Raw genomic sequence first — 40,668 nt, 5'->3', positions numbered from 1 at the left:
TCAGATGCAATCCGGGTGAGGGCTCAGATGCGCCTGATCGTGTCGATACACCCCCCCCCCCCCCCCGGCCCCCCCCCCCCCCCCCCCCCGCTTCCAGGTGTCATCATCAGTTCGTGTCTTACTTGAGCGTCGTCAGCGACACGAACGGCTTCGGTGCAGGCTTCGGCGGCGCCACCGCATCCTTCAGCACCTTGAAGACGCGCTGATCGAGCGGCGTCGAGACGGTGAAGTCCTGATAGGCCTGCTCCAGGAACGACTTGCAGCGGGCTGCGACATCCTCGTTGGAGACCCCTGAGAAGTCCTCGCTGACGAGATACTGTCCCATCCGCCTGAGGATATGCAGCCGGCAGACGTTGAGCACCTTGGGGTCGTAGTCGACGTCGAGCAGCTTGAAGAACTCTTCGGCCGCGGACGTCTGCTTCAGCTGATCCAGAACATTCGGGGTTGCCGCAGTCATTGCTTTGCTCCTTGGGTCAGAATTGGATCAACCTCGCAAGCGCTGGTCGGCTGCGGAGGTGGCGGTCCCTGGCGCACCTTCTGGCGGACATGCGCGAGCTGCGCTTCGAGGAACTCGATGCGGTCCAGCATCACGGAGAGCGCCTCACCGACCGGATCAGGCATCAGATGATGATCGAGATCGATGCGCCCGACGGTGCGGCGATGCGTGAACTCCGGCCGCACCACCTTGGCGGGGATGCCGACGACCGTCACATCCGGCGGCGTGCTCTGGATGACCACCGAGTTGGCGCCGACGCGGGTGCGCGGCCCGATCGTGATCGGTCCGAGGATTTTGGCGCCGGCACCGACGACGACGCCATTCTCGAGCGTGGGATGCCGCTTGCCCGGCGACCACGACGTGCCGCCCAGGGTGACCCCGTGATACAGCGTGACGTCGTCGCCGACCTCCGCGGTCTCGCCGATCACGACGCAGGCGCCATGGTCGATGAAGAAGCGACGGCCGATCTCGGCGCCCGGGTGAATGTCGACATTCGACAGGAAGCGTCCAAGCCACGACAACAGGCGCGCCGGAAAGCACCAGCCGCGGATCCATAGCTGATGCGCAAGCCGATGCCAGATCAGCGCGTGGATGCCGGGATAGGTCAGCAGGGTCTCGATCTCGCTGCGGGCGGCGGGATCGCGCGAGCGGACGCAACCGATGTCTTCGCGGATCAGGCGGAACAGCGTGGGGGCCGCAGGCTCGGCGGTGACGGGCTTGGCAATCGGCGTATCGACGATATCGCTCATGATCAGGCAAAGCTCGCGAGCGGGTGATCACACACTTCGCGCCAAATGGCGGCGACCGCCTCCTTCGGCACGGGTCCCTTGTGGGCGACGGCATGCTTGCGCACGCGCGCCAGAATGCGCTGGGCCTGGTCGGCGCTTGCCGGCAGGCGAAGATCCGACAGCAGCGAGGTGATCGCCGACAGGCCGGAGTGCTTGCCGATCACGATCCGGTTGGAGCGGCCGAACAGCATCGGATCGAGCGCCTGATAGGTCCGCTGATCCTTCAACAGTCCATCGACATGGATGCCGGATTCGTGCGTGAACACATGCTCGCCGACGATCGCCTTGTTCAGCGGAATGACCCGCGCTGCGGCGGCTGCGACGACGTTCGCGACGCGATCGAGCTCGGCGAGCACGATGCCCGTCTCGCGCCGGTAGAGCTGCTGCAGAGCGACGGCGACCTCCTCCAGCGGCGCGTTCCCTGCTCGCTCGCCGAGGCCGATCACCGTGACCGACGCATGCGTCGCGCCGGCCTTGACGGCCGACAGCGTGTTGGCGGTGGCAAGCCCGAGATCGTCATGGCCGTGAAACTCGATCTCCAGATCGGTGGTCGCGCGCAACGCGCTGACGAGCGCAAACGTCGCGTCGGGATCGAGCACGCTCAGCGTATCCGCGACCCGGAAGCGCCGTGCGCCGAGCGATTTCGCGGTCGCGATCACCTCGGCCAGGAATCCGACATCGGCGCGCGAAGAGTCCTCGCCACCGACCGCAACGGCCAATCCTTTGCTCCGTGCATAGCCGACGACGCGCTTGAGCAGCTCCAGCGCGGCGCTGCGGCCGCCGCCGAGCTTGGCGGCGATCTGGATGTCCGATGTCGGGATGGAGACATTCACCATCGATACGCCGGCGGCGATCGCGGCATCGACATCCGCCTCGCGCATCCGGCACCAGCCGATGATGGTCGCCGGCAGGCCGGCCTCGACGATCGCCCTGATGGCGGCGATCTCGTCGGCGCCCATCGCCGGCGTTCCCGCCTCGATCTCCGGGACACCGGCCCGCGCCAGCGCGCGGGCGATCGCGACCTTTTCTCCGAGCGCGAACGCGACGCCCGGCGCCTGCTCGCCGTCGCGGAGCGTGGTGTCGTTCAGGATGACCCGGGGCATCGGGCTCGCCGAAACGATGCTCCCGTGGGATGAGCGGGCATCTCGGGCATTCCTGGGCCCGCGCTGTCCGGAGACGTCAGGCATTCACTTGCTCCGTCGCAACCTGTGACGGCCGCCAGAAGCATGACGCTCGATCGCGGCCTGCAGGTTACTCAGCAACGGCCATGCCACCGCCCGGCCACCCCCTAATCAATTGAATATTCGTTATTTTTAGCCACCGACCCGGATTGTCGGATTCGCAACAGGGTCGGAAATCCAACGTGGAGGATGGCGGGGGTGCGCGCAGCATCGCGGCTGCGGCGGCCGGCCGGTCAGGCGTTGCGCTTGCGGCGGAGATGGATGACGACGTCGATCCGCTCCATGGCGTAGCCCAGCAGCGGCTCGGGCAGCTGGTCGAACACGACGTGCTCGGGCACGTCGACGAGCTCGCCTTCGTCCTCATAGAAGAAATGCGGATGCACCGTGGTGTTGGTGTCGAAGAACGACCGGGAGCCGTCGACCCCGATCTGCCGCAGCAGCCCCAGCTCCACGAACTGATTGAGCGTGTTGTAGATGGTCGCCTGCGAAATCTTCATGCCGGTCGCGACCGCCTCGGCATAGAGCACGTCAGCGGTGATGTGACGATCGCCATTTCCGAACAGGATACGGCCCAGTTGCTGGCGTTGCTGGGTCGGACGGAGCCCTGCCTCGCGCAGCGCGTCCGCGCACCGGCGCATCAGCGTCTCGCCCGCCTCGCAGGTATCGGCCGCGGGGCACGGGCCGCCGTCGCCGTTGCAGGGAGATCCGAGCTGGGCTTCCATCAACATCGTCGCAATCCTCGAATTCACATGGCCGCGCCTGCAGCCGCCTCCTGCAGCGCGACCTCGCGCCTCCGCTCGGCCATGCGGCTCTCACCGCTCTCCTCACCGAAGCAGAGCTGGAAATCGTTGCACTGGGTGCAGACCGGCGTCGTGCACATCACGAAGCCGTCGTCCTCGCACAGCATGCGGTAGAAGAAGCGCTTCCAGCGCATGTTTCGGGTGTTGCGGCTGGCCAGCGGCGCGAAGTGGCGCAACAGGAGCCGCGACAGCTCGGAGCGCTCGCGCAGGCCGAGGTCTTCCCAGAGATGGTTCGGCTCCATCGCGCGCCGCGCCACCATGGCCGCGAGCCAGCGGCTGACGTCGCCGTCGGTGGAGCGCTGGGCCGCGAGCAGGTCGCGCACCATGGCGATCTCGTCGTCATCGGGCGCCGGCGCGGCACCGTTGATCGGCAGCCATGAGGAGTCGATCGCGGCGGCCGGAAACAGCTGGGCCAGCAGCGCGATCAGCTCGACGGTCGAAAGTCCTGCGCGCTCCGCGAGCGCGCCATGCTCCATCGCCGACACGGCGAGGATCGATGCCATCACGTGGCGATCGAAACTCGCATCGCTCTCGATCAGCGCATCGCCGGGATTGGTGCCTGTCAGCAGGCGGTAGATCTGGCGGCCACGCTGCCGCTTGTCGTCGTCGAAGCCGCCGTCATTCGGCGGTGGTTGCAGGCCGGCAGCAACGCTTTGCGAGATGTCCACGATTGCGATTGCCATAGCGCGATCTCCTGCGGCCTGCGGATGGGACATGAGAAGAGGTACCGGCCTTCCGACGGGAGGAAGGCCGGTACCAAGACTGCTTAAGCCGTTGCGGCGAGGTCGGCGGCAGTCTTTCCGATCTGGCTCTCGTCGACCGCCTTCATGATGCCGTGCTCCATCAGCATGTCCTCGAGCTCGTCCATCGTGATCGGGGTCGGGATGATGCCCTTGCCGGCGTTGACGTGGATCTTCTGGGCCAGCGAGCGGTAGTGGCCGGCCTGGACCGAGTCGGGCGCATATTCCAGAACGGTCATGCGGCGCAACTCGGCGTGCTGCACGATGTTGTCGCGCGGCACGAAGTAGATCAGCTGGGTGCCGAGCTTCTTGGCAAGAGCCTCGGCCAGCTCCAGCTCCTTGTCGGTCTGGCGCTCGTTGCAGACCAGGCCGCCGAGGCGCACGCCGCCGGAGTTCGCATATTTCAGAATGCCCTTGGAGATGTTGTTGGCGGCATACATCGCCATCATCTCGCCGGACATCACGATGTAGATCTCCTGCGCCTTGTTCTCGCGGATCGGCATCGCGAAGCCGCCGCAGACCACGTCGCCGAGCACGTCGTAGGACACGTAGTCGATGTCCTCATAGGCGCCGTTCTCTTCCAGGAAGTTGATCGAGGTGATCACGCCGCGGCCGGCGCAGCCGACGCCCGGCTCCGGGCCACCGGACTCGACGCAACGGATGTCGCGATAGCCGACCTTCATCACCTCTTCGATCTCGAGGTCCTCGACGCTGCCCGCGGCAGCGGCCAGGCTGAGGATGGTGTCCTGCGCCTTGGCGTGCAGGATCAGGCGGGTCGAATCCGCCTTGGGGTCGCAGCCGACGATCAGGATCCGATGACCCATCTCGGCCAGCGCGGCCAGGGTGTTTTGCGACGTCGTCGATTTGCCGATGCCGCCTTTGCCGTAGAATGCGATTTGTCGCAGCGATGCCATTCTGCTCTCCATCAACCGATTGCCAATGTCGCGCCCGCGTCTCGCGTGGCGTGACCGCGTCCTCTCATGTGTCCGAACCGGCAGACGGGTTGTTGGGAAGGAGCGCATCGCTCGTCCGAAGCGTCGGCGTGCACTCAGCCCTCAACCATTGCCTGGCAAGCGGTTTTGCAACGGCTGTGCCAGCGACCGCGAACAATGAAAACGGCCGTGTTTTGAAGGAGATGAGGAGAGATCTTCAGCCGATCGCAGCTTGTTGCAAACCCGACATCGGAATGTTTCGCAAGATCCGATGACGCGCCACGCTGTCCGAAACGACACAACAAAGGCCACTTTCCAACGCGGCGGGGCACGGAACGAGATTTGCTAGGTCATCCTCTGCAGCCTTGCGGCCAAGGTTTGAGGAGGATGCCATGCAGATCGGAGTTGAAACGGCGAAAGCGGTGGACCAGCGGCGGGTGTTCGTGATCGATGATGACGAGATCACACGCGCCGCCCTGCAGTTCATGTTGCACGATGAGATCGAGACACATGAGCTCGCCACGCCGGAGGAAGCCTATGAGAAGGGCGTCGACTGGCTTGCACCGAACGTGGTGCTGCTCGGCGTCTCGTTCCTGAAGCAGCGGGGCCCGGACCTGGTCCGCGAGATCCTGGCGAAGTTCAAGGGCGTGCGGATCCTGATCGTGACCGCCAAGACCGACGAGGCTGTCGCGATCGAGGGGCTGAAGGCCGGCGCGCATGGCGCGGTCGTCAAGCCGCTCACGATCGAGTCGGTGCGCAAGAAGGTCGACACCATTCTCGGCCGCGCCGGCGGGGCGCAACTGGTCCAGCTCGGCGGTCTCTGACGTGACGACCGTCGTCTTCTACGAGAAGCCGGGCTGCGGCACCAACGCGCGTCAGAAGCTGATGCTGACGCGCGCCGGCCACGAGGTCGAAGCCCGGAATCTGCTCACCGAACCTTGGACCGGCGAACGGCTGCGGGCGTATTTCCGCGGAACGCCGGTCTGGTCCTGGTTCAACCCGGCCTCGCCCCGCGTCAAATCCGGCGAGATCGAGCCCGAGACGGTCGAGGCCGTCGCCGCGATCGATCTGATGCTGGAAGATCCGTTGCTGATCCGCAGGCCCCTGATCGAAGCCGACGGCCAATGCTGTGCCGGCTTCGATCGCGAGCCTGTGCTATCGCTGCTTCAGCGCGACGAGGATCTGGAGGCTGTCCAGGGCTGCACGCGCCCCGCCCCATCGACACCGTGCCCGGAGCCGCGCTGAGCGGCTCCGGTATTGTCGTCTCAGCGCTTCAGCACCATCACCAGACGGTCGACGCGCTTGCCCTGCTTGAAATGGGACTCGACGATCTCGTCGATATCCTCCGGCTTGGTCGGCCGATACCAGATGCCGTCGGGATAGACCACCATCATCGGCCCGGCGCTGCAGAAGCCGAAGCAGCCGGCGGCGGTGACGCCGATGTCCGTCAACCGCTGTGCTTCAATGGTCTTCGTCAACCGGTCCCACAGCGGCTGTACGCCGAGCGCACCACAGCTGCCGCGCGGATGGCTGGGCGGACGCTGCGTCAGGCAGACGAAGGCGTGATATTTGTAGAGTTGCGGAATCTCGAAATCGTCATCCGCCTCGGCGACATCCGTCTCGCTCATGACGCCGGCGCCTTGATGCCCTTGTCGGCCAAGAGGGTCGCGAGCTCGCCCGCCTGGAACATCTCGCGCACGATGTCGCAGCCGCCGACGAACTCACCCTTGACATAGAGCTGCGGAATCGTCGGCCAGTTGGAGAATTCCTTGATGCCCTCGCGGATGAAGGGATCGGCCAGCACGTTGACGCTCTCGTAAGCGACGTCGAGCTTGGCGAGGATCTGCGCGACAGCCGCGGAGAAACCGCATTGCGGCGCCGTCGGCACGCCCTTCATGAAGAGAACGATATCATTGCTGTCGATCAGCTTCTGAATGCGTTCGGATGTCGACATTGACTTGATCCTTTCATCCCTGGATGCGACCGATCGATCCGGGAGCACCGGTCATTTCGGCAATGATGTCTCGAGCGCCAGCGCATGCAGAACGCCGCCCATCTGGCCCTTGAGGGCCGAATAGACCAGCTGATGCTGCTGCACCCGGCTCTTCCCGGCGAAAGCCTGTGAGGTGACGCGCGCCGAATAATGGTCGCCATCACCGGCCAGGTCCTCGATCACGACGACTGCATCCGGGAACGCCTCCTTGATCAGACGTTCGATATCAGTTGCTGCCATCGCCATCGCTGGTACTCCCGCTGGATTGATGACGGCGTCATGCAAGCTCCGAACCAGTCATTCGCAAGCCACAATCGCCGTCGCTTCGGCGTTCGACAGCTTGTCTGCGCCAAAACAAACCCTGGACGCGTCGACTTTGCGACATCGGCGCGCGCGCACCGCCGCGCCGGCGTTGAAAATGCAACATCGGCCCCGTCTTTGGCCTGCCAAGCCCCTGCGATGGCCTCTGCTGCGTCTGCGTAAAAACGGTCCGCGTCTTGCAATGATTTGATCGAGGTCAATGCAGATGCTCGAACTCGTCAGCGAACCCGACACCATCAACTTCGGCGATCTGCCGGAAGAGATCGATGCGCTGTTGCAGCAGGGCGTGGCGGCCTACCGGCGCGATCACGCGCGGGCCGACCGGCTGTTTCGCCAGGCGCTGGCGGCGGCTCCGCACGAGCTGCCGACCTATTTCTGCCTCTATAAGATTCACACCTATCAGGGCCATCTCGACGAGGCCAAGGCGGTGGCGGAGCAAGGCCTCGCCGAGGCCGCGCGTCAGGCCGGCTGGTCCTCCGATTGGCGGCAATGGGTGCCACACGATCCGCTGCCCGACGGCGCCGGCCGCTTCGCGCTCTACACGTTGAAGGCGCTGTCTTTCATCCATCTGCGCAAGAACGACCCTGACAGTGCGGTCGAGATGCTCGCCGCGCTGCGCCGGCTCGATCCGACCGGCGCCGTCGGATGGCCGGTCGTCGCCGCGCTCGCCGACGGCCTAGGGTCGGAGTGAGGCACAGCCATGCATGATCCACAGCGCAATATGGACACGACTCCGATCGATCATCCCCCGGTGCGAACCAGGACCATGAGAGGAACCAACGCATGATGACCATGCACGCCGCGCCCCCTCCTTCCCCGGCGCAGAGCGCCGTATCGACCGGCTCGCAGGATGCCGCCGAAAGCGTGATCGCCGCGTTGCGGACAGTCTATGACCCGGAGATTCCGGTCAATGTCTACGACCTCGGCCTGGTCTATCGGATCGCGCATGCCGGCGGCGGCGCGGTCGAGATCGACATGACCTTGACGGCGCCCGGCTGTCCGGTGGCGAGCGAGATCGTCCGCATGGTGGAGGATGCCGTGCAGGCCGTCGACGGGGTCACGTCGGTCAAGGTGACGCTGGTGTTCGAGCCGCCGTGGGACAAGTCGCGGATGTCCGAAGAAACGGCGCTCGAGCTGGGCTTGTTGTAACGCGCAGCTGCTTTGGCCGAGCCGAACAGAGACAGGAGCATCGCATGCCGACCGAGAGCACGATCAGGCTGACCGCCAACGACGGACATACGTTCCAGGCCTTCCGCGCCGATCCCGCCGAGACCCCGAAGGGCGCCATCGTGGTGCTGCCTGACGGCGGTACCGCCGCCGGCAAGCTGCGCAAGGTCGCGGATGCCTTCGCAGCGAGCGGCTATGTCGTGATCGCGCCGGAACTCTCCGCTCCCGCGACCTCCGAGGCCGCTGCCAACGGCGAGCCGGCCGCAGCGGTGCAGGATCCGGCGGCGCCCTTGCTCGCCGAGATCCAGTCCACGGTCGACAGCGTCAAGGAATGCGGCAAGGTCGCCGTGGTCGGCTTCGGCGCCGGCGGCGGCCTCGCCTATGACGCAGCCAACCGCGTCTCCGGCCTCGCCTGCGCGGTGAGCTACTACGCGACCGGCGTGGTCGATGCGGCCGGCCCCAAGCGCAGGGTCCCGACGCTGCTGCATTTCGGCGAGGCCGACCCGGTGGTGCCGTTCACCGCGGTCAGCATGTTCCGCGCCTATCATCCCGAGGTCAGCGCCTTCTCCTACCCCGGCGCCGCGCATGATTTCGACGGCGAGGGCGAGAGCCGTGACGAGGCCGCGGCCGCGCTCGCGCATCAGCGGACGCTCGCTTGGATCTCGCAATATGTCGTCGGCCAGGCGCCGATCGCGCTGAAGAACGCCGGCGCCTACGCGCTCGCCAAGGTCGACAAGAAAAAGAAGAAGAAGGCCGACGACGACATGGGTCCGCCGATGGATTGATGTGAGGTTGGATCGAGGACGCCGCGATGCTGCCGACCACCATCCTGATCGACGAGCGGCCGCGCTGCGTGGTGCGGCCCAACGACACCAAGGACCTCAACCGCTTCATCCGCAACGGCAAGCCGTTTCTGCTCGCCGAGAATCCGGACGGCAGGATCACTCATCGCAACGCCAGCGACACCGAGATGGCGCAGTGGCAGAACGCCCTGGCCCTGCACCGCGCCTGGGGCGGCGACGACGAGAATTTTTTCGGCGTGCCGTTGTATTAGTTGGTAGATGCATAGCTGATGCGTAGGGTGGGCAAAGGCGCCAACGGCGGCCGTGAATTTGCGCCGTCGGAAGCTCGCCGTGCCCACCATTCCAACGATAGGACGAGCTGATCGAGTTGCGGTGGGCACGCTTCGCTTTGCCCGCCCTACAGATCAGGTATAGCTGGCCCAGCGTGAGCCCGCGCAATACAGCGCCCTCTCCCCTTGCGGGAGAGGGCGTCTCCGGCCCATCCGCGCGCTCGGTCGGGTGAGGGGTATCTCTCCGCAAACAAGGCTCGTGGAGACATACCCCTCACCCGACCGCGTATGTCGCTCTGTTCTACAAGCCCTCTCCCGCAAGGGGAGAGGGCGCATTCACCGGCACCGCAGTTCGTCGTCTCATCGCTGCCGGGATGAACTCTATTTCGACTACCGCAAATCAACTCACGGCCGTGCCGCGCGCGCATCGTGCGGGTTGCCGGCCTGGTTGCGCATCCAGTCGGCGAGCTTGGTCATGGCGGCGTCGACGTCCTGCCGCGCCTGGACGTCGGCCACCGTCTCCTCGAGGGCGCCGCGCATGCAGAGCAGCCAGGCGTCGCGCTCGGCATTGCCGATGGCAAATCCCATGTGGCGCTGGCGCAGCCGCGGATGGCCCTTCTCCGGCGAATAGAGTTTCGGGCCGCCGAGCCACTCCGAGAGATAGCGCTTCAGGATGTGCTTGATCGGCCCGAGATTGGTGCCGTGCATGTCACGGATGTTCTTCGCCTCCGGCAGCGTGTCCATCCGATGGTAGAACGACTCCACCAGGCGATCGACCACGACCGCGCCGCCGATGCGTTCATAGGGTGTCACGACCGGTCCTGCCTCCGCCGTCCCGGTCTCCGAAGTGCCCGCATCCGCCATCCGGCCGTTCCTGTCTCTACTCGTCCAAGCTCGGCTGCAGGATGACCTCAGCCGGGGCGCCGGGTCCCTGCTCGTCGACGAGCTCCAGCGCGTCGACCCGCGACAATCCGGCGCCGCTGTCCATCAGCACGATAGCGTCCTTGGGCATGCTGGCAAGGGCCTCGATCAGCTTGGCAACGGTCACGAGCCCCCCTCCTCACGCAGCATCTTGCGTGGTCAGGGCCACGCCATTCTCGTCGAAATTCAGCGTCGCCGGCTCCTCATCGAGCATCACGATATCGGCCCGGCGCAGCGTCCCGTTGGGATGGTAGCTGTAGCGATGGGTCAGCTCGATCTCGCCATAGACGACCTTGTCGAAACCGGTCAGCGCCCCCGCGGCATCGTAGTAGCCACGGATGAAAGTATTGCGGTTCGACAGCTGCTCCGGCGCGATCGCCGTGACCAGCCGCAGCGGCAGCTTGACGCCCGTATACGAGACGAAGAATCGACAATCCTGCGCTGTATCCGTCATCGTGCCGCCGCTTCAGCCGAACGTCTGCAACTCAGCCGTCACGAGACGGCTGCGGTCTTCAGCGCCTCGATCTGATCGCGCGCCACCTTGAACACGCCGCGGCCGCCGGCGAAGGTCTGATAGGCCTTCATGCCGATCGCCTCGCTGAGCTTGTCGAACCATTGCTGCGGCGTCAGGCCGACCGGGCGCTCGCTGATCTCCGCCACCGTGCCATCATTGGCAAAGCGAACATGAAGCGTCACGTTGTCCATGCGATCCTCCCGTTACAGTCCCGAGCCGAAGCCCAGGAGCTCGATCTTGACGTTCTCGGTGCCGAGGATCGTCGCCTGGCAGGCGAGCCGCGACTTCGATCCGACGCCGACGATGGTATCCAGCTTCTCGTTCTCGAGCTTGGAGACCTTCGACACGCCCTTGCGCCCTTCCTGCAGGAAGATGTGGCAGGAGCCACACTTCGCCTGGCCCTCGCATTTGTGCGGGATCTCGACCTCTGCGCCGAGCAGCGCTGCGAGAATGGTGGTGCCTTCGCCCACCTCGATCGTCTTGCCCGAAGGCATTACCGTCAATGTCGCCACTTGGATTCTCCTCTTCCAGTTTGAGATCAGAACTCGTCAGTAGATCGCCGCGCCCGCCCCGACATTGACCGAGGCATCCTTCATGGTCGCGACGATGAAGGCGATCTGGTCGGTGGTCAGGTGGACGTGGAACGGCAGGGCCACCACGCGATCGGCGACCTTCTCGGTCACGAGGCAGTCGCCACGCCGATAACCCATGTTGAAATAGTGCCGCTGCAGGTGCAGCGGATTGGAATAGGCCACTGCCTCGACCTGCTCGACCCTGAGATCCTCGACGATCGAGTCGCGGCTCGACTTCGAGAACCGCGTGCCCAGATGCACCTGGTACAGGAACCAGTTCACCTCGGTGACATCGGGCCCGACATAAGGATCCTTGATGCCCTCGAAGGACTGCACCTGGCTGTAATAGATCTGCTCGATCAGCCGGCGGCGCTCGAGGATCTCGTCGATGCGCCGGAGCTGCGCGAGGCCCAGCGCCGCGGTGACGTCGCTCATCACGGCCTGGTGCGACGGGCTGCTGTTGACGACGACCGAGGCGCGCTCGTCGAGGCGGTGGGAGCGGTGGCGTCGGACGGCGACGGCAATGTCGATATCGTCGGTGACGACCATGCCGCCCTCGCCGCAGGTCAGCGCGAACGGCTGCGAGAAGTCGAACACCGAGGCGGCACCGAAGGTGCCGACCAGCGCGCCCTGATATTTCGAGCCGATGGCTTCCGTGGAGTCCTCGATCAGGGCCAGATTGTGCGCCTTCGCGATCGCCTGCAGCTCCGACCATTTGGCCGGGTGGCCGTTGGTGTTGCCGGCCAGGATGGCCTTGGTCTTCTCGGTGAGCCGCGCCTCGATCTTGCTCGGCGCCAGCGTGCCCGAATAGTAGTCGATATCGACAAAGACAGGCTTGGCGCCGACGATGCTGATCGCGTGCGCGACCTCGCGAAACGAGTAGGACGACGCGATCACCTCGTCGCCGGGACCGATCCCGAGCGCCTTCAGGACGAGCAGCAGACCGAGCGTTCCGGTCGGCACCGCGATGGCATATTTGCGCCCGAGATAGGCGGCGAACGCCGCCTCGAATTCCTCGACGAGCGGCCCGGTGGACAGCCGCGGCGAGCGCAACGTCGCCTCCACCGCCGCGATCTCAGCCGTCGTGATATCGGGATCGGACAACGGGATGAAATCGGAGCCGACCGGGGTCAGCTCGGCCTCGTCCTGCTCCTGTCTGTCGGCGTCATGCACCAGATAGGGCTTGGTCATGATCAGCTCCGTTTGGCCAGGATCAGGCCGGTGGCCTTGGCGGGATCGTCGGTCACCCCGGCGCAATGCTCGCTGGCATCGAGCAGATGCAGGTCGAACGCCGGATAGCTGCGGAACGGCGCCTCGGTGACATCGGAGGCATCGCACCGCGTCAGAACGAGCTTGGGAAAGCGACGACGCAATTCGCCGAACGCCGCACTGCCAGCATCGGGTCCGTTGAGGACCTGCTCGATCTCATCCAGTTCCTGCTCGGCAAGTGCCATGTCGCCCGTCCTCTTCTCTACTGCCAGAATATCCGCTCGGGATCGGCGTTCAGCTCGTCGACCGCCGCGGTCAACCGCTGGTGCACGCTGTGCAGCTCCCAGATCCCCTTCGCGTGATCTCTCCAGAACAGCTTCCACATTGTCTTCGCAGGGTCATGCCGCAGCAGCGCCACGTCGATCACCCCGCCGTCCTTGTCGATGTTGCGCGAGCAGCACGGACTCTGGACGTGATAGCCATCATCGACCGGCGATACCGTCGGCTCGACATAGCGGTAGCGCTTGCGCGACTTCAGCGCGCGCTCGATCCGCTTGCGATCTAGCTCATTGGGATGCGCAGGAAGGACGAAGCTGGGCTGACGCGCGGTTGCCGCCATGGCTGATCATCGCCCCTCAAACCGGGACGATCTCCTCTTCCAGGCAGCCCACGACGAGCTTCTCGCCGAACTCGACGAGATAGATCGGCATGTTTGCTTCCGTATGCGTGCCGACCTGGACGATCTCGCCCATGTCGCCGACGCCGACGAGCTTGGCCTCGGCCGGCGCATTCGGAAACGAGCCGTCGTTGACGAGATCGATCAGCGCCTTCACGCGCTGACCCCATTGGTATTTCGGCAGGCGCGGCTCGATCATGATCTATAGGCTCCCGGCAGCGGCAGCTCGTCCTCGGCCTCCCCGCGGGGAACGGTGGATTCGAGCTCCTTGCGTTTCATGCCGACGCGATTTCCGCTTTCGAGAAACTCGACGCCGTAGATGTAGAATTGCTGCAGGAAGGTTCCGATCGAGACGACGTAGCCGATCTCGCCCTTCTTCGCGAGAATCTCGCCGATCTCCTTGCCCGCATAGGTGCCGTCGTTGCGAATCGTGCGCTTCGCCTTGACCTTCTCGCCGAAGGTGAAGTACGGCGGCGCCGACAGCTCGACGACCTCGCTGTCACGAACGATGTTGCTCATGCCGGTTTCTCCATCACAGCTCCAGAACGGTTCTCGAGCCGGCCGCGCGCCATCTCCTGCACCAGCGGATCCTCGTCGCGCGCGAGCTCGGCGAGCTCGCCAAGCGGGATCCGGCTCGCAACTTCATGACGCACGCGCCAGTCGGCATCCTTGCGCATGGCCGTCAGGAGGTCCGGCGCCAAGCGCTCGGCGATCTCCAGCCGCACCCGCGCATCGGGGTCGCTGATCATGCCGAGCAGCCAGTCACTCGGGATGCGCCGGGCAACGACGCGGCGGACCTCGGCCTCCGGGTCCCCCATCATCCTGCCTAGCACCGAGGGCACGATCCGGCGCGCGACGACGAGGCGGACGTAATAGTCGTCGTCCATCATCATCGGCATCAGGTCTTCCGGATCGAGCACGGTCGCGATGCGGATGCGCACCTCGCGATGCGGATCGTGGCGCAGCCGTAGCACCAGCCGCTTCGGCAACCGCCGCGCCGCATTCCACCGCACTGTCTCCTCGGGATCGTCGAGCAGCGGTGGCAGATAGAACGGGCTGGCATGCTTGGCCGCGATCGCGCGGACCTCGAAATGCGGATGCTTGACGTAGTCGTTGGCGAGCGCCGGGTTCCAGTTGAAGAAGCGGTCGATGCGCCGGGCGTAGCGGTCATGCACGCAGGCGTGACGGATCTTGCAGCCGCCGGCAGCGCTGAGCTGCTCGTGGGCGCAGCCCACGCAGCTGATCTCTTTGCCCTGCCAGTCGATGGCTTCGTCGATGTCGTCACTCATCGTCGAGCTCCACCCGGTCGACCACCTCGAGCAGGACCCGCGCCCCGATCTTGTCGCTAGGATCAAGGTCGAGCAGCTTCTGCACCGCAAGCCGCCCCTCGACGAGGTTGCCGAGCCGCATCTGCAAGTACGCGTAGCCCTTCAAGGTGAACATGAAGAAGCGCGGCAGCATGTGGTCGAAGCTGCCGAACTCGGCATGCTCCGGGCGGACATCGCGCCAGTGCGGCGGCAGATGATTTTCGACCGCGGCCTTGGCGAGGCAGCGCTTGGCGATCCGCAACGCGTCGTTCAGCCGCCCCTTGTAGAAATAGAAGCGGTAGAAGCCGATCAGGACCGCCGCATGATCAGGCGCCAGCGCCTCCGCCTGTTTCAGATGCGTCTCGGCGACATCATCGACCTGATAGCTCTGGCCGGCCAGCCAGAGATGATGCTCGGCCTCCTCGGGCAGGCCGCCACCGAGCAGCGCATCCGCAAGCAGCGCGTCCTCGATGGCAGTCTGGGAGCTGGGCCGGGCATCGGTGGGCATGGTGCTGTCCTAATGCTCCAGGGCCTTCAGGGCATGGGTCGAGCACGAGACCTGCTTCGGGTCGTGGAACACGAGTCCGGTCTGGGTCGCGGTATCGGCGAAGTCGATGGTGACGCCGTCGAGCAGCAGCCTGCTCTCAGCCGGCAGGAACAGCTTGACGCCGTCGCGCTCGACCACGGCATCGCCGGGCTGCGGCGTGGCGAGCACGCTGATGTCGGCGGCAAGACCGGAACAGCCGCCGGGCGAGACCGCGAGGCGGAAGCCCGAGCCGGCGCCGCCGTCGGCCCGCAGCATCATGCGCATGAACTTCTGCGCGGCTGGCGTGAGAGTGAAGTTCATCGGGGTCTCCTCAGGCCGGCGGCTGATAGCGGGGATACGAATTGTCGATGACGCAGGTGTTGTCGACCGGGCAGACCGCCGCGCATTGCGGCTCGTCGAAGTGGCCGAGACACTCGGTGCACTTCTTGGGGTCGATCACGAAGGTGCCGTTCTTCTCGGAGATCGCCACGTTCGGACATTCGGGCTCGCAGGCCGAGCAGCTCGTGCACTGCGAGGCAATGATCTTCAAAGTCATGAAACGCTCCTGTCGAAAGGGACCGGCGACGCCGGAGCGCCGCCGGGATCGGATGTCACGCCGCCGAGGTCAGAGCGCCCTGGCGGATCTCGGCGTCGCCGCGCGCGACGTGCTGGATTTCGCCGCTGTTGACCTTGTCGAGATAGCTCTTGAACCAGGCGATCGCCGATTTCTCGATGAACTCATGGGCGAACTGATCGACCGGCTCGATGCCGGCGGCCTGCAGGTCGCTCTTCGGGCAGCCGCCGATCTTGGCCACGAACACCGCATGGCAATCGTTGATGGCGCGGATCACGGTCTCCAGGCTGTCCTCGTCGCCGTAGCCGCCCTGGCAGTACAGGTCGACGCGGCGGTGACCGACGAACTTCGCGCCCGCCGTGGAGAGCTCGTAGACCTGGAACTCCTTGGCGTGGCCGAAATGCTCGTTGATCAGGCCCGAGCCCTTGGTCGCGACCGCGACCAGCAGCTTGATGTCGCTGGACTGGCCGGCGAGCGAGGCAAGCTCCTCCTGCCGGGCGACGACCTTGGCGACGCGCTCGCTCTCGACCGCTTCCTGATAGGCCTTGCGGCTGTCGATGTCGTAGTTCACCTCCATCGCCATGATCTTATCGGTTGTGAACTCGGCGGAGCGGTCCTCGCCGAGCAGGCCGACAGCGTCGGCGCGGCACTGGCGGCAATGCCGCATCATGTTCATCTCGCCTTCGCACTCGTCCTGCAGGGCCTTCAATTCCTGCGCGGTCGGGCCGCGCTGGCCGGTCAGGCCGAACACGGTACCGTGCTCCGGCGAGGAGATCAGCGGCATGATGTTGTGCAGGAAGGCGCCACGCGACTTCACCGCCTTGTTGACCTCGACGAGGTGCTTGTCGTTGACGCCCGGGATCATCACCGAGTTGACCTTGCAGAGGATGCCGCGCTCGGTCAGCATCTCCAGGCCCTGCAGCTGGCGATCGGTCAGCAGCTTGGCGGCTTCCACGCCGGTGTAGCGCTTGTGCTTCCAGAACACCCACGGATAGATCTTGGCGCCGATCTCGGGATCGACCATGTTGATGGTGATCGTGACGTGGTCGACGTTGAAGCCGGCGATGGTGTCGACATGGTCGGGCAGCGCGAGGCCGTTGGTCGACAGGCACAGCTTGATGTCGGGCGCGGTGCGCGCGATCAGCTCGAAGGTCTTGAAGGTCTTCTCGGGGTTGGCGAGCGGATCGCCGGGGCCGGCGATGCCCAGCACGGTCATCTGCGGAATGGTCGAGGCGACGGCGAGCACCTTCTTGGCGGCCTGCTCCGGAGAGAGCTTCTCGCTGACGACGCCCGGACGCGACTCGTTGGCGCAGTCATATTTGCGGTTGCAGTAGTTGCACTGGATGTTGCACGCGGGCGCGACGGCGACGTGCATGCGCGCGTAGTGATGATGCGCCTCTTCGCTGTAGCAGGGATGGTTCTTCACCTTCTCCCAGATCTCCGGCGGCAGGTCGTTCTCGCCGGCGCCCGAGCCGCAGCTCGCCTTGCCGCTGCCGCCCGAGGTGCCGCAGCCCTTGTGTTCTGCGATGGTCTGCATCACCGAGCTCAGCTTGTCGCCGTCCGGTATCGTCGCCTGTTCGTGCTGCACTGACGCGTCCATGTCCGCTCCTTAACGTTGCTGGCGAGCCGCAAACCGCCTTGGCTTAGGGTTCAGCAACTCGCGTGCCACGCCGCGGACACGATCATTTCGAAGGACTATCAACGCCTTAGCAAAATCATTGCGGCTGTCGCCTTGCCAACATGCGAAAGCCTCTCGTTTGATCCGTTGTTAGAAACGTTACAGACAGGGATCGAGGCGACGACGCGCAGCAAAACAGCGCGGCTTGCGGCCGCGCTGTTCGTGATTGTGACCGACCGCGTTCAGCCGCCGATGATGATCTCGGTGGCCCGCGCCAGCGGAATCGCGATCGGCGTCAGCCGCTCGGCAATGAAGAATTTGAGTTCGTTCTTCGACAGCGTGTCCGGCTCGACCAGGACATAATGCTCGGTGCCGGAGCGCTTGATGACCTGGCGGCCATAGGTGCGCAGCAGCTGGTCGTTGAAGCGGCAGCCGATGAACAGGAAGCTGCGGTCGGTGCGGCGATCCTTCACGGTGTCGGGAATCGGCGTCTGGATGTCGATATCGGTGAGGACCTCGACATAGTCGGCGTCGGTGATCAGGAAGTTCTTGGCCGGCGTGATGCCGCCATGCGGCTTGTAGAGCAGCGTGGTCCAGCCGCCCGCCTTCTCGCGATCGCTCTCGGCGCCCGCGGCGTCGTAGAAGCGGTACCAGCGATCCTCGCCGATGCCGGCGCGGGTGATGCCCTGCACCTCGCCCCAGTCGCTGCGCCCGGCGAGCGCCGTCCGCATCGCGCCGTCATACCAGCTGTCGACGATCATCGGCAGCGGCAGCGTTGCCAGATGCTGCTGCAGCGGCGTCGGCGCGACGGGAGCGGCGAACGCCTCGGCCATCAGCGCCGTCACCGTGGAGCGATGGCGCGTGCTCTCGATATGCTGCGCCGACGCCCAGGCGTTGCCTTTGGCCCGGCGCGGCAGCGCCACCTTGGTGCCGAAGAACGCCGCCAGCGCTTCCGGATTCATCGGCACGGCGGCGCCGGACTGTTCCGACACCGCAGGCCCGAGAAACGGAACGACCTTGCCAGCCCGGAGCTTGGCGACGACGTCCTTCAGCAGCGCCTCGGCATCGGCCTGCTTGATAATGTCGATATGCGGGAGTGGCGCGTTCATCACTCGTCCCCTTCTCCACCGCGCTTACGCGCATTGATCGTGATCGGCAGCCGCGTATCGGCGGCCATCTGCGGCAGCTCGAGCACCCAGCCATTGGCGATGCGGATCCAGCCGCCCCACAGGGTCTCGTGCTCGGTCTCGACGATCGGCTCCTCCAGGTCCTTCTTCGGGACGTAGATGGACAGGCCGGTTTCCGGCGAGCGGCGGATCATGACTTTCATTGCGTGAGCTCCGTGGGGCGAAGGGCGTCCGCCGATGGCGAAGGATGATGCTGCAGCCACGCTGGCGAGGTCTCGCGCAGCCGGCCGACGATGTCGGGCAGCACGGCAAGCACGCGCGAGATGTCGTCGTCCGTGGTGTCACGCGACAGCGAGAACCGGACAGCGCCGCGCAAGAGATCCGGCGGCACGTTCATCGCGCGCAGCACATGCGACGGCTCCATCGAGCCGGACGCGCAGGCCGAGCCGAGCGAGGCGGCGATGCCGGCCTGGTTCAGGCGCATCACGATCGGCTCGCCCTCGAGATGCTGGAAGGCGATGTTGGCCGTGTTCGGCAGCCGCTGGGCGGTATCGCCGAGCACGGCGCAATGGCCAACGCCCTGGAAAATGCCCTGCTCCAGCCGGTCGCGCAGCGCGCGCACCCGGCCCTGCTCGTCGGCGAGATGCCTTGCGGCAAGCTCGGCCGCCTTGCCGAGCCCGATGATCGCGGGAACGTTCTCGGTGCCGCCGCGACGGCGCCGCTCCTGCGGGCCGCCGCGTACGAGCGGCGCGAACGGCGTGCCTTTCCTGACATACAGCGCACCGATACCCTTTGGCCCGTGCAGCTTGTGTCCGGACAGCGACAGCATGTCGACACCGGCGGATTTCAAATCGATCGCGATCTTGCCGACGGCCTGCACGGCATCGGTGTGGAACAGCGCACCGGCGTCATGCGCGAGCTTGGCGAGCTCGGGGATCGGAAACAGCCTGCCGGTCTCGTTGTTCGCCCACATCACCGAGGCGATCGCGGTGCGCGGCCCGAGCGCGCGCGTGTAGGCATCGAGATCGAGCCGGCCGGCGGCGTCGACGCCGATCAGATGCACCGTGAGGCCGCGTCTGTCCCTGAGATATTCGACCAGCGACAGGATCGCGGGATGCTCCACCGCCGTGGTGACGATCTCATCACGGCCGGCTTGCGTCTCCAGCGCCGACAGGATGGCGGTGTTGTCGGATTCTGTTCCGCCTGACGTGAAGACGATTTCGTGATCGAAGGCCGCCCCAAGCAGGGCCTGCAGGCTCTTGCGCGCCTGGCGGACGGCACCTGCCACCTCGCTGCCGAAGGCATGCGAGGACGAGGCATTGCCGAACTGGTCCGAGAAGAACGGCAACATCGCCGCGACGACTTCGGGATCAGCTCGTGTCGTCGCGTTGTTGTCGAGATAGACCGGACGCAAGGCCGCTCCTTAATGCCGCGCCTTGGGTGCGCCGGCCACCGGAACGAGACGGACGAACTCGCCGAGCTTCTCGATCATGCGGGCCTGGATGCCTTCCAGGGTCGCGCTGGCGAGCTTGCAGAAGATGCAGGCGCCGGCGAGCTTGACCATGATCTTGTTGCCGTCGATCTCGACGAGCTCGCAATCGCCGCCGTCGCGCTTGAGGTTCGGACGGACCTCCTCGATCACGGCCCGGATGATCCGCTCGCGCTCGCTCATCTGGGCCGGCGCTTCGACGATGCCCTGGGTTTCAGCCAGCATGATGTCAGGTCTCTCGTGTTGATTGATCAAGCGAAGGAGGTTCAAGCAAACGACTTGCCGCAGCCACAGCTGGACTTGGCATTCGGATTCTCGAAGGTGAAGCCGGAGCCTTCCAGCGCGATCACGAAATCGATCGTCGTTCCCTCGAGATATTCGAGGCTCTTGTGATCAACGAGGACGCGCACGCCCTCGCGCTCGATCACGGTGTCCTCCGCCTCGCTGCCGCTCACGAGACCCATGTTGTATTTGAGCCCGGCGCATCCGCCGGCTTCGACCATGATCCTGAGGCCGTCGACCGGCTTGTCGGAGGTCGTGATCGCGTTGCGAACCGCATTGATGGCGCTGTCGGTCAGGTTGATCATCATCGTCTCGCCTTTCCCATTCGGCTGTTGCGAATGGGATTGGCAAGTCCCGTGCCATGCCGCAATGGGCTGAAAGCACTCGGCTTTTTGGATCGCTCCTGTGGCGTTTCCGACGCGTGTCGGATTTCTGACAGGGACGATTTCCGCCGCGACGCCGTACGGCTGGCGCACCTGGCTGGGCGCAAACCCGACAATGCACGACCCACGACGGCGAAAACACAAGCGAAACAACGGCAAGAGTGAGACGGCAGACAATTTGCATCAGCACCTCATGACCTCGCCGTGCGGCGAGACGGCTCATGAGATCATGCGAGGGGATTGCTGATGACCACACTGGAGAAAACGGTTGCGATCGAGACCACCGCGCTCGCGCAACTCGACAAGGACGGGCGGCTGCTCAACGCCGTTCTGAAGTCGCCGACCACGAAGCCCGGACGGTTCGGCTTCCGCGGCGACATCGCGCTGAAATTCCAGACCCAGGTCGCCGACGAGAAGCGTCCGCCGGACTTCTCGGTCGAGCAGGTGCTGACGATCGTGCAGGACGGCGCGCCGACCATCCCGGTGCTCGTCGGCTACATCCATTCGCTGGCCTATCTCGAGACGGCGGTCGAGGTGCTCAAGGATCTGCTGCAGCCCGACGGCAAGTACTTCATGTTCTGCAACAACATCGACCTGCTGGTGAAGTACCGCATCAAGATTGGCGACGTGACCTTCTATGTCCTGCCCTGCGACGAATCCACTGTCTGGAAGGAGATGCTGGAGCTGCTGTCGATCGACAAGAACGACATCAAGAAGCTCGATACGGCCGGCAAGCTCGACTACGTGCTCGACGCTGCCCGGGACTTCAACGAGAACTACGATCTCGTTCCCTACGCGGATGCGCTGGCCAAGATGGAGCCGGTCAAGAACCGCAACGAGAACCGTCCGGTCTGACATCGTCCGGCGCGATGTTTTGACGCTGATCTTGAAGCACGACGCGAAGTCCCGGGATCCATCTCCGGGACTTCGCGCGAAATCGCAGCCTCAGCCTTCCTCGCACTGCAGGCCGGTCTCGGCCTCCTCGTCCTCATCATCCTCGACCAGGGTCACACCGGTCACGCAGATGTCGCCATCGAGAACGGTCAGCGCCACCGGCGTGAGGCTTTCGCCCTTGCACGGGCCGTCGACGCAGACGCCGGTGCCGATCTCGAACAGCGAGCCGTGCTTGCCGCACAGGATGCGCAAGCCGTTGCCGTCCAGGAACTGATTGCGCTCCCAGTCGAGATTGACCTTGTCGTGCGGGCAATTGTTCAGATAGCCGAACACCTGCTTGCCCCAGCGGATCACGAAGATCGGCCAGGGACGGTGGCTGCCGTCCTCGGCGACGATCATGAGCTGGAAGCCCATGGCGCGGCGGCTCGGGATGTCGTTGAAGCTGCAGATGGCGTAGGCGACGTCGGTCGTCATGTCGGGCTCCATCGATGTCTGGCGCATGTCCGACATTGCCGCTTTCAGCACATCGAGAGCGACGGTCGGCTCGCTTGCGGAGGCACGTTGCAAGATTCGCGCAACTCCACCCTCCATCTTCGCTGCTGCGAGAGACTGGCACAGAACTTGAAAATTTCTCCTACAAACGCTGCCTTTGTAAGGAGATCGACATGAACGTGACACTGGACTTCGTCGAAAGCTCACTCGACGACATCAAGGCGGCCCTGGATGGCGGCACGCTGACCGTCTATTCGGTGGCGCGTCCGACCACCGCGGACAAGCCGGTCGATCGCAGCGGCGTGCTCGCAACCTTCACCTTCGGCTCGCCCGCGTTCGGCGCGGCCAAGGATGGCCTGGAGCAGCCGAACTTCGTCGCAGCGTCCGTCCCAGGCTCCACCGTCGGCACGCCCGGCTTCGCGCGCGCCCGCAAGGCCGACGGCACCACGGTCGCCGATTTCTCAGCCGGCCCCGGCGAGCGCGAGATCAAGTTCACCGAAGTGTCGTGCTCGCCCGGCGCGCCGGTGACCGTCGCGACCTTCAAGATCATCGCCGATGGCGGCTGGCCGGAGCGTCCGGAATATTACGACACCCGTCCGCGCCCGGGCTACCCGATGCCGAAGACGCTCTGACGCATCAGCGCGTCAGCAATCCCGTTGGCTTCACGATAATCGCGAGCGCATGCATGAGCACAGATACATCGAGCGCCCTGGTCAGCTCCGAATGGCTGGCGCAGCACCTCACCGATCCCGGCATCAAGATCCTCGACTGCACCTGGCATCATCCGAGCACCAATCTCGACGGCCGCACCCAATATCGCGGCCGGCACCTGCCGGGCTCGGTGCATTTCGACATCGACCAGGTCGCCGACAAGACGAATCCGCTGCCGCACATGCTGCCGACGGCGGAGGATTTCGCCCACAAGGCCGGGCTGCTCGGCATCAGCAACGCCGATCGCGTCATCGTCTACGACCGCCATTATGGCGGCTCGGCCGCGGGCCGGGTGTGGTGGATGTTCCGCGTGTTCGGGCATGACAATGTCGCGCTGCTCGACGGTGGCTTCGGCAAATGGACCAAGGAGAAGCGGCCCGCCGAGATGACGCCGGTGCGCCCCGAGCCGGCGAGCTTCACGGCGAGCTTCCAGGCCGGCTTGGTCGCGACCGCGGCCAGCGTCCAGAACCTAATGCAGAGCGGTGGCCAGCTGATCGATGCGCGCGGCCCCGGCAAGTTCGACGGCACGCAGCCCGACGTGTTCGCCTTCAAGCGCCAGGGCCACATTCCCGGCGCCATCAACCTGCCCTGGGCCGATCTGGTCGATCCCGACACCGGCGTGCTCCTGCCGCCGGACGCGCTCGCCGCGCGCTTCATCGCCGCCGGCATTGATCTCAGCAAGCCGATCGTCACCACCTGCGCCTCCGGCATCACCTCCTGCATGCTGGCGCTGGCGCTGTACCGGTTGGGTGTTCCGAACACCGCCGTCTATGACGGCTCCTGGGCGGAATGGAGCCAGCTCGACGATACGGCAGCGGCGGCGTGATCCAGCTGACAGCAACGACGGGAGTACGAGCATGGCAAAGACCCTGGTCAAGACCACGCAGGACGGCCGCAAGGTCGAGGTGATTGGGCTCGCGATCTGTCTCGAGGGTGAGCTCGAGGCCTTCGAGCTGGTCGAGGTCAAGCTGCATCCGAACCGGCGCAAGATCTGGGAGGCCGCACCCGACGCCACCCACATGGCCGGGCGCATTACGCTGACCAAGGACGAAGCCGCCATCGTCGAGGGCGCCTTCGCCGCCGCCCAGGCCGACATCCTCGCCAACCCCGCCGCCATCAACGAACGCTTCCGGATCGCGGCGATGTGGAAGGCGCGCGAACAGGGGATCGAGTAAAAGTCCCGGCTTTCGGCCTGGCCCTCATCTATCGGCCGTCATTCCGGGGCGCGCGAAGCGCGAGCCCGGAATCCATAGCCGCAGGCGGTTATGAGGCGTGAGATGCCTGTGGCGCTCTTCTTAGAAGACAATGGCCGTTCGCGGTTATGGATTCCGGGCTCGCGCTTCGCGCGCCCCGGAATGACGAGCGGATAGATCGTGGCCAACACAAGTCTCCGTCATCGCGAGCGCAGCGACGCGATCCAGGGCGGTGCGAGGACTCTGGATTGCTTCGTCGCCTTCGGTTCCTCGCAATGACGGCCGGCGGTGAGAGCTACTGAAAAATCCGCCCGCGGTAGCGGTAGCTGCCTTCGTCATCGACGTCGAACAGCTCGCCGATGTCGGGATGCTTGACTGGCTCGCCCGAGGCGTCGGCCACCAGGTTCTGTTCGGGCACGTAGGCGATGTAGCTGCTGTCGCCGCATTCCGCGAGCAGGTAGTAGAACGGCTGCTCCTTGTCGAGCCTGGTGTCCATGGTGATGGCGCGCCAGCCCTCGTCCTCGGAGAATGACAGGTCGACGTCGAACACGACACCGCGCAGATCGTAGACGCGGTGCCGGGTCACCTGGCCGATCGTGAATTTCGCTTCCATCCGCACCATGACAGCACGCTCGACATTCTCAGGCCGCCGGCGAGTGCGTCTGGCAGTTGGTCGGACAGACCCGGGCGCAGGCGCCGCAGCCGATGCAGGCCCCGGTGTCGTGCATGACCATGATCTTCTTTTCGACCTCGTCATCCTCGTCGTCGTCGAGCTCGACCAGCTCGCCCTCGTCGTTGATGCCCTTCAGGGTCATCACCTCGCGGCCGCACACCTTGTAGCACCGGCCGCAGCCGATACATTTCTCGGGATTGATGGCGACCAGATAGTCCGGCCGCCAGTCGCGGCCGTCGCGGGTTGAATTGGACATGATGACGGGTCCTTCGATGGGATCACGCGGTCTCGAGCTTCTTCAGCTCGGCGCGCTTCTTCTCCAGCTCGGCGAACGCCTCATGCGCCTTCTGCGCCGTCGGCAGGATCTGGTCCCAGTTGATGGGCAGCTCCTCCGACAAATCGTGCAGGTTCATCTTGGCATCCATGGCGCGTGCCGACAGCTTCTTGATCTCGGCCTTCAGGGTGTCCAGGTCGCTCATTGTCTCATCCTCGCCGTTAGTAATTTGCGACGTCTTTGTACTTCTCGATCATTTCGACGCCGGCGTTGACGAACTTGTCGCCCTCGTCGGCCAGCTTGCCGAGATTGTCGAAGCCGAAGCGATGCACGTCGCGGAGCTGCTTGTTGACCACGATCAGCCGGCCGCCGATCAGCACCATGCGGCCAAAACCCTCGTGGCTCATCTTCAGCATCGGCGAGATCATCACGCCGGTGGCCTTCTCGATCGACAGCGCGATCGCGTTGAAGAACAGCTCCAGCCGCCAGATCGTCTCCGGATCGGGATCGCCGATGATCGGCAGGGCCCGCCGCTTCTCCTTGTCCAGGATGTAGGGCTCGAGCAGGTCGATGTCCTTCTTGCCCTCCCACGCGCCATGGGTGTCCTGGGCGCGCCAGACCTTGATCAGTTCCTTGACGAAGGGCCGCTGCTCGGCGGGCACCGTGTCGACTGCTACCGCGGTATCGGACATGTTGGTTTCCTCACTCTTCGAAATCGAGAACACGTTCCTGGCCCTTGGCCAGCGCCTTGCGCAGCCAGGGCGGCGGTGTGCCCGCCAGCACCGCCTGAAGCTTGCCGAGCAGATCGTTGATCTCCTCGGGCTGGGTGACCTTCATCGGATGGATGTTGTTGGCGACGACGCGCGCGGCGCCGGAGCCGCCGATCGCCGCAACATAGAGGATGGCGCAGTCCTTGATGGCCTCGATCTTCGGCGCCAGCTTGTCCTCGTTGCCGTCCTCCTTGAGATCGCCGTCGAACTCGACGGTCTCGACAAAGCGGTGCCCCGCGGTGTCGACATCGTAGATCGCGATGTTCTTGGCCCAGCCGAAATGGGCGTCGACGCGTTTCAGATCCTGGGTAGCGAATGCGACTTTCATGTCGTCGGTCCTTTCTTCTGACACGTCAATGCAGTGGCGCCACGACGGCGGAGTCCGGCGATTCCGGCTGGAAATCCTTCCAGGGATCGAGCCAGGTGTCCGGCGTCGGCTGATGATTGTCCTCGCGATCGGCGATGATGAGATTGGCCAGCGCGAAGATGAGGTCGCGGGTGCCGCGATAGCCGACCGTCAGCAGATGTCCTGCGCCGAGCCGGTCGAACATCGGAAAGCCGATCCGGTAGAACGGGATCTTCAGCCGCGAGGCCGCCTGGCGGCCGTGCGAATGCGTCATCATCAGACCGCAGTCGCGCGCCTTGGCCAGATTCTCCAGATCTTCGAGATCGCCGATCAGCACCTCCTCGCACGGCATGCGCTCGAGCACCGGCGACTGGGTGGTCGTGACGGCGACCGCGATCTCGGCGCCCATGTCGTGCAGCATGCTGGCGACATCGAACAGCAGGTCCGGCTCGGCGCCGATGGCGAGCTTGCGGCCGCCGATGTGAAAATGCGCATCGAGCATGGCGTCCGCGAGCTGGCCGCGCTGGCGGCGATATTTCGCCGGCACCGGACGTCCCGATATCTCGCTCAGGAAGGCCATGAATTCGTCGTTCGGCAGCAGACCGCAGAGCCGCTCGAACAGCCGGTACGGCACGCCCGTCCTGGCCTGCATGGCCTCCGCCGCGCGCTTCATCTGCGCGCCGATCGCGATCGTCCAGGACGCGCTGCCCATGGTCGCGATCTCTTCCAGGCCGATGCCGCCGATCGTGGTCGGCGTGAACTCGTCGGGGATATGGCCGTCGAGCGAGCCGCCGATATCCGGCAGGAACGACGGCTCCAGACCGAAATCCTCGAAGATCGTCCTGAGCTCCTCGATGTCGCCAGGCGTCAGATGGCAGCCGGGCAGCACGTTGACGCGGGCGGGATCGCGCCGCGTCGAGGTCGGCTTGTCGACGAGCACCTCGACCATCTTGGCGACCGTCTTGTCCCAGCCGTCCTGGAACGCATCCTTGAAATCGGGTGTCGAGACATAGACCAGCGGATAATTCGCGAGCTCCGGATGCTTCTCGCGGATCAGCCGGATGTAGCCGTCGACGTCGTCACCCTTGGTTTCGGTGACACCCGTCGAGCAGATGCCGATGATCTCCGGCTTCTGCTTCTTATAGATGTTGAGGATCGCCTGCTCGACATTCTCATAGCCGCCGAGCACGGTGGCGACCTCGCTCATTGCCGTCGTCTGCATCGGCACCGCTTCCTTGAAGTGGCGCACGAACAGGGTCAGGCCGAACGAGGTGCAGCCCTGCGAGCCGTGCAGCAGCGGCATCGCGCCACGCAGGCCGAGGAAGGCGAACGAGCCGCCGATCGGCTGGCTCATCTTGAGCGGATTGACCGCGCAGGCTTTCTTTCCAATCGTGACCTTGGCCATGTGCGCCGCCCTACTCCGCCGCCTGCAGCAGCTCGGCCGGCGCCTTCTGGGCCGCCAAGATGTCCTCCACCCGGCCGGCACAGGCGCCGCAGCCGCCCGACGCGTTGGTGTGGGTGCGAACGCCGGCGACGTCGCTCAGGCCATGAGTCTTGATGGCATCCTCGATGGTGCCGAGATCGACCGACTTGCAATGGCAGATCTTCTTGGCCCGGCGCGCGGCTTCGGCGGCTACCGGATCGGCAGCCAGCGCCGCGGCTTCCGCATTGGCCTGGGCGATCGCCCTCGACTGCCAGTTGTTGTTGGCGGTCTCCCACGGCGCGCGCTTGCGCAGTTGCTCCCACATCGGATTGTAGATCGCCTTGTCGATCTCGGCGACCAGCTTGACCACGCCGATATAGCCCATGAAGGCGTGCGAGCGCTCCTGGTTGATGTCGAGCCAGGGCATGGCGGCTTTCAGCGCCACGAACTGCGACTTTCCGCCCGAGAGCATGATGTCGGCCTTGGCGTCCTTGAGCATCTTGTACATTTCGCGCGGCGCCATATCGTCGATCATGTGGGCGTCCTGGCCCATCAGCTCCTTGATGCGCTCCTTGTCCTCCTTGGTGGATTTCTTCACCGACGTGCCGACGAGCTCCATGCCGGCTTCCTGCAGCGCCGCCACCACCGACCACGACTTCACGCCGCCGGTGATCAAGAGCACCTTCTTGCCGGTCAGGCGCTTCTTGAACGGCTCGATCGCCGCCCAGGCCTTGGCCTCCTCGCGCGCGATCACCGCCTCGGTGTGGTCGAGCAGATCGGCCGGCGCGCCGCGCTCGACCAGCAGCCGCGCGATCTCGCGCAGCGAGTCCGAGGAGTCCTGGATGCCGTAGAACGAGCCCTCGAAGAACGGGATGCCGTAGCGCTCCTCCATCTTGCGGGCGACGTTGATCATCGCCTTGGAGCACACCATCATCGCCGCGCGGGCGCGGTGCGACGACGCCACGTCCTTGTAGCGGCCGTCGCCGGAGATGCAGGCGGAGATGCGGATGCCGAGCTCGTCGAACAGCGGCTTCACCTGCCAGAGTTCGCCGGACAGATTGTATTCGCCGATGATGTTGAGGTCGTAGGGCGTGGTGACCTCCGGCTCGACCGTGCCGATGACGTGGTCGAGCAGCGCCTCGCCGGCGAGCTTGTTGCCCAGATTCTTCGGGCCGACGAAACCCGGCGAATTGACCGGAATGCAAGGCTTGCCGAACTTCGCCGAGGCCGCCTTGCAGACCGCGTTGATGTCGTCGCCGGTCATGGCGGGCACGCAGGTCTGATAGACGAACACCGCCGGCGGATCGTATTTCTCGATGATTTCCTTGATCGCCTTGTACAGGCGCTTCTCGCCGCCGAACACGACGTCGGTCTCGTTGATGTCGGTGGTGAAACCGGTGCGCCAGATCTGCGAGCCCGACGAGGCTGCACCGCGGTTGTCCCAGGAATTTCCTTCGCAGGCGATCGGTCCGTGCACGAGATGCGCGACGTCGGTCAGCGGCTGCAATGCGACCTTGGCGCCGTCGAAGGCGCACCCGCCGGCGGCGCCGCCCGGCTGCAGCTGCTTGGTGCAGCCCTTCTTGCGCTCGGCCTCGGACTTGTTGGCATTCTTGCCGCAACCCGGCTCGTTGAAGACGTTCTGGATCGTGGCCGAAAGCGAGCTCATTGGCTTCTCCTGTTGACGACCGATTGCGCGTCTTTCGAAAGACAGGGCCCAGGCACGACATGCCTCCCCATGAGCCCTGCTTCCATCATCGAAACGCGGCGGCCCCGGAAGGCCGCCGCGCTGAACTCAGCGGATGATGTCGAAGCTGTAGTCCGACTTGGCCGGCACGTTGGTGTTGCGATCGATCTCGTCGAAGATCTTGTCGAGGATCGTGACCAGCACGTTCAGGCCGCCCTGATAGCCCCACACCGGGTAGCGATGCTTGTGGTGGCGATCGAAGATCGGGAAGCCGATGCGGATCAGCGGCGTTCCGGTGTCGCGCTCCAGATACTTGCCGTAGGTGTTGCCGATCAGGAAGTCGACCGGCTCGGTGAACAGCAGCGAGCGCATGTGCCAGAGATCCTTGCCCGGATACACGTGGCAGTTCTTGCCGAACGGCGACGAGTCGAACACAGCTTGGACCTTCTCGGCCCAGTCCTTGTTGCCGTTGGTGGCGAGCACGTGGGTCGGCTCGGCGCCGAGCTCGAGCAGGAACGCGGCGAGGCCGAGGCAGAGATCCGGATCGCCGTAGATCGCGAACTTCTTGCCATGGATATGCGCGCTGGAGTCGGCGATCGCGTCGACCAGGCGGCCGCGCTCGAGCGCGATCGATTCCGGGATCTCCTTGCCGGTGATGCGCGACAGCGCCATCACGAAGGCATCGGTGCCGGTGACGCCGACCGGATGGTGGAACGAGACCACTTCCTGGCCGTGGTTCTTGATCAGCGGCAGGGTCTTCTCGGTGCAGTAGTGCTGCATCGAGATGGTCGCCTTGGCGTGGACGGCGTTGGCCGCCTCCTCCAGGGTGGTGCCGCCATCATACATGCGGAACTCGCCGTCGGTCGGGGTGTCGAACACGTTCGAGTTGTCGCCGAGGATCGTGTATTCGATCCCCATCTCCTCGAAGATGTGCTTGACCTCGCGGATGTTGCCGACGGTGTAGCCGTCGAAGCCGCCGATGAAGTTGATCTTCTCGTTCGGAACGCGCTCGAGCTTCGGCGCGGTACCGGCCTTGCCGTCCCAGAAGTGCTCGAGAATACCCTTCATCGCATTGTCGTAGCCGGTGACGTGGCTGCCGACGAAGGCGGGCGTATGGGCGAAGGGAACATCGTACTCGGCCGGAACCGAGCCCTTCTCCTTCGAGGTCTTGATGAAGGCGTTGAGGTCGTCACCGATGACTTCCGCCATGCAGGTGGTCGAGACCGCGATCATTTTCGGTTTGTACATGTTGTAGGCGTTGGCAAGGCCGTCGATCATGTTGTTGAGGCCGCCGAACACGGCCGCGTCCTCGGTCATCGACGACGACACGCAGGAGCTCGGCTCCTTGAAGTGGCGCGACAGATGGCTGCGATAATAGGCGACGCAGCCCTGCGAGCCGTGCACGAACGGCAGCGTCTTCTCGAAGCCGACCGCGACGAACACGGCGCCCAGCGGCTGGCAGGCCTTGGCCGGGTTGACGGTCAGCGCCTCCCTGGCGAAATTCTTCTCGCGATATTCGGGCGTCTTGGCCCATTCGCGGATGCGCTCGACTTCCGCGGGATCACGCGGATTTTCGAACATCTTCTTCTTGTTGGCCAGCATCTGCTGGTATTCGGGACCACGGAAAAGCTCGAAGTGATCGAGCACATGTTCGGCAGACTGCGTCATGGGATAACCCTCTCTTTGTTCCTGTGTCGATCAGGGAGCGCTGGCTCTCCGCCGAAGGAGAGCCAGGCCGTGGGTGGTGGTGATTACTCGGCTGCCTGCAGCAACGGCTTCGGCGCCTGCTTCCAGGGGGCCTTTGCCATCTTCCAGACCGGCGAGTTGATGGCCATGTCCATATCGCGGGCGAAGATCGCGAACCCGTCATAGCCATGGTAGGGACCGGAATAGTCCCAAGAGTGCATCTGGCGGAACGGCACGCCCATCTTCTGGAACACGTACTTTTCCTTGATGCCGGAGCCGACGAGGTCCGGCTGGACCTTCTCGACGAACTTCTCGAACTCGTAGCCGGTCACGTCGTCATAGATCAGCGTGCCGTCCTTGACGTAGTGCTGGGCGGTGCGCTGATAGTCGTCATTGTGGCCGAACTCGTAGCCGGTGCCGACGACCTCCATGCCGAGGTCCTCATAGGCGCCGATCACGTGGCGCGGACGCAGGCCGCCGACGAACAGCATCACGGTCTTGCCTTCCAGGCGCGGCCGGTACTTGGCGATGACGGCGTCCATCAGGGGCTGGTACTTCGCGATGACGCGCTCGGCACCTTCCTTGATCTTGTCGTCGAAATAGCTGGCGATCTTGCGCAGCGATTCGGCGATCTTGCTCGGCCCGAAGAAATTGTACTCGCACCACGGAATATTGTACTTCTCTTCCATGTGACGCGAGATGTAGTTCATCGAGCGGTAGCAATGCAGCACGTTGAGCTTCGCCTTCGGCGTCGCCTCGAGCTCGGCGAGCGAGCCGTCGCCCGACCACTGGGCGATCACGCGCAGGCCCATCTCCTCGAGCAGGATGCGGGACGACCAGGCGTCGCCGCCGATGTTGTAGTCGCCGATGATCGCGACGTCATAATCCGACGGCTCGAAACGCGGCGCGGCGTCGGCCGGCAGCTTGTCGAACACCCAGTCCCGGATCGCATCGTTGGCGATGTGGTGGCCGAGCGACTGGGAGACGCCGCGGAAACCTTCGCAACGGACGGGAACGATGGTCTTGCCGTCATACTCCTTCGACTTGACCTTGGAGACCGCCTCGATGTCGTCGCCGATCAGGCCGATCGGGCATTCCGACTGCACGGTGATGCCGTTGTTCAGCGGGAACAGCTCCTGGATCTCGTCCATGATCTTGGCGAGCTTCTTGTCGCCGCCGAAGACGATGTCCTTCTCCTGGAAGTCGGAGGTGAACTGCATCGTCACGAAGGTGTCGATGCCGGTCGTGCCGATGTAGTAGTTGCGGCGCGCCGCCCAGGAATACTGGCCGCAGCCGACCGGGCCGTGGCTGATGTGGATCATGTCCTTGATCGGACCCCACACCACGCCCTTCGAGCCGGCATAGGCGCAGCCACGAATGGTCATGACGCCGGGGATCGACTTGATGTTCGACTTGACGCCGCAGTCGGACTTGCCGTTCTCGTGCACGTTGAGATGCTTGGCGCGGCGCTTGGCGGTCTTTTCCGGATAGACCTTCAGGACCTCGGCGATCAGTTCCTTGTTGCGCGCCTTGATCTCGGCCACGCTTTGTTTCTCGATGACGCTCATCTGGCTTTCCTCGATGATCGGTTGCGGGGGTCATCCGGCCCTGGAAACCAAGGGCCGGATGACCGGTGGCGGTTACGCCGTGGCGGCGAGCTCGGAGGCAGTCTTGCCGATCTGGCTCTCGTCGACCGCCTTCATGATGCCGTGCTCCATCAGCATGTCCTCGAGCTCGTCCATCGTGATCGGCGTCGGGATGATGCCCTTGCCGGCGTTGACGTGGATTTTCTGGGCCAGCGAGCGGTAGTGGCCGGCCTGGACCGAGTCGGGCGCATATTCCAGCACCGTCATGCGGCGCAGCTCGGCGTGCTGCACGATGTTGTCGCGCGGCACGAAGTAGATCAGCTGGGTGCCGAGCTTCTTGGCGAGGGCTTCAGCAAGCTCCAGCTCCTTGTCGGTCTGGCGCTCGTTGCAGACCAGGCCGCCCAGGCGCACGCCGCCGGAGTTCGCGTATTTCAGAATGCCCTTGGAGATGTTGTTGGCGGCATACATCGCCATCATCTCGCCGGACATCACGATGTAGATCTCCTGCGCCTTGTTCTCGCGGATCGGCATCGCGAAGCCGCCGCAGACCACGTCGCCGAGCACGTCGTAGGACACGTAGTCGATGTCCTCATAGGCGCCGTTCTCTTCCAGGAAGTTGATCGAGGTGATGACGCCGCGGCCGGCGCAGCCGACGCCCGGCTCCGGACCACCGGACTCGACGCAACGGATGTCGCGATAGCCGACCTTCATCACCTCCTCAATTTCGAGGTCCTCGACGCTGCCCGCGGCAGCGGCCAGGCTGAGGATGGTGTCCTGCGCCTTGGCGTGCAGGATCAGGCGGGTCGAATCCGCCTTGGGGTCGCAGCCGACGATCAGGATCCGATGACCCATCTCGGCCAGCGCGGCCAGGGTGTTCTGCGACGTCGTCGATTTGCCGATGCCGCCTTTGCCGTAGAATGCGATTTGTCGAAGCGATGCCATTCTGCTCTCCATCAACCGATTGCCTATGTCCCGCATGCGCCTTGCATGACGAGACTGCGTCCTCTCTCCAGAACCGGCAGACGGGTTATTGGGAAGGAGAGCATCGCTCGTCCGAAGCGTCGGCGTGCACTCAGCCCTCAACCTTTGCCTGACCAGAGTTTTGCAACTGATGTGCCAGAGCTTTGGAATCGTTAAAAAGGCCATGTTTTGAAAGAGATGCGGCCAAGCTCGGCGCTAGGATGTACTTGTTGCAAACCCGACATCGGGGGTTTTCACCCGACGCTCCCCGGCTGTGCTGTCCGAAACGACACACGTCATCACAGGCTCTACGCAGCGCAACAGCGACGAACACTCGCCAATGCTGCGCAAGCCGGCCGAAGAGCGGCGGTACGGAGTTTGCTTGATCTGGATCAATCCGTTTGCGAACGGGGCAGCAGGAGTACTTTGATGTCGAGCAAGGCGCGCATCTTTGTCATCGAAGCCGATCAGGTGATCCGCTCGGCGCTCGGCTATATCCTCAGCGAGCGTCACGAGACCTTCACGTTCGCGCAGACCGCGGACGCGCTGACCAAGGCCGCACGGGCAACGCCGGATGCGGTGCTGGTCGGGAGCAGCATCCTGGAGGACGGCGGCGCCGAGACCGTCGGCATGCTTGCACGCAAGCTGCATCAGGCCGGCATCATCGTGGTCGCGGGATCGAACAAGTCCCCGCTCGCGCTGGCGGGCCTGCGACAGGGTGCCGAAGCGATCATCGCCAAGCCGATCACCTTCGACGGCGTCACGCACGCGGTCGATTCGGTTCTGGCGCGGCGCGGTGCGGACTCGGGTCTCGCGCCATCGTCGCCCTGACGTCGACGGAGATCAGCAGATGACCAGGAGAGGATCATGTTGAAGATGACCCAGACCGCGACGCCGGGAACACCTGAGATCGAGGACATCGTCGAGAATTTTTCCCTGCTCGACGACTGGGACGACCGCTACCGCTACGTCATCGAGCTCGGACGTAGCCTGACGCCGCTGCAGGATGCCGACCGCACCGACGGCAACAAGGTGCAGGGCTGCACCAGCCAGGTCTGGGTCGCCACGTCGGTGCGTCACGGCGCCGCAGCCCCGCTGCTCGATTTCATCGGCGACAGCGACGCGCATATCGTCCGCGGCCTGGTCGCCATCCTGCTGGCGATGGTCTCCGGCCGCACAGCGCCCGAGATCCTGGCGGCCGATCCGATCGCGCTGTTCGAGAAGCTCGGCCTGCGCGAACATCTGACCCCGCAGCGCTCCAACGGCTTCCGCTCGATGGTCAGCCGCATCAAGGCCGATGCGCAGGCGGCAATGGCTGCGGCTTAGGTTTGATTATTTGATTGCTGTTTGATTGATCGCACGTATCGCGACGAACTCGGGTGCACCCTCTCCCCCAAGCGAAGCGGAGCTTCGCAAGGCGGGAGAGGGTGGCGGCCCCGGCGATGCGAAGCATCGCCCTGGGCCGCCGGGTGAGGGGTTCTCTCGGCATACTCAGACGGTCGTGACTCGCGGAGACAACCCCTCACCCGAGCGAGCCTGGAGCCGGCAGCGGCGATGCCCTCTCCCGCAAGGGGAGAGGGCGCAGCAATGGGCACCGCTTCTTTGCGCTGACCGCGAGCGAGGCTACGCGAAAAACTCCTGCGCCTTCTTCAGCGCGCGCACGAGCACGTCGACCTCTTCCCGCGTGTTGTACATCGCGAACGACGCCCGGCACGTCGCCGTCACGCCGAAGCGCTCCAGCAGCGGCATGGCGCAATGGGTGCCGGCGCGGACGGCGACGCCGGAGCGGTCGATGACGGTGGCGAAGTCGTGGGCGTGCGCGCCCTGCATCTCGAACGAGACGATGGCGCCCTTGTCGGCGGCGTTGCCGATGATGCGCAGCGAATTGATCTCGCGCAGCTGCTCGGTGGCGTAGGCGACGAGATCATGCTCATGCGCCGCGATGCGCTGCTTGCCGATCGAGGCGACGTAGTCGATTGCAGCGCCCAGGCCTGCCGCCTCGACAATCGGCGGCGTGCCGGCCTCGAAGCGATGCGGCGGGTCGCCATAGGTGACCCAGTCCCGCGACACCTCGCGGATCATCTCGCCGCCGCCGTTGAACGGCGGCATCGATGCCAGCAGCTCGCGCTTGCCGTAGAGCGCGCCGATCCCGGTCGGGCCGTAGATCTTGTGCCCGGTGATGCAATAGAAGTCCGCATCGAGATCACGGACGTCGACGTCCATGTGCACCGCGGCCTGCGAGCCGTCGATCAGCACGGGAATGCCGCGGGCATGCGCGATGCGGATGACCTCCTTGACCGGGACGACCGTGCCGAGCACGTTCGACATCTGCGTCATGGCCACCATCTTGGTGCGCGGCGTGAGCAGCTTCTCGAATTCGTCGAGCAGGAAGTTGCCGTCGTCGTCGACCGGGGCCCATTTGATCACCGCGCCCTGGCGCTCCCGGAGAAAGTGCCAGGGGATGATGTTGGCGTGGTGCTCCATGATCGAGAGCACGATCTCGTCGCCCGGCCCGATCCGCTCGCGCCCGAACGTCTGCGCAACCAGATTGACCGCCTCGGTCGCACCGCGGGTGAAGATGATCTGCTCGGGGCTTTCGGCGTTGAGGAAGGTCGCGACCTTGGCGCGGGCGCCCTCGTAGGCCTCGGTGGCGGCGTTGGCGAGATAATGCAGCCCGCGATGAACGTTGGCGTATTCGGAGGTGTAGACCTGGTTCATCCGGTCCAGCACCGCCTGCGGCTTCTGCGCCGAGGCGGCGTTGTCGAGATAGACCAGCGGCTTGCCGTGGACCTGCATGCCGAGGATGGGAAAGTCCGCCCGGATGCGGCTCACATCGTAGCCGCTTCCCTGCACCGCTGCATGCATCATCTACTCCCGTTGTCCGAGCCAGCCCAGCATCGCCCCGGTCAGCGCGTCGCGCACGCTCTCATTGGCCGCGCCCTCGATGATCTCACCGACGAAGGCCTGGATCAGCAGCGCCTTGGCCTGCTTGGGCGGAATGCCGCGGGCCATCAAATAGAACAGCAGCTCGTCGTCGATCGCACCGGTCGTCGTACCGTGACCGCACTGCACGTCGTCGGCGAAGATCTCGAGCTCCGGCTTGCTATAGGCCTCGGCCTCGTCGGACAGCAGCAGCGCCCGCGACATCATCTTGGCGTCGGTCTTCTGCGCGCCGGGGCTGACCGTGATCTTGCCCTGGAACACTGCACGGGCGGTGTCGCCGACCACCGCCTTGAAGGTCTCGCGGCTCTGGCAGTTCTCCGCCGCATGCTCGATCGCGAGCGTCGTGTCGGCATGCTGCGTGCCGGACAGCAGCGAGCCGCCGCGGATGTCGGCGATGGTGCCCTCGCCCGCGATGTGCACGAACAGCTGGTTGCGCACCAGGCTGCCGCCGGCGACGAAGCCGAGCTGGTTGAAGGTCGCGCGCGCGCCGATATTGGCGAGCAGCGACGAGATATGCAGCGCGCTGCTGCCCTCGCTGACGACCTTGATGTGGTCGATCCGCGCCTCGTCGCCGACGACGAGCTGCATCGCGGTGTTGACCTGGTATTCGCTGCCGTCGGGCCCCTGATGCGACTCGACGATGGTGGCGCTGGCGGCGGTGCCGATATTGACCTGCGAGCGCGTGAACATCGATGTCGCGACCCAGTTGGTCGTGACGAAGGCGACATGGATCGGCCGGCTCAGCACGGTGCCGGGGGCAACCAGGATGACGACGCCATTGGCGGCCAGCGCCGTGTTCAGCGCCAGCGCCGGATCGTCATCCGGCACGACGGGACCGAGGCGCTGCGACAGCAGCGGCTTGTCCGCGGCGAGCGCATCCGCCATCGGCTGGATGGTGAGGCCAGACTCAAGGTTGGCGAGGTCGGACAGCTCGGGCACGAAGGCGCCGTCGACGATGACGAGTTTGCGGAAGCCGGCGCCGGCGAACAGATCATGGGCCTCGCGCGCCCTGGTCTTGGCGGCATCGTCCGGCAGCGAGGCGAGCCGCTTGGCTTCCTTCATCTGCGTGCGCAGATCGGTGTAGCGCCACGCTTCGACACGCCGATGCGGCAGGCCGACCGCGGTGAAGCGCTCGAACGCCGCCGCGCGCACCGCTGATATCTCCTCGCCGCCCGGCAGATAGCGGCGGGCGCCCTGATACAGATCGGCCAGTCCGAGCTCGGCCTTGGTCTTGCGGATCGCGACGCCCATGATCGTACTCCCCGGCCCTTACGCCGCTTCGCTCTGGTACTGGGCGTAACCGGTCGCCTCGAGCTCGCGCGCGAGATCTGCACCCCCGGTGCGGACGATGCGGCCGGCGGCGAACACATGGACGATGTCCGGCACGATGTAGTCGAGCAGCCGCTGATAATGCGTGATCACGATCATGCCGCGCTCGGCCGCGCGCAGCGCATTGACGCCGTTGGCAACTACCTTCAGCGCATCGATGTCGAGGCCGGAATCGGTTTCGTCGAGTACGCAGAGCGAGGGCTGCAGCAGCGCCATCTGCAGCGTCTCGTTGCGCTTCTTCTCGCCGCCGGAGAAGCCGACATTGAGCGGCCGCTTCAGCATGTCGGCGTCGATGTTCAGCGTCTTGGCAATCTCGCGCACCCGCTTGATCAGATCCGGCGAGGACAGTTCCGCCTCGCCGCGCGCCTTGCGCTGGGCGTTGAAGGCAGCGCGCAGGAAGGTGAGCGTTGCGACACCCGGAATTTCCAGCGGATACTGGAACGCGAGGAACACGCCCTTGGCGGCGCGCTCGTCGGCGGACATCGCCAGGAGGTCCTCGCCGTTGAGAGTGACCTCGCCGGCCGTGACCTCGTAGCCGGGCTTGCCGGCGAGCACATAAGAGAGGGTCGACTTGCCGGCGCCGTTCGGCCCCATGATGGCGTGGATCTCGCCCTTGTTCACGGTCAGATCGAGGCCCTGAATGATCTTCCGACCGCTAGCGATCTCGGCATGGAGCCCCTTGATTTCGAGCAAGGCCGTCATCGAACACTCCTTCTCATCTTGTCGCCAGGCGACACGTTCTTAACCGACAGACCCTTCGAGCGAGATCGAGATCAGCTTCTGCGCCTCGACCGCGAACTCCATCGGCAGCTGTTGCAGCACGTCCTTGACGAAGCCGTTGACGACGAGGCCGACCGCTTCCTCTTGGCTGAGCCCGCGCTGGATGCAGTAGAACAGCACGTCCTCGGAGATCTTGGAGGTCGTGGCCTCGTGCTCGAACACCGCCGAGGAGTTCTTGGCCTCGATATAGGGGACGGTATGCGCGCCGCATTTGTCGCCGATCAGGAGCGAATCGCAGGCGGTGAAGTTGCGCGCGCCCGACGCCTTGCGATGGGCGCTGACGAGGCCGCGATAGGTGTTCTGCGACTTTCCGGCGGCGATACCCTTGGAAATGATCCGGCTCGACGTGTTCTTGCCGAGATGGATCATCTTGGTGCCGGAGTCGACCTGCTGGAAGCCGTTGGAGATCGCAATCGAGTAGAACTCGCCGCTGGAATTGTCGCCGCGCAGGATGCAGCTCGGATATTTCCAGGTGATCGCCGATCCCGTCTCGACCTGGGTCCAGGAGATCTTGGAATTGGCGCCGCGGCAGTCGCCGCGCTTGGTGACGAAATTGTAGATGCCGCCGACGCCCTCGGAATTGCCAGGGTACCAGTTCTGCACGGTCGAATATTTGATCTCGGCATCATCCAGCGCGACCAGCTCGACCACGGCGGCATGCAGCTGGTTCTCGTCGCGCTGCGGCGCCGTGCAGCCCTCCAGATACGAGACGTACGCGCCCTTGTCGGCGATGATCAAGGTGCGCTCGAACTGGCCGGTGTTGCGCTCGTTGATGCGGAAATAGGTCGACAGCTCCATCGGGCAGCGCACGCCCGGCGGGATGTAGACGAACGAGCCGTCGGAGAACACAGCCGAATTGAGCGTCGCGAAGTAGTTGTCGGTCGTCGGCACCACGGTGCCGAGATATTTTTGCACGAGATCAGGATGCTCGCGCAGCGCCTCGGAGATCGGCATGAAGATCACGCCGGCCTTCTTCAGTTCTTCCTTGAAGGTCGTCGCCACCGAGACCGAGTCGAACACGGCGTCGACCGCGATTTTGGTCCGTGGCGCAACCGCCTCGCCATCGGCATCGGTTTCAGCGGCCGCTGCCGGACGCTCGACGCCTTCGAGGATCTCGACCTCGCGCAAGGGAATGCCGAGCTTCTCATAGGTCTTGAGAATCTCCGGATCGATCTCGTCGAGCGAAGCAACTTTCTTCTTCGGCTTCGGCGCGGAATAGTAATAGAGATCCTGGTAGTCGATCTTGGGATAGCCGACGCGGGCCCAGGTCGGCTCGGTCATGGTCAGCCAGCGGCGATACGCCTCCAGCCGCCATTCCAGCATCCAGGCCGGCTCGTTCTTCTTGGCCGAGATGAAGCGGATCGTGTCCTCGGACAGCCCCTTCGGGGCCTTCTCGGATTCGATGACGGTCTCGAACCCGTAGCGATATTGATCGACGTCAATGTCCTTGACGCGATCAATGGTCTCCTGAACCGCTGCCATCTCTCACTCCGCTTCCAATTGTCAGTCCAGGCGCCCGCGTCAGGCGGGCACGCAGGTGTCCGGCACCGGACAGACGGCAGCGCATTGCGGCGCATCGAAGTGGCCTTCGCACTCCGTGCACTTCTTCGGATCGATGATGTACATGTCGTTCTTGAGCCGAATGGCCGCGTTCGGGCATTCGAACTCGCAAGCCCCGCAGACCGTGCATTGTGAGGCGATGATCTTATAGGTCATGTGCAGCTCCCCGCGATCCCTGCGACATCGGACGACGTCTTTCACGCGTTATCTTTCAAGCGCCGTGCCAGAGCCCACTTGGTTGATTTCTAAGGAGGATTCTAAACTTCGCCGTGGCAGCCAGCTGTCGCTCTCCCGACAGCATGTCGCAGATGCGACAGGACGGAGTACGAAGCGGGCGCTTGTCCGGATGCGCTGAGTCACGAAACAGTTGGACTCGATCTCTCACCCCGATCGCGGGGCGCTCCCCTCCCCCTTGCGGGGAGGGGTCGGGGGTGGGGGTCCACGAGCACGCTGCACGTGATGCGCGCCAATGCTGTCACCAGCGGAGTGACGATGTGTGATGTAACGAGCAGCTGAGCGGACGTGAATACAGCGAGCGAACTGACAACGATCAGCGCCCGGTCCGACCGGGTTGATCCCTGACATTTTGGACCGGGCTGATTCCTGACAATATTCGATCATTGCTGGGTTGTCTCCGCCGTTTCCTGCGCGACGCGGAGCCGCGCACGCGGCGGAG

General features: G+C 64.6%; 57 protein-coding genes. 12 read left to right on the top strand and 45 right to left on the bottom strand.

The window, feature by feature from the left end; all coding sequences use genetic code 11:
- Window positions 1-118 precede the first annotated feature (118 nt).
- The 6 genes from nifW to nifH (QQL87_RS34900) all read right to left on the bottom strand — a co-directional run bounded on the left by nifW (window position 119) and on the right by nifH (QQL87_RS34900) (window position 4,919).
- A complete protein-coding gene (gene nifW, locus QQL87_RS34925) occupies window positions 119-457 on the bottom strand; it encodes a nitrogenase stabilizing/protective protein NifW (RefSeq protein ID WP_284423634.1) in 339 nt (112 codons plus the stop codon).
- Complete coding sequence (gene cysE / locus QQL87_RS34920; RefSeq protein WP_284423633.1) at window positions 454-1,245, bottom strand: serine O-acetyltransferase; 792 nt, start codon at window positions 1,243-1,245, stop codon at window positions 454-456. Before cysE ends, nifW begins: the two co-directional genes overlap by 4 nt.
- 2 nt (window positions 1,246-1,247) lie before the next feature.
- On the bottom strand, window positions 1,248-2,387 hold the full coding sequence (gene nifV / locus QQL87_RS34915) for a homocitrate synthase (RefSeq protein WP_284423632.1): 1,140 nt from the start codon (window positions 2,385-2,387) through the stop codon (window positions 1,248-1,250).
- Window positions 2,388-2,698: 311 nt separating this feature from the next.
- Complete coding sequence (irr, locus tag QQL87_RS34910) at window positions 2,699-3,193, bottom strand: Fur family transcriptional regulator Irr (protein ID WP_284423631.1); 495 nt, start codon at window positions 3,191-3,193, stop codon at window positions 2,699-2,701.
- A 17-nt stretch (window positions 3,194-3,210) separates the two neighbouring features.
- Window positions 3,211-3,948 (bottom strand): nitrogen fixation protein NifQ, encoded by a 738-nt coding sequence (locus QQL87_RS34905; RefSeq protein ID WP_284423630.1) that lies wholly within the window; start codon window positions 3,946-3,948, stop codon window positions 3,211-3,213.
- Between the two features lie 83 nt (window positions 3,949-4,031).
- Window positions 4,032-4,919: a nitrogenase iron protein gene (gene nifH / locus QQL87_RS34900; RefSeq protein WP_284423629.1), complete on the bottom strand. Its 888-nt coding sequence runs from the start codon at window positions 4,917-4,919 to the stop codon at window positions 4,032-4,034.
- Window positions 4,920-5,329: 410 nt separating this feature from the next.
- Between nifH (QQL87_RS34900) and QQL87_RS34895 the strand changes: the two genes are divergently transcribed.
- Together QQL87_RS34895 and QQL87_RS34890 are read left to right on the top strand one after the other, a co-directional pair.
- Entirely contained in the window at window positions 5,330-5,761 is a 432-nt protein-coding gene (locus QQL87_RS34895) for a response regulator transcription factor (RefSeq protein ID WP_284423628.1), read from the top strand.
- Window positions 5,655-6,182, top strand: coding sequence for an ArsC/Spx/MgsR family protein (locus QQL87_RS34890; RefSeq protein ID WP_349817312.1), 528 nt, complete (start codon window positions 5,655-5,657; stop codon window positions 6,180-6,182). The genes QQL87_RS34895 and QQL87_RS34890 overlap by 107 nt, the downstream gene beginning before the upstream one ends.
- 20 nt (window positions 6,183-6,202) lie before the next feature.
- On the opposite strand, the gene QQL87_RS34885 is transcribed toward QQL87_RS34890, so the two are convergent.
- The 3 genes from QQL87_RS34885 to QQL87_RS34875 are packed head-to-tail and all read right to left on the bottom strand — an operon-like array spanning window position 6,203 to window position 7,176.
- The gene (locus tag QQL87_RS34885; protein WP_284423626.1) at window positions 6,203-6,565 is read right to left on the bottom strand and encodes a (2Fe-2S) ferredoxin domain-containing protein; all 363 of its coding nucleotides are present in this window, start codon (window positions 6,563-6,565) and stop codon (window positions 6,203-6,205) included.
- Entirely contained in the window at window positions 6,562-6,891 is a 330-nt protein-coding gene (gene grxD, locus QQL87_RS34880) for a Grx4 family monothiol glutaredoxin (RefSeq protein WP_284423625.1), read from the bottom strand. Before grxD ends, QQL87_RS34885 begins: the two co-directional genes overlap by 4 nt.
- Window positions 6,892-6,942: 51 nt before the next feature.
- Entirely contained in the window at window positions 6,943-7,176 is a 234-nt protein-coding gene (locus tag QQL87_RS34875) for a BolA/IbaG family iron-sulfur metabolism protein (RefSeq protein ID WP_284423624.1), read from the bottom strand.
- A 274-nt stretch (window positions 7,177-7,450) separates the two neighbouring features.
- On the opposite strand from QQL87_RS34875, the gene QQL87_RS34870 reads away from it, so the two are divergent.
- The 4 genes from QQL87_RS34870 to QQL87_RS34855 all read left to right on the top strand — a co-directional run bounded on the left by QQL87_RS34870 (window position 7,451) and on the right by QQL87_RS34855 (window position 9,472).
- Window positions 7,451-7,942 carry a tetratricopeptide repeat protein gene (locus QQL87_RS34870; protein WP_284423623.1) on the top strand — a complete coding sequence of 164 codons (492 nt, stop codon included), beginning with the start codon at window positions 7,451-7,453 and terminating at the stop codon, window positions 7,940-7,942.
- A gap of 95 nt (window positions 7,943-8,037) precedes the next feature.
- Window positions 8,038-8,400, top strand: coding sequence for an iron-sulfur cluster assembly protein (locus tag QQL87_RS34865; protein ID WP_284423635.1), 363 nt, complete (start codon window positions 8,038-8,040; stop codon window positions 8,398-8,400).
- 44 nt (window positions 8,401-8,444) lie between these two features.
- Entirely contained in the window at window positions 8,445-9,203 is a 759-nt protein-coding gene (locus tag QQL87_RS34860) for a dienelactone hydrolase family protein (RefSeq protein WP_284423622.1), read from the top strand.
- Between the two features lie 26 nt (window positions 9,204-9,229).
- Window positions 9,230-9,472 (top strand): hypothetical protein, encoded by a 243-nt coding sequence (locus QQL87_RS34855; RefSeq protein ID WP_284423621.1) that lies wholly within the window; start codon window positions 9,230-9,232, stop codon window positions 9,470-9,472.
- A gap of 423 nt (window positions 9,473-9,895) precedes the next feature.
- Here QQL87_RS34855 and QQL87_RS34850 read toward each other — a convergent pair whose 3' ends face one another.
- The 20 genes from QQL87_RS34850 to QQL87_RS34755 all read right to left on the bottom strand — a co-directional run bounded on the left by QQL87_RS34850 (window position 9,896) and on the right by QQL87_RS34755 (window position 20,610).
- Window positions 9,896-10,354 carry a group II truncated hemoglobin gene (locus QQL87_RS34850; RefSeq protein ID WP_284423620.1) on the bottom strand — a complete coding sequence of 153 codons (459 nt, stop codon included), beginning with the start codon at window positions 10,352-10,354 and terminating at the stop codon, window positions 9,896-9,898.
- Between the two features lie 16 nt (window positions 10,355-10,370).
- Window positions 10,371-10,538 (bottom strand): hypothetical protein, encoded by a 168-nt coding sequence (locus QQL87_RS34845; RefSeq protein WP_015665429.1) that lies wholly within the window; start codon window positions 10,536-10,538, stop codon window positions 10,371-10,373.
- Window positions 10,539-10,550: 12 nt separating this feature from the next.
- Entirely contained in the window at window positions 10,551-10,865 is a 315-nt protein-coding gene (locus QQL87_RS34840) for a DUF6156 family protein (RefSeq protein ID WP_284423619.1), read from the bottom strand.
- A gap of 38 nt (window positions 10,866-10,903) precedes the next feature.
- A complete protein-coding gene (locus tag QQL87_RS34835) occupies window positions 10,904-11,116 on the bottom strand; it encodes a hypothetical protein (RefSeq protein WP_284423618.1) in 213 nt (70 codons plus the stop codon).
- Window positions 11,117-11,128: 12 nt separating this feature from the next.
- Window positions 11,129-11,437: a 2Fe-2S iron-sulfur cluster-binding protein gene (locus QQL87_RS34830; RefSeq protein ID WP_284423617.1), complete on the bottom strand. Its 309-nt coding sequence runs from the start codon at window positions 11,435-11,437 to the stop codon at window positions 11,129-11,131.
- Between the two features lie 36 nt (window positions 11,438-11,473).
- Entirely contained in the window at window positions 11,474-12,688 is a 1,215-nt protein-coding gene (locus QQL87_RS34825; RefSeq protein WP_284423616.1) for a DegT/DnrJ/EryC1/StrS family aminotransferase, read from the bottom strand.
- Between the two features lie 2 nt (window positions 12,689-12,690).
- On the bottom strand, window positions 12,691-12,951 hold the full coding sequence (locus QQL87_RS34820) for a DUF6129 family protein (protein WP_284423615.1): 261 nt from the start codon (window positions 12,949-12,951) through the stop codon (window positions 12,691-12,693).
- Between the two features lie 17 nt (window positions 12,952-12,968).
- On the bottom strand, window positions 12,969-13,325 hold the full coding sequence (locus QQL87_RS34815; RefSeq protein WP_284423614.1) for a DUF3024 domain-containing protein: 357 nt from the start codon (window positions 13,323-13,325) through the stop codon (window positions 12,969-12,971).
- Between the two features lie 16 nt (window positions 13,326-13,341).
- Window positions 13,342-13,581: a nitrogen fixation protein NifZ gene (locus QQL87_RS34810; RefSeq protein ID WP_284423613.1), complete on the bottom strand. Its 240-nt coding sequence runs from the start codon at window positions 13,579-13,581 to the stop codon at window positions 13,342-13,344.
- Window positions 13,578-13,901 (bottom strand): nitrogen fixation protein NifZ, encoded by a 324-nt coding sequence (locus tag QQL87_RS34805; RefSeq protein WP_009032133.1) that lies wholly within the window; start codon window positions 13,899-13,901, stop codon window positions 13,578-13,580. Before QQL87_RS34805 ends, QQL87_RS34810 begins: the two co-directional genes overlap by 4 nt.
- Window positions 13,898-14,671, bottom strand: coding sequence for a 4Fe4S-binding leucine-rich repeat protein (locus QQL87_RS34800; RefSeq protein WP_284423612.1), 774 nt, complete (start codon window positions 14,669-14,671; stop codon window positions 13,898-13,900). The genes QQL87_RS34805 and QQL87_RS34800 overlap by 4 nt, the downstream gene beginning before the upstream one ends.
- The gene (locus QQL87_RS34795) at window positions 14,664-15,197 is read right to left on the bottom strand and encodes a hypothetical protein (protein ID WP_284423611.1); all 534 of its coding nucleotides are present in this window, start codon (window positions 15,195-15,197) and stop codon (window positions 14,664-14,666) included. Before QQL87_RS34795 ends, QQL87_RS34800 begins: the two co-directional genes overlap by 8 nt.
- Before the next feature lie 9 nt (window positions 15,198-15,206).
- A complete protein-coding gene (locus tag QQL87_RS34790) occupies window positions 15,207-15,536 on the bottom strand; it encodes a HesB/IscA family protein (protein ID WP_284423610.1) in 330 nt (109 codons plus the stop codon).
- Between the two features lie 10 nt (window positions 15,537-15,546).
- Window positions 15,547-15,771 carry a 4Fe-4S binding protein gene (locus tag QQL87_RS34785; protein ID WP_172134713.1) on the bottom strand — a complete coding sequence of 75 codons (225 nt, stop codon included), beginning with the start codon at window positions 15,769-15,771 and terminating at the stop codon, window positions 15,547-15,549.
- 55 nt (window positions 15,772-15,826) lie between these two features.
- The gene (gene nifB / locus QQL87_RS34780) at window positions 15,827-17,389 is read right to left on the bottom strand and encodes a nitrogenase cofactor biosynthesis protein NifB (RefSeq protein ID WP_284423609.1); all 1,563 of its coding nucleotides are present in this window, start codon (window positions 17,387-17,389) and stop codon (window positions 15,827-15,829) included.
- Window positions 17,390-17,649: 260 nt separating this feature from the next.
- Window positions 17,650-18,516, bottom strand: coding sequence for an SIR2 family NAD-dependent protein deacylase (locus QQL87_RS34775; protein WP_284423608.1), 867 nt, complete (start codon window positions 18,514-18,516; stop codon window positions 17,650-17,652).
- Window positions 18,516-18,737 carry a putative nitrogen fixation protein NifT gene (gene nifT, locus QQL87_RS34770; protein WP_012029022.1) on the bottom strand — a complete coding sequence of 74 codons (222 nt, stop codon included), beginning with the start codon at window positions 18,735-18,737 and terminating at the stop codon, window positions 18,516-18,518. Before nifT ends, QQL87_RS34775 begins: the two co-directional genes overlap by 1 nt.
- Window positions 18,734-19,948 carry a cysteine desulfurase NifS gene (gene nifS / locus QQL87_RS34765; protein ID WP_284423607.1) on the bottom strand — a complete coding sequence of 405 codons (1,215 nt, stop codon included), beginning with the start codon at window positions 19,946-19,948 and terminating at the stop codon, window positions 18,734-18,736. Before nifS ends, nifT begins: the two co-directional genes overlap by 4 nt.
- Window positions 19,949-19,957: 9 nt before the next feature.
- Window positions 19,958-20,248, bottom strand: a complete 291-nt coding sequence (locus tag QQL87_RS34760) for a NifU family protein (protein WP_284423606.1) — start codon at window positions 20,246-20,248, stop codon at window positions 19,958-19,960.
- A 41-nt stretch (window positions 20,249-20,289) separates the two neighbouring features.
- On the bottom strand, window positions 20,290-20,610 hold the full coding sequence (locus QQL87_RS34755; protein WP_015665411.1) for a HesB/IscA family protein: 321 nt from the start codon (window positions 20,608-20,610) through the stop codon (window positions 20,290-20,292).
- A gap of 324 nt (window positions 20,611-20,934) precedes the next feature.
- Between QQL87_RS34755 and QQL87_RS34750 the strand changes: the two genes are divergently transcribed.
- On the top strand, window positions 20,935-21,543 hold the full coding sequence (locus QQL87_RS34750) for a hypothetical protein (protein WP_284423605.1): 609 nt from the start codon (window positions 20,935-20,937) through the stop codon (window positions 21,541-21,543).
- Window positions 21,544-21,633: 90 nt separating this feature from the next.
- Here QQL87_RS34750 and QQL87_RS34745 read toward each other — a convergent pair whose 3' ends face one another.
- Window positions 21,634-22,056, bottom strand: coding sequence for a Rieske (2Fe-2S) protein (locus QQL87_RS34745; RefSeq protein ID WP_284423604.1), 423 nt, complete (start codon window positions 22,054-22,056; stop codon window positions 21,634-21,636).
- Between the two features lie 191 nt (window positions 22,057-22,247).
- Between QQL87_RS34745 and QQL87_RS34740 the strand changes: the two genes are divergently transcribed.
- The 3 genes from QQL87_RS34740 to QQL87_RS34730 are packed head-to-tail and all read left to right on the top strand — an operon-like array spanning window position 22,248 to window position 23,960.
- On the top strand, window positions 22,248-22,706 hold the full coding sequence (locus QQL87_RS34740) for a hypothetical protein (protein ID WP_284423603.1): 459 nt from the start codon (window positions 22,248-22,250) through the stop codon (window positions 22,704-22,706).
- Between the two features lie 53 nt (window positions 22,707-22,759).
- The gene (locus QQL87_RS34735; protein WP_284423602.1) at window positions 22,760-23,611 is read left to right on the top strand and encodes a sulfurtransferase; all 852 of its coding nucleotides are present in this window, start codon (window positions 22,760-22,762) and stop codon (window positions 23,609-23,611) included.
- A gap of 31 nt (window positions 23,612-23,642) precedes the next feature.
- A complete protein-coding gene (locus QQL87_RS34730) occupies window positions 23,643-23,960 on the top strand; it encodes a hypothetical protein (RefSeq protein WP_284423601.1) in 318 nt (105 codons plus the stop codon).
- A 313-nt stretch (window positions 23,961-24,273) separates the two neighbouring features.
- Here QQL87_RS34730 and hspQ read toward each other — a convergent pair whose 3' ends face one another.
- The 10 genes from hspQ to nifH (QQL87_RS34680) all read right to left on the bottom strand — a co-directional run bounded on the left by hspQ (window position 24,274) and on the right by nifH (QQL87_RS34680) (window position 33,362).
- Window positions 24,274-24,600 carry a heat shock protein HspQ gene (hspQ, locus tag QQL87_RS34725; protein ID WP_284423600.1) on the bottom strand — a complete coding sequence of 109 codons (327 nt, stop codon included), beginning with the start codon at window positions 24,598-24,600 and terminating at the stop codon, window positions 24,274-24,276.
- Window positions 24,601-24,619: 19 nt separating this feature from the next.
- Complete coding sequence (fdxB, locus tag QQL87_RS34720; RefSeq protein WP_284423599.1) at window positions 24,620-24,907, bottom strand: ferredoxin III, nif-specific; 288 nt, start codon at window positions 24,905-24,907, stop codon at window positions 24,620-24,622.
- A gap of 22 nt (window positions 24,908-24,929) precedes the next feature.
- Window positions 24,930-25,130, bottom strand: a complete 201-nt coding sequence (locus tag QQL87_RS34715; protein ID WP_012045814.1) for a CCE_0567 family metalloprotein — start codon at window positions 25,128-25,130, stop codon at window positions 24,930-24,932.
- Window positions 25,131-25,146: 16 nt separating this feature from the next.
- Window positions 25,147-25,617 (bottom strand): NifX-associated nitrogen fixation protein, encoded by a 471-nt coding sequence (locus tag QQL87_RS34710; protein ID WP_284423598.1) that lies wholly within the window; start codon window positions 25,615-25,617, stop codon window positions 25,147-25,149.
- A gap of 10 nt (window positions 25,618-25,627) precedes the next feature.
- A complete protein-coding gene (gene nifX / locus QQL87_RS34705) occupies window positions 25,628-26,023 on the bottom strand; it encodes a nitrogen fixation protein NifX (RefSeq protein ID WP_284423597.1) in 396 nt (131 codons plus the stop codon).
- 25 nt (window positions 26,024-26,048) lie between these two features.
- Window positions 26,049-27,446 (bottom strand): nitrogenase iron-molybdenum cofactor biosynthesis protein NifN, encoded by a 1,398-nt coding sequence (gene nifN / locus QQL87_RS34700; protein WP_284423596.1) that lies wholly within the window; start codon window positions 27,444-27,446, stop codon window positions 26,049-26,051.
- A gap of 10 nt (window positions 27,447-27,456) precedes the next feature.
- The gene (gene nifE, locus QQL87_RS34695; RefSeq protein WP_284423595.1) at window positions 27,457-29,130 is read right to left on the bottom strand and encodes a nitrogenase iron-molybdenum cofactor biosynthesis protein NifE; all 1,674 of its coding nucleotides are present in this window, start codon (window positions 29,128-29,130) and stop codon (window positions 27,457-27,459) included.
- 126 nt (window positions 29,131-29,256) lie between these two features.
- On the bottom strand, window positions 29,257-30,816 hold the full coding sequence (gene nifK / locus QQL87_RS34690; protein ID WP_284423594.1) for a nitrogenase molybdenum-iron protein subunit beta: 1,560 nt from the start codon (window positions 30,814-30,816) through the stop codon (window positions 29,257-29,259).
- A gap of 83 nt (window positions 30,817-30,899) precedes the next feature.
- Window positions 30,900-32,402 carry a nitrogenase molybdenum-iron protein alpha chain gene (gene nifD / locus QQL87_RS34685; protein ID WP_172115379.1) on the bottom strand — a complete coding sequence of 501 codons (1,503 nt, stop codon included), beginning with the start codon at window positions 32,400-32,402 and terminating at the stop codon, window positions 30,900-30,902.
- 72 nt (window positions 32,403-32,474) lie between these two features.
- On the bottom strand, window positions 32,475-33,362 hold the full coding sequence (gene nifH / locus QQL87_RS34680; protein ID WP_284423593.1) for a nitrogenase iron protein: 888 nt from the start codon (window positions 33,360-33,362) through the stop codon (window positions 32,475-32,477).
- A gap of 447 nt (window positions 33,363-33,809) precedes the next feature.
- Between nifH (QQL87_RS34680) and QQL87_RS34675 the strand changes: the two genes are divergently transcribed.
- A complete protein-coding gene (locus QQL87_RS34675) occupies window positions 33,810-34,211 on the top strand; it encodes a response regulator (RefSeq protein WP_284423592.1) in 402 nt (133 codons plus the stop codon).
- Between the two features lie 36 nt (window positions 34,212-34,247).
- A complete protein-coding gene (locus QQL87_RS34670; RefSeq protein ID WP_284423591.1) occupies window positions 34,248-34,706 on the top strand; it encodes a SufE family protein in 459 nt (152 codons plus the stop codon).
- 297 nt (window positions 34,707-35,003) lie between these two features.
- On the opposite strand, the gene QQL87_RS34665 is transcribed toward QQL87_RS34670, so the two are convergent.
- The 5 genes from QQL87_RS34665 to QQL87_RS34645 are packed head-to-tail and all read right to left on the bottom strand — an operon-like array spanning window position 35,004 to window position 40,148.
- On the bottom strand, window positions 35,004-36,245 hold the full coding sequence (locus QQL87_RS34665) for a cysteine desulfurase (RefSeq protein ID WP_284423590.1): 1,242 nt from the start codon (window positions 36,243-36,245) through the stop codon (window positions 35,004-35,006).
- A 3-nt stretch (window positions 36,246-36,248) separates the two neighbouring features.
- Window positions 36,249-37,574 (bottom strand): Fe-S cluster assembly protein SufD, encoded by a 1,326-nt coding sequence (gene sufD / locus QQL87_RS34660; RefSeq protein WP_284423589.1) that lies wholly within the window; start codon window positions 37,572-37,574, stop codon window positions 36,249-36,251.
- An 18-nt stretch (window positions 37,575-37,592) separates the two neighbouring features.
- A complete protein-coding gene (sufC, locus tag QQL87_RS34655; protein WP_284423588.1) occupies window positions 37,593-38,354 on the bottom strand; it encodes a Fe-S cluster assembly ATPase SufC in 762 nt (253 codons plus the stop codon).
- Window positions 38,355-38,393: 39 nt separating this feature from the next.
- Entirely contained in the window at window positions 38,394-39,914 is a 1,521-nt protein-coding gene (gene sufB, locus QQL87_RS34650; RefSeq protein ID WP_284423587.1) for a Fe-S cluster assembly protein SufB, read from the bottom strand.
- A 39-nt stretch (window positions 39,915-39,953) separates the two neighbouring features.
- Window positions 39,954-40,148 (bottom strand): 4Fe-4S dicluster domain-containing protein, encoded by a 195-nt coding sequence (locus tag QQL87_RS34645; protein ID WP_006609648.1) that lies wholly within the window; start codon window positions 40,146-40,148, stop codon window positions 39,954-39,956.
- Window positions 40,149-40,668 lie beyond the last annotated feature (520 nt).

Origin of the sequence: Bradyrhizobium sp. SSBR45G, assembly GCF_030159255.1 — a bacterium.
Taxonomy (GTDB): Bacteria; Pseudomonadota; Alphaproteobacteria; order Rhizobiales; family Xanthobacteraceae; genus Bradyrhizobium.
This window is presented reverse-complemented; position numbering and strand designations above follow the sequence as displayed.

Bases quoted from the DNA above. Each gene is read 5' to 3' on its own strand.
- nifW (WP_284423634.1), bottom strand. From the start codon at position 457: ATGACTGCGGCAACCCCGAATGTTCTGGATCAGCTGAAGCAGACGTCC.
- cysE (WP_284423633.1), bottom strand. From the start codon at position 1,245: ATGAGCGATATCGTCGATACGCCGATTGCCAAGCCCGTCACCGCCGAG.
- nifV (WP_284423632.1), bottom strand. From the start codon at position 2,387: ATGCCCCGGGTCATCCTGAACGACACCACGCTCCGCGACGGCGAGCAG.
- irr (WP_284423631.1), bottom strand. From the start codon at position 3,193: ATGTTGATGGAAGCCCAGCTCGGATCTCCCTGCAACGGCGACGGCGGC.
- QQL87_RS34905 (WP_284423630.1), bottom strand. From the start codon at position 3,948: ATGGCAATCGCAATCGTGGACATCTCGCAAAGCGTTGCTGCCGGCCTG.
- nifH (WP_284423629.1), bottom strand. From the start codon at position 4,919: ATGGCATCGCTGCGACAAATCGCATTCTACGGCAAAGGCGGCATCGGC.
- QQL87_RS34895 (WP_284423628.1), top strand. From the start codon at position 5,330: ATGCAGATCGGAGTTGAAACGGCGAAAGCGGTGGACCAGCGGCGGGTG.
- QQL87_RS34890 (WP_349817312.1), top strand. From the start codon at position 5,655: ATGGCGCGGTCGTCAAGCCGCTCACGATCGAGTCGGTGCGCAAGAAGG.
- QQL87_RS34885 (WP_284423626.1), bottom strand. From the start codon at position 6,565: ATGAGCGAGACGGATGTCGCCGAGGCGGATGACGATTTCGAGATTCCG.
- grxD (WP_284423625.1), bottom strand. From the start codon at position 6,891: ATGTCGACATCCGAACGCATTCAGAAGCTGATCGACAGCAATGATATC.
- QQL87_RS34875 (WP_284423624.1), bottom strand. From the start codon at position 7,176: ATGGCGATGGCAGCAACTGATATCGAACGTCTGATCAAGGAGGCGTTC.
- QQL87_RS34870 (WP_284423623.1), top strand. From the start codon at position 7,451: ATGCAGATGCTCGAACTCGTCAGCGAACCCGACACCATCAACTTCGGC.
- QQL87_RS34865 (WP_284423635.1), top strand. From the start codon at position 8,038: ATGACCATGCACGCCGCGCCCCCTCCTTCCCCGGCGCAGAGCGCCGTA.
- QQL87_RS34860 (WP_284423622.1), top strand. From the start codon at position 8,445: ATGCCGACCGAGAGCACGATCAGGCTGACCGCCAACGACGGACATACG.
- QQL87_RS34855 (WP_284423621.1), top strand. From the start codon at position 9,230: ATGCTGCCGACCACCATCCTGATCGACGAGCGGCCGCGCTGCGTGGTG.
- QQL87_RS34850 (WP_284423620.1), bottom strand. From the start codon at position 10,354: ATGGCGGATGCGGGCACTTCGGAGACCGGGACGGCGGAGGCAGGACCG.
- QQL87_RS34840 (WP_284423619.1), bottom strand. From the start codon at position 10,865: ATGACGGATACAGCGCAGGATTGTCGATTCTTCGTCTCGTATACGGGC.
- QQL87_RS34835 (WP_284423618.1), bottom strand. From the start codon at position 11,116: ATGGACAACGTGACGCTTCATGTTCGCTTTGCCAATGATGGCACGGTG.
- QQL87_RS34825 (WP_284423616.1), bottom strand. From the start codon at position 12,688: ATGACCAAGCCCTATCTGGTGCATGACGCCGACAGACAGGAGCAGGAC.
- QQL87_RS34820 (WP_284423615.1), bottom strand. From the start codon at position 12,951: ATGGCACTTGCCGAGCAGGAACTGGATGAGATCGAGCAGGTCCTCAAC.
- QQL87_RS34815 (WP_284423614.1), bottom strand. From the start codon at position 13,325: ATGGCGGCAACCGCGCGTCAGCCCAGCTTCGTCCTTCCTGCGCATCCC.
- QQL87_RS34810 (WP_284423613.1), bottom strand. From the start codon at position 13,581: ATGATCGAGCCGCGCCTGCCGAAATACCAATGGGGTCAGCGCGTGAAG.
- QQL87_RS34805 (WP_009032133.1), bottom strand. From the start codon at position 13,901: ATGAGCAACATCGTTCGTGACAGCGAGGTCGTCGAGCTGTCGGCGCCG.
- QQL87_RS34800 (WP_284423612.1), bottom strand. From the start codon at position 14,671: ATGAGTGACGACATCGACGAAGCCATCGACTGGCAGGGCAAAGAGATC.
- QQL87_RS34795 (WP_284423611.1), bottom strand. From the start codon at position 15,197: ATGCCCACCGATGCCCGGCCCAGCTCCCAGACTGCCATCGAGGACGCG.
- QQL87_RS34790 (WP_284423610.1), bottom strand. From the start codon at position 15,536: ATGAACTTCACTCTCACGCCAGCCGCGCAGAAGTTCATGCGCATGATG.
- QQL87_RS34785 (WP_172134713.1), bottom strand. From the start codon at position 15,771: ATGACTTTGAAGATCATTGCCTCGCAGTGCACGAGCTGCTCGGCCTGC.
- nifB (WP_284423609.1), bottom strand. From the start codon at position 17,389: ATGGACGCGTCAGTGCAGCACGAACAGGCGACGATACCGGACGGCGAC.
- QQL87_RS34775 (WP_284423608.1), bottom strand. From the start codon at position 18,516: ATGAACGCGCCACTCCCGCATATCGACATTATCAAGCAGGCCGATGCC.
- nifT (WP_012029022.1), bottom strand. From the start codon at position 18,737: ATGAAAGTCATGATCCGCCGCTCGCCGGAAACCGGCCTGTCCATCTAC.
- QQL87_RS34760 (WP_284423606.1), bottom strand. From the start codon at position 20,248: ATGCTGGCTGAAACCCAGGGCATCGTCGAAGCGCCGGCCCAGATGAGC.
- QQL87_RS34755 (WP_015665411.1), bottom strand. From the start codon at position 20,610: ATGATCAACCTGACCGACAGCGCCATCAATGCGGTTCGCAACGCGATC.
- QQL87_RS34750 (WP_284423605.1), top strand. From the start codon at position 20,935: ATGACCACACTGGAGAAAACGGTTGCGATCGAGACCACCGCGCTCGCG.
- QQL87_RS34745 (WP_284423604.1), bottom strand. From the start codon at position 22,056: ATGACGACCGACGTCGCCTACGCCATCTGCAGCTTCAACGACATCCCG.
- QQL87_RS34740 (WP_284423603.1), top strand. From the start codon at position 22,248: ATGAACGTGACACTGGACTTCGTCGAAAGCTCACTCGACGACATCAAG.
- QQL87_RS34735 (WP_284423602.1), top strand. From the start codon at position 22,760: ATGAGCACAGATACATCGAGCGCCCTGGTCAGCTCCGAATGGCTGGCG.
- QQL87_RS34730 (WP_284423601.1), top strand. From the start codon at position 23,643: ATGGCAAAGACCCTGGTCAAGACCACGCAGGACGGCCGCAAGGTCGAG.
- hspQ (WP_284423600.1), bottom strand. From the start codon at position 24,600: ATGGTGCGGATGGAAGCGAAATTCACGATCGGCCAGGTGACCCGGCAC.
- fdxB (WP_284423599.1), bottom strand. From the start codon at position 24,907: ATGTCCAATTCAACCCGCGACGGCCGCGACTGGCGGCCGGACTATCTG.
- QQL87_RS34715 (WP_012045814.1), bottom strand. From the start codon at position 25,130: ATGAGCGACCTGGACACCCTGAAGGCCGAGATCAAGAAGCTGTCGGCA.
- QQL87_RS34710 (WP_284423598.1), bottom strand. From the start codon at position 25,617: ATGTCCGATACCGCGGTAGCAGTCGACACGGTGCCCGCCGAGCAGCGG.
- nifX (WP_284423597.1), bottom strand. From the start codon at position 26,023: ATGAAAGTCGCATTCGCTACCCAGGATCTGAAACGCGTCGACGCCCAT.
- nifN (WP_284423596.1), bottom strand. From the start codon at position 27,446: ATGGCCAAGGTCACGATTGGAAAGAAAGCCTGCGCGGTCAATCCGCTC.
- nifE (WP_284423595.1), bottom strand. From the start codon at position 29,130: ATGAGCTCGCTTTCGGCCACGATCCAGAACGTCTTCAACGAGCCGGGT.
- nifK (WP_284423594.1), bottom strand. From the start codon at position 30,816: ATGACGCAGTCTGCCGAACATGTGCTCGATCACTTCGAGCTTTTCCGT.
- nifD (WP_172115379.1), bottom strand. From the start codon at position 32,402: ATGAGCGTCATCGAGAAACAAAGCGTGGCCGAGATCAAGGCGCGCAAC.
- nifH (WP_284423593.1), bottom strand. From the start codon at position 33,362: ATGGCATCGCTTCGACAAATCGCATTCTACGGCAAAGGCGGCATCGGC.
- QQL87_RS34675 (WP_284423592.1), top strand. From the start codon at position 33,810: ATGTCGAGCAAGGCGCGCATCTTTGTCATCGAAGCCGATCAGGTGATC.
- QQL87_RS34670 (WP_284423591.1), top strand. From the start codon at position 34,248: ATGTTGAAGATGACCCAGACCGCGACGCCGGGAACACCTGAGATCGAG.
- QQL87_RS34665 (WP_284423590.1), bottom strand. From the start codon at position 36,245: ATGCATGCAGCGGTGCAGGGAAGCGGCTACGATGTGAGCCGCATCCGG.
- sufD (WP_284423589.1), bottom strand. From the start codon at position 37,574: ATGGGCGTCGCGATCCGCAAGACCAAGGCCGAGCTCGGACTGGCCGAT.
- sufC (WP_284423588.1), bottom strand. From the start codon at position 38,354: ATGACGGCCTTGCTCGAAATCAAGGGGCTCCATGCCGAGATCGCTAGC.
- sufB (WP_284423587.1), bottom strand. From the start codon at position 39,914: ATGGCAGCGGTTCAGGAGACCATTGATCGCGTCAAGGACATTGACGTC.
- QQL87_RS34645 (WP_006609648.1), bottom strand. From the start codon at position 40,148: ATGACCTATAAGATCATCGCCTCACAATGCACGGTCTGCGGGGCTTGC.